This is a genomic window from Leptolyngbya sp. CCY15150 (assembly GCF_016888135.1).
Lineage (GTDB): Bacteria > Cyanobacteriota > Cyanobacteriia > RECH01 > RECH01 > RECH01.
On record NZ_JACSWB010000297.1, the window covers coordinates 1 to 45,377 of the forward strand.

Genomic DNA, 45,377 nt, shown 5'->3' on the forward strand with positions numbered 1-45,377 from the left:
AGCGGCGCTGGGTCGATGCTCATTGGCAACGGGGTAACAGCTATTTCAGAATCGGGTGGAATTGGTTCAAAGGAGTCCTGCATCAAGGCTGGTCGTTGTTTGCCACGGTTGCCTTGCAAGGGGGGCACGATCCTGCCCCTGCCTCAGCCTCGAAAAAGCAAGATAAGAAACGCCTCGAACGTGAGTTTACAGCCCGATTCTACAGCTTTCAGTCATGAGTTTTGTCAGTCAACCAGGGCTGTTATGATGCTAGCGTTTTACTAAACGTGATGCACAGCTTCATGTCTGTACTCAAGCACAACTACACTACACGCCACCCCAGGATACCCTGGGGCAAAAAACGTGAAAATTACGATTGTTCAGATCAAATGTGTCCATACGCTGATTTTCTGGCTGCTCAGCTTGTGCGTACTGTATGCACTGTTCAGCGGCATTTCTGGTCAGATCACGAGATGGACGTGGGTTGCCGTAGGTTTGGTGCTGCTTGAGAGTGTTGTTCTCATGGCGGCAGGCTGGACATGCCCGTTGACTCTGCTTGCTGAACGTCTAGGGGCTGAACGGGGGGCTGTAGCAGATATCTTTTTACCCAAGTGGTTTGCAGATAGGATCTTTCCAGTGTGTGGCACGATGTTTGGGATTGCGATCGCTGCTCTTGTACTCAGAATACTGCTCAGATGACCTGTCCTAGAACGCCATGCCGATTTCCAAAATCTCCTCCGGGAGATGCAAAAGGCTGCCGCTGAGCGTAGATCTATACTCAGATTGGGTCTCATGGAGGCAACCAGTTGATGCATTACGAGGAAGAGCTGTACCAGGATAGGTGACTAGGAAGCAATCGCTCTCCATCTCCTAGTGCGTGTTTTCCATATGTGGTCTGTCAATGTTGAGCGCTAAGCTATCTCTTAACGTATTGCCTAGTTGATTTTTTCAGGACTCGAAAATAGGTTCCAAAAATCGTCACCGACAGCAAAAGGTATAAAAATGAATACCTAAGATCAAAAGATATCAAGATTAAAACCGGTATGACAGTAGTTGCAAGTGCAAAGACTGAAAGGAACGCGGAAAACGTAGTTCTGTAGCTAACGAGGAGTTTGGTTTCTTTCTCAAGGTTTAAGTTGAAAACCCTCGAACTGTCCAGCTCATTCAGCTCTTTTCTAAGCTCTTCTTCATAACCCTGGAGATTATCTGCAAAGAAGATAATAAACGATTGTTTTATCAGGTTCCAAAATCCGATAACCGCAATAACGAGCAAAAGACTCAGAAAACCTAAAAACAAGAGTCCACTATAATCAATTTCGGGGTTGGCAAGTACGATAACATCTACAATCGGCTTCCAAAGAGCTATTGTTGCGCCAATAACCCCCATCAACTTAAAGTCATCAAAAGCACTTCTGATGTATTCTTCTGCCTGCTGGCTCAATCGAATATACTCTTTGTAAAGATAGTCCAGTCTTGGCTCAGACGTCATAGTTGTTCTTGCAATAGATTGCCACTGCTCATACAAGCCTTGGACTGTTGGTATACAAAATATACCAAAACCTGACTCAATAAACCTTAAGTGCGATCGCAAAGTAGGATTCGTTGTGGTCAGCAAATGCCCCACCTTTGCTGACGTTTAGTCCACTTCTGGTGTTGTACTAAGGGCAGAGCTGGTTCGTCCAAGCTGGGGGCGCACTGCGGCGGCAGTAGCGTTGCTCTCCCACCCAAATGAGGTTCGTTTGGTCGTTATCAAAAAACTCAAATTCTAGGCGATAGCGCAGACCGCCAATGGAGTCATCCGCTGCGCCAAAGTTGGTGAGTAGCAGCACCTGGTAGGTGTCATAGGTAGCAATTAATTCGATTTCTGTGGGCTGTTCCCCTTCTTCAAGCTGGGTACGGCCAAAGGTTTCAAAGGCAAGGACTTCAGCGTTGGGGTGAATCACAGGCAGTTCAGGAAACAGGGTCGCCAAGGGAATTTCGTCATACTGACGGCGGGCGGCTTCCTGCTCTGCGGTCAGACCCATGGAAACCTCAGCCCCAGGATACCCCGACCATAGGGCTAGGCGTTGGTCAATGGAGATCGCGCCGCCTTCTAGGCAGTGTCCTTGAAAGCAGGCTTCTCCTGTCGGCAAGCCGTAGGGACGGTTCTCGGCGTAGCCTTCACAGTTTGCAGCCTGCATGGCGTTTGTGGTGCAGGCATAGTAGTAGACCAGCAGATCACCTTGGGCAACCAGGCTATCGAGGGTCGCGTAGTCAACCTCGGCGCTATCTAACCAGGGCAGCACATCTCCAGGCAGGGGTGTCAGCGGCTGCCCAGTGGCGGAGACGGCCTCATAGGCTAGGTCATTGCGCAGAATGTAAAGCGGATTGCTCAGCGCCATGCCGGTTTTAAAGATGCAGCCTTGCTCAAACCCAGGAGGCATCTGCAAATAGGTAACGACTGGATCGCCTGATACCTCAGCTTCGTAGCCCTGAAAGTCTGACCAAGTGAGGCAGGTGGCTGGGTTGGCAGCTACGAGCATGGACTCGTCGTCGGCTGTTGTGACGGTGTCGTTGGGGATGGTGTCGCTGGGGTTAGACCCGAGGTCAGACTCTGAATTTGGGGCGCTGACAGCTACGTCTGGGGAACTGCTACAGGCTGCGATCACTCCGGTAAGAGCTGCGATCGCAATGCTCCGGTAGAACTGAACTGTCATGGCATTCCTCTTCTTCGTCTGGGACAATTGGGTGAATGGCGCTGATTTAGGCCTTTTAGCTAACTACATGAGTTCATCGAGAAATTCCGTAAAGAGATCGGGATGTATGCAAATTTAAGGTTCAGTTTTGGTGAGACTGGAAGAGCGATCGCCTCCTATGTAACGAAGGGAGCGATCGCTTCTGATTAGGCAGCTATATAGCTATCCCGAAAGACGAAGTGCTTTTTCACAAAAGGAGACGTCATTGCAGAAAGTAGTCCACCATAATCTAGATTAAAAGTTACCTCATCTCCATTCTGGAGTCCTTGGTTTTCACCATTTAGAATAATATGATCGCTACTTGCTCCAAGTATTTCTAGATTCGTAACAGACGTTAAACCAGAAACCAAAACATCTTGTCGTCCTAGAGCAATAATGACTCGCTGAAGAATTCCCTGATCCTGAAAAATCGGAACATTGCCGAACGCATCCTGACAAATCTGCCCAGTAGGAAACGATGGCTTTTTCTTGGATTCAATGACTTCAGCCACAATCTGGAATGCTTTTGTATGCAACCCTGGAATAGCTGTTCTTCCAACACTTTCACGCCCCAGAAGAATCGACTCTCCTAAACGTAGATTGTTAACTCTTCCCTTGTCTTGGGTTGATTGACACCATTCATAATTGGCTGAGTTACCACCAGAAATGATAGCTAGACTAATATGAAACTCTTGTTCAATCGTATTAGCCAACTTAGATAGCTGACCCATATTGTTAGCATCTGGCTTGATTCCACCGTAGCAAGCCAAATTACAGCCAATGCCAACCAAAAGTATATTAGACAACCCTAGGATGCTTCGGATAAATTGGGATAGATCACTCGGAAGAATGCCTTCCCGCAAATCTCCCAGCTCTACCATCAAAATAATTCGATGATATTTGTGATGGGCCTTAGCATAGTAAGACAACTGTTTGATGGTCTCAATCTCAGTATTTAGACTAATATCGACATGTTCAACAATCAATTCAGCCTGACTCAAAGGAGTCCGTAGCAGTACAAACTGAGCTAATATGCCAGCAGCTTTCATCGTCTGGATATTTTCAAGGCGAGAGTCAGCAATAAATTTAACCCCGCCTTGAATCATCGCCTCAGCAACTAGGGGTGATCCCAAAACTGCCTTAGAAACTCCCATCAAAGAAATCCCTTGTTTCCCATAGATATCAGTTAAGATACGAGCATTATCTTGTATCTGGGAAAGAGAGATTTCTAACCTCGGCATCAATAATTTCATGGATTATGTTGAGCGAGTGACGCTAGATCATCTCCAGGGCAGGTATTTTTCCTACCCGAGCTGGCTGGGTTGTTAGATTGAGCTTTTGATTGAGTTTCTGGTTTAGTGTTGGAAAATGCTGAATTAAGGTTTGAACCAGTTTTTGGCAGCCATAGGTCAACACATCTGTCGTTGGTAGCTGAAATTGCTTTTCGTAATCTTCCATCACCCTAAAAACCTCTGCCTCTAGCATATCTTCGTGGCTTAAGGCGATCGCCATCACCCTGGCTGTAGACATAGACTCAATCAGCTTAATTTCACTTGCAAGCGTCGGCATCCTTAAGTTAGGAAAATCACAACGAACCTTACGCGCCGGAGGATGCTGAAGAATAATGCCGTCTGGCATACTTCCTTTGAGGATCCCAAGAGAGCCCATAAATGCTGGATGGCTTACAGCACTTTGTCCTTCAACCAAAATAATGTCAGGACTTTCGTGGTCAAACGCTTGAAGGACAGAGTTTTCGATTTCACCAATCACAAATTGAGATGTTAATGCATCAATAGAGACACCATACCTGGCTCCCTGAATTAAACTTGTTTGCCCTGTTGCCACCAAGATAGACTTAAGACCAAGCCCATTGAGAACCTTATTAAGCTCTATGGCGGTGGTCATTTTTCCGCAAGCGCAATCAGTTCCCAAAACGGCAATCACCGGTACCGTTACCCTAGAAATTTGCCCTGTAAAAACGTGCAGATCCTTAAGCTGGGGAGGCTTTCGGATGTCTTTAATCTCAACATGATACTGGGCAGCCGCATGGACAAACTCGGCATCTTCCGAAAAGAATTGATGGAGACCATTAATGATCGTCATACCCTTTTCCATGGCATCTAAGATACTTTTCCGCTCATGAGGTGGTATGTGAGCTTCCAGAGGGGCTTTTCCATAGATGTAGCAATCCGGCACGGAGGGAAATTGACTCAATGCTTCATCTAGGCTGGCAAAAATAGGAATGCCATTGCAGACTCCTCCCAAAACTTCTCCTGCATCACCGCCAGCTCGCAAGCTATCAATAACGCCAAGGATGGTATATAGCTCCGAGTGACGAACAAGTCCGGCAGCAGTTTTTCCATCTAACAAGCCAAATTGGCCTTCACAGTAGACTAAAGCCGTTTCTTTAATGATTGCCATACAAATGCTTTCCTTCAATTTATTCTTAACTATTTAGAAGGCTTCTATCAACAAGCCCTCCCAATATCTAAGGTTGTATTTCCATGCGAAAACTGACACAGCATTTTTCCATATCAAAACCTGTTATGTTTTGATAATGTGCTAGAAAACTGTGCCGCAAATCTATACAGTTAGGTAAATTCTATGAGAGACCTAAAACTATTCACTGACAGCAAAGATCTCACGTCTTAGATCCTACGTCTTAATTGAGTCTTAGCTTAAATCTAGGTCATGTCAATGGTAGCATGTATTACATTTTTGTGTTGGATGGTACAGGCTAACACAGCACTATCATCTTGCCTTGCTTGTAAAATAAATTCTCAGAACCAACTCGATATCCTTCTAGAATTTCCAGACATCTAAGGCGATTGCCTCTCCCATAGCAAAAAGCGATCGCCTTCTTGCAAGTAAATCAAGAACAGCGATCGCCCTCATTTTAATGAGTCTTTAGGGTATTGACAAATGGTTTTTACGGCACACAACTCTATCTAACAGCCAGGTTGACCCATGAGTTATCAACGAAGCTGTACTCCACTAAGACTTAACTTAACTTGTTTCCCCTAAGCAGAAACCGCAGTGTAAGATCATGGTGGGTAAACGTTGTTTACGAATAGCGGCGGATATCTGAACCGTCGTGATTCGTGTGATAGACCTGAACTGTACCATCAACATCGACCTCCACCCGCCAGCCAAAGATAGCAATCTCGGTGCAGACCCCATTGTCTGGCTCAATGCCCAGACAGCCATTCCAGACGGCGCTGGTGGCATCGGTCACCTGCAGGCGATCGCGTTCTAGCCCTGTCTCGTCTGCCACCTGTTGCAATAGGCGATCGCTCAACGAGGGAGGCAGCGGCGAATGTAGATCCGTATCAATCCACCGTACCGCCTGCCCAGTAGCATCGGTGCGATAGAACCATTCTTCTTGCTCGTAGGATACATGCACCTGCCAGCCTTCGACTAGGGCCATCAGGCAGCTCTCTGCTGGGCCGCCCAACCCTAGGCAGCCGTCCGACCAGGTTTCGGCCGTTGCGCCCACCCAGGTCAGTTGATTGGCGTCGATGCCGGTGCGCTTCTCAATGTCTTGGAGAACACTATTGAGCACCGACGGCGGCATAGCGCTATCGTCGGGCAGCGTCAGATCGGCACTGGGTGATGAAACGGTAGAGTCTGGACTGTCGTTGGATTCGGCGATCGCTGATGGACTGGTTTGGCAGCCCATGATCAACAGAGTCAAAACCATCACGGCAACGAGGCGGGGGGATTGCCAGCGATATGAAAGAAAACGAGTCATAAGTGTTGAAGGGGGTGATGTACAAACGGAAGGTTCAGCATTGGCTTACGCCACACATCGATGCAGGGGGACAGATCCCAAGATCCCAAGAGCCGTCCATAGGCAATAGACCAGGCAATAAACCCTAGCGGCGTCGATCTACGACTTGGGATGGTGCTCTCACCTATGTCTACCCTAACGGGTGCGATCGCTCCCATGGGTCTGGTTACCAAAATGGATACAGCGATCGCGAGATTCATCCCAGACAGATGGGAATCGACAACGAGTTTTGGGCATCCTGCGTAATAGGACACCTATTCATTTTCATTCCGTCATCACGCTTTGCACAACCTTACGCTTTGCACAACCTTGAGAACTTGTGTTCTTGGGTGATTCCCATTTTTTGCACCCTATGGTCGATTCCCTATTGCATACTGTCGTCACCGTGGCCCCAGACACCCCGCTCCTTGAGGTGCTGCGGTTAATGAGTTGCGTGCAGTCCGCACCGCAGTTTCTACCCGACTCCACTCCTCACTCTGATCTACCTTGGCGATCGCCCGACCCACGTCCCAACTGCGCCTTAGTCACCGATGCAGAGCGCCTGGTCGGCATCATTACCAGTAAAAATATCATTCAAGCCCTTGCGCCTGACCCAGCCTTTGCCGTGGTCTGTGCCCAGGATGTGATGACCACGCCGGTGATTAGCTTGTCAGAACTAGATCTGCGAAATCCAGAGGCGATCGCCCGCTATTTCCAACGCTACGCCATCCATCACCTGCCGGTCGTCAATGCGCAAGGACATCCCTTAGGACTGCTGACCTCCGAGCAGTTCTTGCAGTATCAACTCAACACCCAACTGCAAGATGAAATTACTCGGCACCACCAAACCGAAGAAGCGCTGCAGCAACGCATTCGCCTAGAAGAACTGGTGACAACGATTTCTGCCCAGTTTATTCCCCTCGAAGCCGCCCAAATTGATGATGGCATCCGCCGGGCTCTGCAGGCGATCGCTGAATTTACCGGAGCCGATCGCGGCTATCTCTTTCGCGTCTCTGAAAACCAAAGCCAGATCTCGAATACCCATGAATGGTGTGCCCCTACGAGTCTCTCTTTGCAGGCGAATTACCAACATCTACAGATTCAGGACTATGTCGATCGTCTAGACCAATTGAGACGCTTGCGTGGCTTTGCCATTGCCTCCCTGCCGCCCACGCCGCCCAGCGATCGCCTGCTCCATCGCCAACCGCAGATGAAGGCAGCTATCCAAGTACCTATTGTGCTAGAACAATCCCTTTTGGGGTTTGTGGGGCTGGATGCAGAGCGATCGCCCCGTCCTTGGGGGCAAGAGACGATTATGCTCTTGATCTTGGTGGGAGAGATTATTGCCAGCGCCCTCAAGCGGCAACAAACCGAAATCATCCTCAAACAAAGCATGGCCACCAATCGGGCCCTGCTAGGAGCCTTGCCCGACGCCATTTTACGCATCACCGGAGATGGCATTTTGGTGAACAAGAAGCCCGACGCCCATGGGGTGATTCCCGTGCCCGATGATGAATTTTTGGGCAAACATCTCACGGATGTTTTTCCTCCCGAAATTGCCGAGACGACCTTGACCTATGTGCAACGGGCGCTAGAAACGAAGGCGATCCAGAGTTTTGAGTATCAGCTCAAGCTAGGCAATACGCTTTATGACTACGAAGCCCGTTTTGCCGTCAGCGATCGCCATGAAGTAATGGTGATTATTCGCGACATTAGCGATCGCAAACGTACCCAAGCTGAACTCCAGCGCGCTAAGGATCAACTGCGGGTGGTGCTCGATGCGGTGCCGGGTTTAATCTCTTGGATCCGCGATGATTTGGTCTACCAAGGCGTGAATACGCGCATGGCGGCAGTCTTTGGGCGATCGCCGGAAGATTTTAGTGGGCAACCCATTGGTTTCCTGGGTGGACGGTTGGACTTTAACACCTTTGTGGAAGAATTTTTCGCTAGTTCTAGCCACACCGCCACCCGTGAAACCTGTTTGGACATCAACGGCACTAACTATGAGTATCTGGTCGTTGCCCAAAAGTATGCCCAAGACCATGCCGCTGTCTTTGTGGGCATTGACATCACCGAGCGTAAACGGATGGAAAGCCAACTCTACGAATCCCAGCAGTTGCTGCAGTTGGTAGTAGACAATATCCCTGAAGCGATTTTTTGGAAAGATCGCAACTCGGTCTATCTCGGCTGTAACTTGGCCTTTGCCCATGTGGTGGGGCTAGAGTCTCCTGCAGACCTAGGGGAGGGAAAAACCGACTTCGATCTATTTTCCTGGGCTGCCGATGCTGCTGAGTACTATCGCCAAGACGATCGCCGCGTCATGGAGTCTGACTGTCCCCAATACCATGTGATGGAGGCCCAGATCCAAGCCGATGGTCAGCAATATTGGATCGACAAGAACCTGATTCCGCTCCACGACAGCGATCGCCAAGTCGTGGGCATTCTCGGCACCTGTGAAGACATCACCGCCCGCCGTACAGCGGAGCAAAAGCTGCGCCAAAGTGAAGAGCAGTATCGCACTTTGGCTAAGAACTTTCCCAACGGAGCGGTGCTGCTGTTTGATCCCCATCTGCGCTACACCATCGCCGATGGCACCGGGCTGGAGTTGATGAATCTCTCCAAAGCCAGCATTGAGGGAAAAACCCTTTGGGACGTGTTCCCAACAGCCATTGCTGAACAGTTGGAACCGCACTACCGCCGAGCCCTGGCAGGTGAATCCAGCAGTCTCGAAATATCTCTCCGCGATCGCATCTATCTCGTCCAGGTTACGCCCCTCAAGGACAGCCAAGGCGACTGCTTTGCAGGCATGGTCACCACCCAAGACATCACCAAGTACAAGCGCGTTGAGCAGGAAATTCGCAATGCCTTGGAAAAAGAGAAACAGCTCAATGAATTAAAATCTCGCTTCATCAGCATGGCGTCCCACGAATTTCGTACCCCCCTGGCTACGATCCTGGGTTCATCGGAAATTTTGCGCCACTTTGGCAACAAATGCTCTGAAGAGAAGCGCTTGAAGCATTATGAGCGCATTCAAACCGGGGTGGAGCAGATGACCCGCCTGCTGGATGATGTGCTGCTGATTGGGCGTGCCGAAGCCGGTCGTGTGCCCTTCCAGCCCACTCCCATTGACCTGGTCCCCTTCTGTGAAAATCTCAGTGAAGAGCTGCAAATTAGCACGGGCTATAAGCGTAATGTGGTGATTCAAACCCAGTTTTTACCGGACGCGATCGCGTCCCTAGTGATTGAAGCCGATGAGCAGCTTTTACGGCAGGTGCTCACCAATCTCCTATCCAATGCAATTAAGTATTCTCATCCTGGCGGAGTGGTCGATTTTTCGATCATGCTAGATGTACGGTCTGTTGTGTTTTCCATTGCCGACCAAGGTATTGGTATTCCCGATGCCGACCAAGCTCGACTATTTGAACAATTCCATCGCGCGGGCAATGTGGGCACCACGCAGGGAACAGGGCTAGGGCTCTCGATTGTGAAAAAATCTGTGGAGCTGCATGGCGGCACCATCACCCTAGTCAGCCATGTCAACCAAGGGACAACCTGTACCGTCACCCTGCCCCTCACCCAACCATCGCCCGTCGATCGATCCTGAGGCGGCTCCCCCCAAAGGGAAACACTGCCTCTGTTCCAATGCCACCCTACTGTATGACACCACTCCTCTGGAGTATTAACGCATGACGACTATTCTTGTCATTGAAGACCAGCAACCCATCCGTGAAAACATTGCCGCTATTTTAGAAACCGAAGGCTACAACGTCATCGGAGCCAAAGATGGTAGCTTTGGGCTTCGCCTAGTACGCGAAAAGCAGCCCGACCTAATCGTTTGCGACATTATGATGCCGGGAATTGATGGCTACGGTGTTTTAAACGCCCTGCGCCACAATCCCATGACAGCGGCGATTCCCTTCATTTTTCTCTCCGCCCGAACCGATAAGCTAGACCAGCGCCAGGGCATGAACCTAGGAGCTGATGACTATCTCACCAAGCCCTTCACGCGCCATGAATTGCTGGATAGCATCCGAGCCCGGCTGCAAAAACACACCATGATCATGAAGCGCAGCCAGTCGGCCCAGCGCCAAACCTCCTACCTAGAAGAAAAACTAACGGCTCTGGAAGAACATTCCATTGAAAGCGATCGCCTCCTAGAGCAATTCTCCGACGAGTTCAGCGGCTTAATTTCCAATATCAACCTCGTGGTGCAACTGCTAAGCGATCGCACCGCCAATGACGTGCTGGATCGCTACCTCAAGGTGCTCAAAGAAGAATGCCATCGCGGGGTAGAGCTGCTCAACCAGCATCGCGTTCTGCCCAAGCTGGTGGACGATAAAACAGCCAAGCTCCTCGATCGCTTCAACGAACTCATGGGCTAACTCCCCCATAGGTTCGATGACAGTACGGCTCCAGCAGTCTCTTGTGGGCGGCGAGCCCGAACGGTCATACCTCTTCGTAGGGTCTGCCGTTAGGCGAAGCCGTAACGCCCTGTTCCATGGCTCAGGTAAGGCCCTAGCCTTCCAGCTTGAGCCCATCAACGTCCAAAGCGGCATCATCGTTGTCAAACTCCCATCCCGTAGCAAAAATTTGTGCCATCTCCGCCATTTTGGGGATAAATTTTACAAACGTTAGTGTTAGATTGAATGCAGAACGTATTACGGAAGGTTGAGAAGCGTTGAAACGTTTTGCCTTACTTGAGTACCCTTGGAGACCCCTGTGGTACTTAGAGCTGAAATTGAAGCGTAGACGGCGGTGTGATCCAGCACTGTCCTGGACGGATCGGTGTGAAGGGCCTAGTATGGTCTGACCGGCTTGAGAACCCCTGAGATGTGAGTCAGCGATCAGTCGTGAGCGATCGCCTGGCTACCCGGATCTCAGACGCCGCAATGGGTTCAGCCGGTCAGATAAGTCTTGGTAATCATTGAATAGTGCTGGGATAGGGAAGCAGATCGATGGGATCTCTGGGGTTCATGCTGTCTGAAATAGACAAGCTAGACCCAACTTTGGATTGGGCTACAACGCTCGTTCACAACGAGTCCCAACCCTGAGGGTGACCTTGATCGATAGACCTCAATAGACCTCAGAATAATCGTTGACCTAAGGTGACGAGCAGCTACGCACTGCCTGCCTTGGTAGACAACCATGGTCATGATTCGAGTTTGACCAGTATTCGAGTTTGACCAGTCTGAGACAGTCTGGGGGCGATCGCTCCTGGGTCACTGGCCATGGCTGTTTCCCTTCCCAATGCCAATGCTCACCCCTTCGTCCACCTCAATATCTACTTTGCTTAGGAGGAGTCTCATGTCTCAACTACTGAGTCATAAAATTGCACCCGTGCCCATGCCCGCTAGCATCAACGTAGTGGATCTCGTGGATGGGTATTTCACCGCCTACAATTCAGCGCGGCTGCGGGAAACCTGCCATCTGTTAAGTCGTGAGGTTCTGCAAGAGGGCGTGACCGTTGGGCTCAGCCTTTCCGGTGCCATGACCCCAGCGGGCTTTGGCGTATCGGTACTGGCACCCTTGATGCAGCACGGTTTTATAGACTACATCATCAGCACCGGGGCCAATCTGTACCATGACATGCACTACGGGCTAGGGCTGAGCCTCTATGCCAGCAATCCCTTTGTAGACGATATCAAGCTGCGGCAAGAGGGACGCATTCGCATCTACGACATCGTGTTTGACTACGATGTGTTGCTGGAAACCGACGCCTTCATTCGCGAAATTCTGCGATCGGCTCCCTTCCAAAAACGGATGGGTACCGCTGAGTTCCATCATCTGCTGGGCCGCTATGTCCACGAAATTGAAACCCAGCTTGGCGTCACCCACCGCTCGCTCCTTTCGACCGCCTACGAATGTGGCGTGCCTGTCTACACCTCATCCCCTGGTGATAGCTCCATCGGCATGAACGTGGCAGCGATCGCCTTGGAAGGATCCCAGTTGATGATTGATCCCTCGATTGACGTCAACGAAACCGCCGCCATCGTCTACGGGGCGCGCCAGTCTGGCATTCCCGGCGTAGAAGGCAAAAGCGCTGCCCTGATCCTCGGCGGCGGCAGTCCTAAGAACTTCCTGCTGCAAACCCAGCCCCAGCTCCATGAGGTTCTGGGTCTTGAAGAACGGGGTCACGATTTCTTCGTGCAAATTACCGACGCCCGACCGGATACCGGCGGTCTATCAGGAGCCACCCCTAACGAAGCGGTGAGCTGGGGCAAGGTCGATCCCAATGAACTGCCTAGCACCATCGTCTGCTACACCGACAGCACCATTGCCCTGCCGATCATTGCCTCCTACGTGATCAACCAATGCCCAGGGCGATCGCTGAAGCGGCTCTACGATCGCCGAGGTGAGTTGATGGATAACCTAAAGCGCGACTATGAAGCCGCCAAGGCAAATCCCCAGAAAGCGGCTAACCCCTCTGATCTCGTCGGTGCCACCAGCGCCCCGGCCACCTATCCCTGCGGTACACCCATCCGCCGATAGACTCTCACCGCTTGACCTTCGGCGGCAGCGATCGCCGAAGGTCAGCCCCTGGCTCTAGGCAAAACCTTGTGTCTAGACAACTTTGATGTTAACCATCCAAATCTGTCCAATCGGCCAAAAAAATTAGCCAGAGATTACCCCTGGCTAGTCCTCACAACTGGATCATGTGTTTGATGACTTGACGCATCTATGGTGTAGATAGTTCCAACCCATGATCTAGGAGGTGGATCTCAATAAACCTTGTTGTCGCCTGCTGTTAGGCATAGCCACAACGCACCGTCTTGCAGGGCTTTGTGACGTTGCGCTGCATCCCAAAAATCAACAGGGCTGGCTGCTTAAGATGTGCCAGCCAGCCAGACATGACAAACCACCAGACCTCAGGAGCCACAAGCTACAACTCTCCTGAAGTTTGGGGTCTAAAATTCTAAGGCAGCGCTAGAGCAGCTCTTCCGTCTTTGGCGAAAACCCCAACCTAAAGCGTTTCGTCCTGGGTCTCGTCTGTGTTGGGAGATGATTGATAGAGGGCGTCTAGACGCTTGCGCGCATCATCAACCGTAATCGATCGCATCACCAAATAGGGCTCCTTAACCACAGCCCCCGTCTCATCCAGCAGTTCAGGATGGGATGACATCCGGGACGAGCCCATCGAATTGCCATACCCCGACCGATTGTTGCTGGGCTCTTGACGGACTTCCGCCCCTAGGGTCATTAAATTTCGAATCAAATTGCCGACGGCCAAGAACGCCAACACTGCAAACGCAACAATATAGAGCAGATGTAACATTTCTTTCTCCTAAGAGCAAACCAAACCAAATCGCGAATTGACTCAGAAGGGGCGATCGCCGCTGGACTCAAACCTTGGAAACGAAGCATTATCAGCCTGGCTGGCTATTCACCCTGGACGCGCGCCATTCGACTACGTCGGCTGACCTGCCAGCATTCAGCTACTAACCGATGCCAGGGCATCAAAATTGAGGTTTCAATCCCCACCTGACCATCGGTGGCACGCAGCAACATTTGAGCCGTGCTCACTTCTTGCTGGGCCGTCGTCACCCGCGCGAGTAGATCAGACTGCTCTTCGGGGGCCAAGAAGTCGAGCTCTTGGGCTTCAAGCAGCGATCGCGATCGCCCAAACCAATATTGAAAGTCGTCTAAAAGCGGCTCCAGTAATGCCTTCAATAATTCGGGCTCCGGTGCATTCGAACTAAACATGTGTTTATTTAATCTAGATTATTAGGCTACTACATTAATCTTAATAGAATTTACGTTTCGTAACAATTTTTGATATTTTTCCAGGACACTCTTCCATTGTACCAGTCCAGTTTAGAGCCGTCGTCAGGAGGCGATCGCTCCTCAAAGCCTGACGTCATCTAGTCTGTAGACCAAAATTAGCCGGGGACGACAGGGACTTTCGCAAATCTAGCTGAATTCTCCCTGAATGAGAGTCTCCGAATCCCGCCGACTCTCGATAAGATAGAGAGCAATCCTAGGGTGATCCATGGAGCGATCGCATGAGATTTTTCTCCTTGCCCTAGTAGCCCGCATTTTGTTTCGTGACCGATTAGTGACTGATTAGTGACCGATGCCTCAAGACGCCTCTTCCGATTCTATGCAAGCTCAGCCCGCCGAACAGCAGCCCATTCGTCTGCCCAAAACCAGCGAATCCGATCTCCTCAAGCGCATTCGCCATACCACCTCTCATGTCATGGCCATGGCGGTGCAGAAACTCTTTCCCAAGGCGCAGGTGACGATTGGCCCTTGGATTGAAAATGGTTTCTACTACGATTTTGACAGTCCTGAACCGTTCACGGAGCAGGATCTCAAGGCCATTAAAAAGGAGATGGTGAAAATCATCAAGCGCAAGCTGCCGGTGATCCGCGAGGAGGTCAGCCGGGAAGAAGCAGAGCGCCGCATTCAGGCGCTAGGGGAACCCTACAAGCTAGAAATCCTCCAAGATCTAAAGGAACCCATCACCCTATATCACCTGGGCGATGCTTGGTGGGATCTCTGCGCCGGGCCCCACGTGGAGAATACTCAGGATCTCAACCCCAAAGCCTTTGATCTGGAAAGTTTGGCCGGAGCCTATTGGCGCGGCGACGAAACCAAAGCCCAGCTCCAGCGTATCTACGGCACCGCTTGGGAAACGCCGGAGCAGCTAGCAGAATATAAGCGCCGCAAGGAAGAGGCCCTGCGCCGGGATCACCGTCGTCTGGGCAAGGAGCTAGGGCTATTCATTTTTTCGGACTCCGTGGGCCCAGGTTTGCCCATGTGGACTCCGAAGGGGACGGTGCTGCGATCGCTGCTGGAAGACTTCCTCAAGCAAGAACAGATCCGCCGAGGCTACCAGCAGGTAGTCACGCCCCACATCGGACGCGTCGATTTGTTTAAAACCTCGGGGCACTGGCAGAAATATCGCGATGACCTTTTCCCGATGATGGGAGCATCGGAAGATGAGGGATTTGTCCTCAAGGCCATGAACTGTCCGTTCCATATCCAAATTTACAAAGCTAGCCTGCGCTCCTACCGGGAACTACCCCTGCGCTTTGCTGAATTTGGCACGGTCTATCGCTATGAACAGTCGGGAGAACTGGGCGGCCTCACCCGAGTGCGCGGCTTCACCCAAGACGATGCCCACCTGTTTGTCACGCCGGAGCAACTGAATGACGAATTCCTCAAGGTAGTGGATCTGATCCAGTCGGTCTTTAAGGCTTTGCATCTCACCAACTTTAAGGCCAGGCTGAGTTTCCGCGATCCCAAGTCGGACAAATACATCGGCAGTGATGATGCTTGGAATAAAGCCGAAGCCGCCATTCAGCAGGCAGTAGAAACCCTAGGCATGAACCACTTCCTTGGCATTGGGGAAGCGGCGTTCTACGGCCCCAAACTCGACTTTATGGTGCAGGATGCCCTAGAGCGGGAGTGGCAGCTTGGGACGGTGCAGGTTGACTACAACTTGCCTGAGCGCTTTGACCTGGAATATGTCGCCGAAGACGGCACCCGTCAGCGTCCCGTGATGATCCACCGAGCTCCCTTTGGCTCCTTGGAGCGCTTAATTGGGATTTTGATTGAAGAATATGCTGGCGACTTTCCCCTGTGGTTGGCTCCGGTGCAGGTGCGCTTGCTGCCGGTGACCTCCGAGCAGCTTACCTTTGCCCGGCAGGTGGTGGAGCATATGCAATCCCTGGGCGTCCGAGCTGAGGTGGATCTCAGCGGCGAGCGCTTAGGTAAAATGATCCGCAATGCTGAGAAGGAAAAAATTCCGGTGATGGCCGTCGTGGGAGCCAAGGAAGCCGAGGGTAACTCCCTGAGTATTCGCACCCGTGCCTCTGGAGAACTGGGGGCGATCGCTGTCCCTGAGGTTCTCGATCGCTTGACCCAGGCGATCGCGGCCTATGGCAAGTTCTAGCCTAAGGGTTCACATTGAATTTTTCACTTTGAGGGATCCAGGTGCGATCGCGGTCGAGTCCTCATGATTGAATAGGGATTGGCGACTTGTGAGGAAACCTATCTGTGCCCCCTAGTGTGACTGTGATTGTTCCGGCAACGACGGCAAATTTGGGTGCCGGCTTCGACTGCATTGGTGCATCGCTATCGATGTATAACCAATTTTTCTTTGACCTGCTGCCCCCAACGACGGAGCAGCAGGTCACCATTCAGGTAGAGGGCACAGAGGCAGATCGGGTGCAGTCTGATCAGCGCAACTTGGTCTACCAAACCTTTTTGTCTTTCTTCCAGCACCTCAAGCAACCGCCGCCGCCGGTCGCCATTCGGATTCAACTGGGAGTGCCCCTAGCGCGTGGGTTGGGGAGTTCCGCCACGGCAATTGTGGGGGGGCTGCTCGGTGCCAATGCCCTGGCCGGATCGCCCCTCAGCCAAACCGAGATCATGCATCTAGCGATCGCCCTTGAAGGTCATCCCGATAACGTAGTACCGGCGTTACTAGGAGGCTGTCGTCTAGCATCAGCGGATGACCAAGGACGGTGGACGGTGTGCGACGTTCCTTGGCACTTTGACATCATCCCAGTCGTCGCCATTCCCAACTTTGAGCTATCCACCGAAGAGGCCCGCAGCGTCTTGCCCCAGCAGTACAGCCGCGCCGATGCCATCTACAACATTGCCCATATGGGGCTGCTGATTCGGGGGCTCTCCAATGGACGAGGCGACTGGCTGAAGAGCGCCCTAGGCGATCGCATTCACCAGCCCTATCGCCAAACCTTGATCCACGGCTATGAAGCGGTTGCAGCAGCAGCGGCCAGCGTCGGTGCCCACGGGGTGGTGATCAGCGGCGCTGGCCCTACCTTGCTGGCCCTGTGCCCACCCCAAGCGACCACAGCGGTGCAGGCTGCTATTGAGCGGGCCTGGGTGGAACAAGGATTGATGGCCCGCGTTGAAGCGCTGCAGCTCGATACCCGTGGAGCGATCGTCACTCTACATACCCAGTCCTAAACCGGATCGGCGATCGCCCCCGAAGTTGCACTCCTTCACCAATCCTGAGCTAGCCTCCCCAAACCAGCTATACTAATCACCGCCTGCCCATCTCCATTTTGCCCCAACCGCCTATGACTTCAGTTTGGCAACAGGTTTTATTGGCCCGCCCTGTATCCCTAGAGTTTCTGGGGCGTTGGGCATCATCTAGCTATCTACTGCGGTGGCTGCCGCTCCTGCAAGCATGGCGATCGAGCAGTTGGCTTTTGCAGTGGAGTGAGGCGATCGCCCTTGTCTTGGCGGCTTTGGTCTATGTTCTTGCGCCGTTTGTCTCGACGACCCTCATCGGCATTTTGCTGATGGCAGCCTCTGCCTTTTGGCTTTTACGAGTTGTGTCGGAACCCGCCGACCTGCGCCGGATTACGCCCATTCACATGCTGGTGGGTCTCTACTGGGCGATCAGCACGGTGGCCACGGTGCTATCTCCCGTGCGCAGTGCGGCTTTGGATGGCTGGGTGAAACTCACCCTCTATCTGCTGCTGTTTGTGTGGATGGCGCGGCTGCTGCGATCGCCCCAGATGCGCTCTATTCTGATTAGCATTTACCTCCATGTTTCGCTGCTGGTCAGCGTTGCGGGGATTCGGCAATTTATCTTTGGTGCAGATGCCTTAGCAACCTGGGTTGATGTTGAATCGTCCCTAGCCGGCACCACCCGTGTCTATAGCTACCTCGGCAACCCCAACCTGCTAGCCTCCTACCTCATGCCCGCCGTCATGCTCAGCGCCGCCGCCATCTTTGCCTGGCAGCGCTGGCTGCCCAAAGCCCTAGCCAGCATGATGTTTGTCGTCCACACCGCCTGCCTAGTGCTCACCTTCAGCCGAGGCGGTTGGATTGGCCTGGTCGTCGGTGGATTCATATTTGTACTGCTGCTGGTGCATTGGTACAGTATCCATCTACCGCGCTTCTGGCGCATTTGGTCGATTCCCATCGTATTGGGACTATCGGCAGGGTTTGTCGTTGTCGCCGTCATGGCCGTCGAACCGTTGCGCGATCGCGTTGCCAGTATGTTTGTCGGACGGGAAGACAGCAGCAACAACTTCCGCATCAATGTGTGGATGTCGGTGATTGAAATGATCAAAGACCGTCCTATCCTAGGCATTGGCCCCGGCAATAGCGCCTTCAATCGAATTTATCCGTTCTACCAACAGCCAGGCTATACCGCCCTCAGCGCCTATTCCATCGTGTTGGAAGTGGCAGCAGAAACCGGACTGATCGGGTTAACCTGCATGGTGTGGCTGTTGCTCGTCACCTTCCACCAAGGCTGGACGCAACTACAGCGACTACGCAACCTCAGCCATATACAAGGCTTTTGGCTAATGGGCGCGATCGCCACCATGATGGGGATGTTGGCCCATGGCGTGGTAGACACCGTCTGGTATCGTCCCCAGGTCAGTACCCTCTGGTGGGGCATGGTGGCCCTCGTTGCTAGCTACTATGTTCTACCCCGTGCCGAATCGCCCAGCGGGGAGCAATTCCCCAGCGACAAGGATGGTGATTTAGGTCAAGATGCTTTCGGTGAACCGGGAGTTTAGTAATCCTTCAGCGCCCTGGCCGTCTCTCGTTTCTCCTGCTTCTGCTTCAGCGCCTCACGCTTATCGTGCAGCTTCTTACCACGACAGAGCCCTAGGTCTACTTTGACTCGCCCCTCCTTTAAGTAGAGCTTCAGGGGTACCAAGGTCAGCCCCTGCTGCTCCACCTTGCCCACCAACCGACGAATCTCGTCCTTGTGGAGCAAGAGCTTACGCACACGACGGGGATCATGGTTGAATACTTGACTGGCGCTTTCGTGGGGTGAAATATGCACATTGTGCAGCCACACCTCCGCATCCCGAATCAGGGCATACCCATCTCGCAGGTTCGCCTTGCCCAATCGTAGAGACTTTACCTCCGTGCCCTTGAGGGCAATGCCGGCTTCAAAGCGCTCTAATACTTCATATTGATGGCGGGCCTGGCGATTATCTGAAAGGATCTTCTGCCCGCTGCTGCTCTTACCCATAATGCTCTTTCCTCTCCACTACCCATGACAGATCTCACGTTCTACTGCACCACAATGCGCCATTCATGCAGCTCGTAGTCTACACAGTGGTTTTGAACTAAGGGATCATTGGCGACGATCGCCTCTGCTTCCTCCAGCGAACTAGCCTGGAAAAGCAGCATACCCCCGCCCCGCTCCGCCCAGTAGCCACTGCGTGCATCATGGCCGCGGGCGATCAGGGATTGGACATAATCAATATGGGCCGGGACATACTGGTCGAAGGTGGTCTTGTCCACAATACCCCGTTCAAGTTTGACAAACCAAGGCATAGCTACTGCAGAGATCAACGTGAATCACTGGGATGAACCCAAACCCCTATCACGGGGGTCTTTTAGCATAGCGCGAATCCCCCTGCCCTTCCCATGAATGCAACAGAGCCTCATCATGTCTAGCATGACCACCCGCCAATCGTCCCATCCTGGTGAATACCGTTTCTTCGTGGCCCTAATTCCACCACCCGACGTGCAGGAGGCCGCCCTGCAGATCATCCAAGAGCTGGGCGATCGCTTCCAAACCAGCACCGCCAAAGCACCGCCCCATATCACCCTCTACCCGCCATTTTTATGGACAGATAGCGATCGCCTCCTAGAAACTCTCACAGCGATCGCCCAAACCCAAGCTCCCATTGACATCACGCTGTCTGGCTTTGCCGCCTTTCCCCCTCGGGTGCTCTACCTGCATGTTGAGCCAGCTCCTGGTCTCATGACCCTGCAAACAACCCTCAGCCAACAGCTTGAGCAGCGTTTAGGCATTGTTGATCCTGTTGAACAGCGGCGCGGCTTCACCCCTCACCTCACCGTCGCCTCTCGCAACGTCACCCGTTCCACCTTTCGCACCGCCTGGAGCGATCTCCAACCCCGTGAGTTTACAGCCAGCTTCAGGAGCGATCGCCTCTCGCTCCTGCGCCACAACCGTCGGTATTGGGAGGTTGTCGAGGATATCCCCCTCATCGCCTGAACTGGGAACGTTGGACAGGAACCCCCAATCTCACCAATGTAAAGTTTTCAAGACAAATTCAGTTTTGCTTGACATTTAATCCAACAAACAGTAACAATAGATACAGAAAGTAAATCGTTCATCTCCTGCGAATCGAAATTTAAGATACTTTAAGTTTAGAGAAAAGGAGACGGAAGTAAGGAGTAATCCTGAAGGAACGCGCCTCAAACCCAAACACTCGCATCAACTTGAGTAGGAGGCGAATCCATGAAACTCACATATCGCGGCACCACATACAACTACACCCCTCCGGCTGTTGAACTAGGCGACTCGACGTCAGTTGGCACCTACCGGGGTGTTGACATCCGATTCCGTAACCCTAAGAAAGTTTTCGTTCAGCAAACCACGCTGGATCTGAAATATCGCAACGCTGCCTACACGTCCACTCAGCCCGTGATGGATGCAGCGATCGCTCCTGAGGTTGAAGCGACTCCCGTTGCCCAAGTTATGGCAGCGGTAGCAGAACCCGTCAAAGCGGCTGTTCTAGACGTACAAGATCGGGCACGGGCTTTGATGATGGGTCATCACCGCACCATCAAGCAACGCCAGCAAGCCATGCTAACCCGCTTGGATGCTGAAGTCGGCGTACCTGTGGCTGAAGCTGCTAAGTATTGGAATCACGTGCAAGGCAAGGTTCATCCTTCCTTCCGGGCCAGCTACGACCGTAGCGGCGCAGCTCTGAGCTAGGCTAACTGGGTCTGACATCGGTGTGAATCCAGTCAGAGTGCCTTGAAACCCAGGTTAACAAGTCGGGTAGATGACCTCCTTCGGGAGAGCATCTGCCCGATTTTTGATGGGCCCTAATCTGGGACTCCCGTCCGCTCAATCTACCCTGAATCTATCGATAGGCCAGATCTTCTGTTAGTTGAACATCAATGATTTGGTCAGGAGCGATCGCCCTAGAACGCCGCGCCGTGATCGTGGATGACTGTCCCGTAACCCGAATATTTTGCCCATCCACGGATAAGGCCTGAACCACAAAGCGGCTACCCGACGATGACGATTCAAAACGCCCTAGAACTTGACTATCCACTGGCACCAGCACTTGCCCGGTGGTATCAATCACCGGTTGATTAACCAGGAGCACCTCTTGGCGAGGAACGGTCAAAGGTAAATCAAGCGATCGCTCCCCGGGATAGCGCAGGGTCAAAACCGTACCAGCCGGCAACCATACGGACGGACTGGCTGCCACAACCGTCGCTGGAGTTTCTGGCATGGCTGGGGCATCGGTGGGCAACGGTTGACCAAAGTCCACTGTATCGGCAGTACGGGAAGGTGCCGATGACGCAGGCGGCTCGACCATAACGGGTTCGACCACAACGGGCTGTGCTGCCACTGGATCTGTCGGGGCTTCCGGCTCCTCAGGATCCTCAACCCTATCCTCAGAGGCTTCTGTCTCTAACCTAGGCTCGATCACGGGCTCTAACGCCGGAGCCGGTTCCTGAACGGGAGCTGGTGAGGTAACTGGAGCTGGCGACGCTGGCGGTGGCACCATGACTTCAATGGCACCGGGCTCTAGCTCAGGTAGGGCACTGGCGCTGGGCAGACTCGACGAAGTCGTAGGGACAGGCGGCGGCGATGGGCTAGGAGAAGCAACTGGGCTAGAAGCAGTCGGCGATGGTACGGAGAATTCCACGTCGCCACGACTAGAGTCCACGGATACATCAGGGGGCGCTGCGGCCACCGGCGGCGTATTGCCCTCCAACAACGGTCGAATCACCCAGCGATCGCCCTCCACGGGCCGCAATTCCACCTGTCCTGGCGCAAAAACTACATCTGGCGCTAGTTCTATGACAATGCGGGCCATACCCGGCTGAAACTGACCGACCCGAATATGTCGCACCATGCCGCTATAGGACTGCTCCGTGGGCACATTGCCCACATCTGTGTCTGGTAGGTTAATGACAATTCGCGGTGGCTGGGCCAACAGGAAATAGTCTGGGCTCTGTCCATTGGGCACCGTGACCGTCAAACTACGGCTAGACGCATCAAATGACCATTGGGTAAGTTGGGCCGCTTGCAGCGGTGCAGCCCCCAGCATCATAGGCAAGCCCAGTGCCACGCTGCCTAGGGCCAATCGTGATGCCACGGTGATCAGAGCGATCGCCGTGGGTCGAAGATGAAACCGGACTGATTTTCCCATGGCTACCGTCCTACTGTGATTCCAGCCGTTATCATCCAGTGGCTACAGCCAAGCCATCGATCCGCCAAAAAACTCTCAAAAAACTCTACGAGCTAGAGATGAAGATGAAACGGACAATCTAGCTAGATTTAGGCACAGTATAGCAATTCTTGCCGAAGCGATCGCTACATCTAGAGTTATCCTAGGCTACGGTTAGGCTACGGTGGCAGATAGTCTTTGATAGTTCCCTAGGAGCATCGTTACGTCCTGTAACGTAGACCCTAGACACCTGATGAAATCAAGCCAGAGCCTAGCAAATCTCGATAGAATAGGATGCCGTCTTTCAGGATCCGGTCATGACTGCCTATCCATCTCATCAGTCTTTAGACGCGCTTCAAGCAGAAATTAACACTCTTCTCACCCAGCTTCCTGACCTTGACCATGGGGAGCTCATTCAGCGCGCCCTCATGACCCTAGTTCGTATGGCTGAGGTGGAAGCCGATCGCCTCGATTGGAAAATCTTAAACTCCTCGCTGCAAGACATGGAGCGAGCCTTTCGGGTGTTCTACCTGTATCGTCATGTGCGTAAAATCGCCATTTTTGGTTCGGCCCGCATGAGCCCGGAGACGGCGGAATACCAAATGGCGGCAGCCTTTGCCCACCAAATCACCCAGCAGGGCTTCATGGTGATGACGGGCGGCGGCGGCGGAATTATGCAGGCCGGCAACGAAGGCGCAACGGCGGCAAAGTCCTTTGGGCTGAATATTCAACTGCCCTTTGAGCAAACCTCCAATCCTTTTATTGAAGGTGATGCCAAGCTGATTAATTTCAAGTACTTTTTTACGCGCAAGCTATTTTTCCTGCGGGAAACCGATGCGGTTGCCCTTTTTCCAGGTGGATTTGGCACCCAGGATGAAGCCTTTGAATGTCTCACCCTGATGCAAACCGGAAAATCTCCCTTAATTCCCGTTGTCCTAGTCGATGAGCCAGGACGGGGCTACTGGAAAAGTTGGGATGCCCACATTCGAGAGCACCTACTGAAAACCAACCTGATTAGCCCCGATGATCTCAGCCTGTACACGATCACCGACAATATCGACGTGGCCTGTGACGTGATCATGAGCTTCTATCAGGTCTACCACTCCAGCCGCTACGTGAGCGATCGCTTAGTCATCCGCTTGAAGTCTGAGCTATCGGATGCGGCTCTTGAGGAACTAAATGAAACATTCCACGATATCTTAGTCCAAGGGCGGATTGAGAGAAGCCCGGCCGTGGTGTCGGAGCCCAACCCCGAACTAGACGGACTTCCCCGTTTGGTCATGCACTTCAATCAGCGAGATCTTGGACGGCTTTACCAACTCATTTGCGCTATTAATCGATTGGGTGCGCCCACCATCGCTGATGCACATCCTGAGAAAAAGTAGCGCCGCGATCTCTGCGAATGCATGAGCCATTCCCAACGACCTTACACAGGGTTGAGATACGACGTTGAGGTGCGTCCATCCGTGATGGGGCAGGCTCAACCTCTCAGGCGATCGCCAGATTTATGCCAACTGTTTTGAGCTGCTATGACCTATTGTCTTGGTATTGTGACGCGCTACGGATTGGTGCTAGCGGCCGACTCTCGCACCAATGCAGGAGTGGACTATATTTCCACCTACCAAAAGCTCTTTGACTTTTCGGTGCCCGGTCAACGGGTGATTATGCTGTGTACCGCCGGCAACCTGTCGATGACCCAGAGTGTTCTCTACTCCATCGAGCAGGACCTGAAAAGCGACGAACTAGAAAATCTCCATACGCTGCCGACGCTGTATGAAATTGCGCGCTATTTGGGTGACAAAATTCGCCAAGTGCAGGAGCGCGATCGCCCCTGGCTGGAAAAAGACGGCATTGATTTCCGCTGTAGCTTTTTGCTAGCAGGGCAAATTTTGGGCCATCGCCCCAGCCTCTATCTGGTGTATACCCAAGGGAATTTCATCGAAGCCACCCCCGAAACGCCCTTCTTGCAAATCGGCGAAACCAAGTATGGCAAGCCCATCCTAGACCGCACCATCACCTTTGAGACCCCTCTCGACGCGGTCGCCAAATGTGTCTTGCTGTCCATCGACTCCACCATGAAGTCCAACATCTCGGTGGGGCCACCCATTAACCTGATGATGTACGAGACCGACAGCTTTGTCGTCCAAAACCAGCTCAAACTAAGAGTGGGGGATCCCTATTTGGCAAAAATCCGTCGGCTATGGGAAGTGTCGGTACGGCAGGCCTTTGAGCAAATGCCCGATGTGGAATGGCAGCATTACCTCAACGAGGATGCCCACGAAGAGGTTTTTACGGACTAACCGTATCCCGGCGATCGCCCCACTGTCTCAATTCAAACTCGATTCAAACTCTATTCAGACTCTATTCAAACGACCTCCCGGTCAAGCTAGAAATAGCTCGACGGATCTCCGGCAAGGCTAAGAACACCTGAGTATCTTCGAGCAGGCGATCGCCCCATAGGTTGAGACGCAAGAAGTCTAGCTCTGCATAGCGTTGATCGAGGCGCAGGGCAGCTTCTCCCAATCGCAACCCTTCAACTTCTTGCCCTTGCTGATATAAGGCCACCGCGATCGCCAGTTGAGGTTCGGCTTGCTGGTCATCAATCTCCAACGTAGCCTGCCAATAATCAAGGGCTCCCTGCACATCACCCTGCTCATAGAGCACCAGGCCAATGTTATTCACGGCGGGCCAAAAGGTTTCATCGAGAGCGATCGCTTTTTCATACTCAGCGATCGCTTCTTCATAGCGCTCAGCCATGTAGTAGGCGTTGCCCAAGTCAAATAGGGCTCCCGGCACCTCTGGTTCAATGCTTAGCCCAGCCTGTAGATAGGTAATGGCTTGGCTGTATCGCTCTTGCTGGATATAGGCAGATCCTAGCGAAAACAAAATACCAGGATTGGCAGGCTCAATGGCTCGCGCCTGCTGTAGAGCATTGATACTGTTGTCGATGTCTTCTACTTGCCGGTACAGATTACCCAGCAGGGCCCACACCTGAGCATTATCAGGCACGAGTTGGGTGGCGAGTTGGGCGCGGGGCAAGGCCAGGTCATACTGCTGAAACTGAGCCAATTGGGCCGCTTCTTGTGCAAGACCTAGCCCTTGGTTTTCTAGATAGTCAGCATCCAAGGTCAAAATATGCGGTGCTAGGGCTTGGCCATGGGCCGGCAGCACCGCACCCCATAACCCCAGGGTCAACAGCATTGGAACAAGAGAGGAAATACGCTTTGGCACAGGTCTATTAAGCTACAGGACGAAAACAACGAGGAACAGCGGGTTAGAGCCCACAGGGTAGCGCCATCCATGGATGGGAGCGGCGATCGCTGACGATCGTTGACCAATCAGCCTGATGTTGAGACATCTGTCTTGAGCCACCGGCATATCAGCCCCTAACAGTTTAATCGCTACCAGAATCATCCTGACAGAAAAAATGGCGATCGACCAGCTATCCCCAACCTACAGAGTCGTCGATCGCTTGCTGATTGTTTCCCACCTGGCATCTTAGCCCTCGCAGCGGGCGGCTTGCTCCTGCACTCGCTGCTGTAGCCAGTCGGGAATGCCTAGGGTAGCCTCTGCATAGAGCTGTTCAAACTCTCGCTGAAAATGGGCTGCCACCGTTGGATTGTCGATGACCAGCAAATTTTCATCGTTGCTTTCATTGGCCGTGAGAGACCAGTTTTGGGATCCGGTCACCACGATGCGATCGTCAACCAAGCCAAATTTATGGTGCAGCACATCACCATCGGCCAAGAGCGGTATCCCCACTGTGGTGAGCGGCGATGCCCAGGGACGGTTCCCCTCTCCATAGCGGCATTGCTGGTTAGGTAGCGCCAGCCCCAGCAGATCTAGCCCTTCGCTATAGTCGCGATACATAAAGCCTGGATCGATCAAGACGCGGATCTGAACACCTTGGCGATGTTGGGGTTCCAGGAGATTGCTCAGATTTTGGTCGGAAAAGACGAAGAGGGCCATGTCGATCGAACGCTGAGCTGTACTCAACGTGCGTCCAATCAACCCATTCACACTACGACTCCAGTCTTGAGACGACGATGTGGGGGAAAACTGTACCGTCACCTGGCTGCTGCCAACGGTCACTGTCTGGGGCGATCGCAGCGGTTTTTGTAGACCAAAGCGGCTATCGGGCTGCCCGCCGGGCCCATCGCCCCACATCAGGTCAAACTCTTCGGTATACAAACGCGCCAAGTCAGGGCTGGCGATCGCCACCAGATGATTCACATTACCCCGACTGTCGGGATTGAACGAGTCGCCATGGGTGCCGCTGGTGGTGAAGTTTGCCGATCCTGACACCACAAGTTGTCGATCCACCACCACAAACTTGTGGTGCATTAAGCTGCTGCCCTTGGATCCATCCGCCGTGTCGTCGATCCAGGGAATTTGCGCCGCTTGGATCATGACAAGGGCATCCCGTTCCAGAGCTTCAGCCTCAGAGACGCGACCATCGCTATCCAAATCAGCTAGGGCCAAAAACTCCTGGTACTTACCGCGATCGCGACTATCGAGCGCTTGCACCTCCGCTGACGAGAGGTCACTCCAAGGACGACTGTAGCTATTTTCCAACACCACCCGCACCTGCACCCCCGCCCGCTGCCGCTCCACCAAGGCTTGGGCCACCCCCGGCAGACGCAGTTCTTGAATGGCCACATCTACTGTGGACTGAGCAGAAGCGATCGCCTCTATCAACACCTGTTCTAGGTCATCCCCCAAGCGCAGTTGCTGGCGATAGGGGTCGGTGTAGGATGCGGCTTGGGAATAGTTGAAATACACCTGAATATTCGGATCTTGAGGTAAGGGCTCAAGGAGCGGCAGGGACTCGGACGACGACTCTGGATTGAGACCTGGGGACAGTTGCCATCGGGCTAAACCAATGACCACAACCAGCGCTAGGCTAGCCAACAGCCCTAGACGAATCCACTTCGATAATGACCTGTTAGATGATGCTTTAGATGATGAGCGATGCACGGCTGATGAGGGAGGGTAAAGGACTGGGGAGGAGCTAGGCGCGGAGACTCGCCATGGATCAACAGGCCAGGAGGCTGCCCAAGATCGATGCCCCTAGAGCATCCCTAGCGTGACCTAGACGATCCAGCGATCGCATCCGAGGAATCTAGGAACCTGGCCAAGACTGTTTTGTCCAGGAACTGCTATCTAGACCCTTCGCCCTACTCCAGCCCTAGCTGAACGCTGGCGGAGCGCTACCAACGGGAGCAATGTTGCTATGATGCTCATAGCGGTCAAGCGCACTAAGAAATCTCGCCCCTACCAGCGATCGGGTTGAGAGGATATCAAATGCTGGAGATGCAGGAACGGTTAGCCAAGCGCGATGCAAATTTACCTAGACTACAGTGCAACCACGCCCACCCGCCCAGAAGCGATCGCCCGTATGCAGCAGGTGTTCGCGGAAGAATGGGGTAATCCGTCTAGTTTGCACCAGTGGGGCAATCGATCGGCGACCGTCTTAGAACAGGCTCGGGTGCAGGTGGCTGAGCTGCTAAATGCCGTACCCGATGCCATAGCCTTTACCTCCGGCGGCACGGAGTCTAACAATATGGTGATCATGGGCGTGGCCCGCCACTATGCCACCCCTCGCCATATGATCATCTCCAGCGTCGAGCATTCTGCCATCAGCGAACCGGTGCGGCTGTTGGAGCAATGGGGTTGGCGAGTGACGCGCCTGCCGGTGAATGCCCAAGGACGGGTGAATGGGCTTGATCTACAAGCTGCCCTGCGATCCGATACGGTGCTGGTGTCGATCATCTACGGACAGAGTGAAGTGGGCACGCTGCAGCCCATTGAAGAGATCGGCAAGATTGTGCAGCGCCATGGGGCCCTGTTCCACACCGACGCTGTCCAAGTAGCCGGCCGCTTGCCCATCGATGTGCGATCGCTGCCTGTCGATCTCCTCTCTCTTTCTAGCCACAAACTCTACGGCCCTCAAGGCGTGGGCGCGCTCTATGTGCGGACGGGCGTTGATCTTGTGCCGCTGTTGGGTGGGGGTGGGCAAGAGTCGCAGCGGCGATCGGGTACCCAGGCCGTAGCGGCGATCGCTGGCTTTGGGGTGGCTGCCCACCTAGCCCGCGAGGAAATGGCTAGCGAAACACCACGGTTGATTCAACTACGCGATCGCTTGTTTGACTATTTAGCCGACGTACCGCACCTCGCTCCCACGGGCGATCGCCTGCACCGCCTACCCCACCACGTCAGCTTCTACCTACCCCAAACCGATGGCGATACGCTGACGGGTAAAACCCTGGTGCGGCAGATGAACTATGCCGGAATTGGCATCAGTGCTGGCTCGGCTTGTCATAGCGGTCAACTGTCTCCCAGCCCCATTCTGACGGCCATGGGCTACAGCGATCGCCATGCCAAAAGCGGCATTCGCCTTACCCTAGGCCGATTAACCACCGAAGCCGATGTGGATTGGACGGCGCTGGTGCTGCGACAACTGCTCTACCGCCTAGCCCCCACCCCCGCCTTATCCGGCTGCTAATCTGCCTCACCACGAACGTTCGAACGTCTACCAGGGTTTCTGATGCCTTCACCCCTGGGATGCTAGCCGTAGCACCTAGAACAACACAGACGAAACACCCAAGGACATGTTGGCTGTCTGATAGGCATTGCGACCCTTAGCCTTAGCTTCATACAGGGCGCGGTCGGCGACGGTAATCAGCGCTGTCGCTCCGTGGGTATCGGAGGGCACGAGGCTGGAAATGCCCAAACTCATGGTAATGATGGGAGCTGTGTTGGAATAGTCGTGACGAATATGCAGGTTGGCGATCGCCTTCTGAATGGTTTGGGCGATATGCACCGCTCCTTCCCAGTCCGAATTGGGTAGAATTACGGCAAATTCTTCGCCACCATAGCGAGCTGCCAAGTCGGCCGGTCGGCGAATGCTTTGGGTAATTGCCTGGGCAATTTGCTTGAGGCAGTCATCTCCGGCTTGATGGCCGTAGTGATCGTTGTAAAGCTTGAAGTGATCCACATCGCACAAGATCAGCGATAGGGGCTGCTGTTCCCGTCGCGATCGCCGCCATTCCTGATCTAAGTATTCATCAAAGCGCCGCCGATTGGCTAATTGGGTCAATCCATCGAGGGAGACAAGACGCTGCAGTTCTAAATTCGCCCGTCGCAGCGCTTCTTCTGCCTGCTTTTGCTGAATTAAGGTGCCCAACTGTAGCGCAACGGCGCTCACCACATCCAGCAGGCGTTGATCTAAGGCGCGATCAATCACGCTGTAAAATGCCAGCACGGCTAGGGAGCGATCGTGGAGCACCACCGGCACTGCAAACGCGGTTTTCAAATTTGCCTGATGGGCCGCAACACAGCGCACACAAGGCAATAAATCATGGCGATCAAGGCTGCTTTGCCATGCAGGCTGCTGGGTTTGCCAGACCCGCCCCACTAGCCCTTCTCCCTGTTGATACTGGGTATGCAAACTACAGTATTGAAACTGGTTCATGTCTTGGGAGTCTAAGAGCAGATAGGGCTGGCGTAGGGTGAGAGCGTCTTCGGTGTCCCATTGCATCCAGGCTTCTCCATAGTCCCAGCCGATGGCATCACAGACCTCTTGCAAGATGGCCCGCAGGGCCATGTCAATATCTGCGGCTTGGTTAGCTGCCTGAATGGTGGACAACAGGAGGCGGGTCTCAAGTTGCGATCGCTCCAACTGCCGGTTGCGCTCTAGCAAAAGCTGCTGCTGCCGCTGAATCGTCAACTGCGCCTTGACGCGGGACAACACTTCCTGTTCTTGAAAGGGCTTGGTGATGTAGTCCACGGCACCCAGATCAAAGGCCTGCACCTTGTTTTGGGTGTGATCGAGGGCGCTGATGAAAATAACCGGGATATCCAGAGTCTTGGGATGGGCTTTGAGCTGGCGGCAGACCTCATAGCCATCCATCTCAGGCATGTTGATATCCAACAAGACTAAGTCTGGCGGTTCGATTTGAGATGCATGTAGCGCCATTCGCCCGCTAATACTCCGGCGAACTCGATACCCTTGCGATTCCAGCATCTTGGACAGCAGACGCAAATTTTCTGGGGTATCATCCACAATCAGAATATCGCTCGATGGCAGGGCCAAGGATGATTGAGCCATTCAGCCCTCCAAAAAACCAGTAAGGTTAACGATCGCTTCTAGCTGAAAATTATCAATTAGGTACGTCAGAGATACAGCCAAGTCCGACGATTGAGAAGGAATTTCAGCCACGAGATCGTATAGTTTTGCTTCATCGATAATAATTGCTGCTTCTCGTAGTTTAACCTGCCAGTCTCGGGGCATACAGCGCAAATCCTCGGAGTTTAGGGGGCGAATAGTACCCACATTTAGAGAATCAATCGCATCTGCGTAGATGTACTCTAAGTTCAGATGCTTGCCAATGCGCTGTAGCAGCACGTCGGATTGAAAGGGCTTGCTGAGAAAGTCGTCACATCCCGCCTCGAAGCTGGCTTTGCGGTCGTTGTGAAAGGCACTGGCCGAGAGTACTAGAATGACCGATCGCCTCTCAGTTCCTTCGGCTTGGCGAATGGCGCGCGTGGCTTCTAGACCATCCATGCCAGGCATTTGCAGATCCATGAGCACCAAATCGGGCTGACATTGAACCCAGAGGGCGATCGCTGCTTCGCCATTCACAGCCTCCCACACTTGAAATCCAACGCTCTCCAAGAGCTTCACCAGCAATAGACGGCTTTCCGCCACGTCTTCTGCTACTAAAATACGCACAGGCTGGTGGTGTGGTTTCAGTGCTATCACGGATTGTGCTAACGGCTCTAGCTGTTCGTCAACATCATGGGCCAAGCCGAGGGGCACCACACAGGTAAAGGTCGATCCTTGGCCAATCTGGCTTTGCACCGATAGTTCTCCTCCCATCATGCGGGCAAACTGGCGACTAATCGACAGCCCTAGACCGCTACCTTCCGTAAATTGGCGGGTGCGCTCAGTTTGTTGAAAAGCATCAAAAATAGACTGTAGATCCTGGGGATGGATACCGGGCCCGGTATCGGTCACACAAAACTGTAGCCACACATGGCCGATCATGGTGCCAAGGGATGGCGCAGTTAAAACATGGGAGACATGAAGCGATACCCGACCCCGCTCCGTAAATTTCACAGCATTCCCCAGCAAGTTAATTAAGATCTGCCGCAGTTTACCCTGATCGCCATAGACTAATTGAGGAACATCTGGTTCCCACTGCACCGATAGAGCTAAGCCTTGGCGCTTGGTCTTGAGGGCAAACATTTCTTCCGTGGAGCGGAGGGTGCGATGCAGATCAAAACTGACGTCATGCAGCTCAACTTGCCCCGCCTCAATTTTTGACATTTCTAGAACGTCATTAATGAGCGCCAGCAAATGTTCACCACTGCGGCCAATGATGCCCAAATGCTCTTGATGCTCAAGCGACAGGGAGCGATCGCCCGACATCAGTTGGGTAAAGCCCAAAATAGCGTTCAATGGCGTGCGCAGTTCATGGCTCATTTTGGCCAAAAACTGACTTTTGGCTCGATTGGCCTGCTCCGCCTGCTCCGTCAGCTTCTGCATGGCGCTGTGGGAAAATTCCAGCGCCGCCAGCATCAGGGTATTGCGCAGTTGTCGTGCCGCTTCTAAATCCAAGGGTTGCCAGGGCAGAGAGCGATCGCGCACCACTTCCTTCCAGCGTTCAAAAGACCCCCGAGGTGACAAACGCAGCACCTGTTGGTCATCCAAGTGGGTGGGGTGTTCATGGGGATTGCCAGCCCAATGCACCGTTTGCACCTGCTCTTGGCGAAACCAAATCAGGTGGTAGGCGGTGTGTTTGAGGACAATGGAAATAGATAAAATACCGGCAGCTATGTCTTTAAACCGGATGGCCTCTGGATAGAGTTGCACCAAGCGATCGCTGCAAAAAATATCATCTTCCTGCTGGCGAATCCAGGCCAGTAATGCCAGCGTATCGGGTTTGTCGGGGGTTTCTCCAACCTGATGCAGACGTTGATTGAGCCATAGGGCAGCTCCCTGGGCCTGCACCAACCTCAAAATATCCGTTTGATAATGCTGGAACATGGCGGCGATCGCCACGGGATTGGGCGATAGGTGCAGTTGCAATTGCCGCTGAATCTCTTGAATTTTGGCTTGGTGGGCCACAAAGTCCCGTTCCTGCTGCCGCACAAACTCCACCGAGAGGAATTGCCCCAACAGTTCACAGGCGCGGCGGGTTTCGTAGTTGACCCATTTGGGGGCATCGTGATGGCAGACAATCAGTCCCCAGAGCCGCTGCTCGTTGATCAACGAAATGCTAAAGGAAGCAGCAACCCCCATGTTTTTGAGGTATTGCAGATGCCCAGACGACACACTGCGCAGCGTGGCACGGCTGAGATCTAGCGGTTCCTGAGTGTGGGGATGGCATTCGGGAATTAGACGCGCTGGCTGATAGGTAGCATCGGGAATCAACCGTAGCCAATGGTCATAGTAAAACCGGCGGGCCTGGCTAGGAATATCGGAGGCGGGGTAGTGCAGCCCTAGGTAGGTTTCTAGGTCAGGGCGTCTCGCTTCAGCAATGACCACACCGCTTTGATCCATCTCAAAACGGTAGACCATCACTCGGGCAAAGCCGCTCAGACGGTGAACCTCCTGGGCAATACCTTGGGCCAACTGGTCAAGCGTATGGGCGTAGCGCACCGAGGCGATCGCCTGTTTGAACTGCTGATAAAACTCGATGGAGCTGCGATGAATGGAGGTTTGCTGAGGTTCTAGCTCTAGAATAATGCGATCGCCTACCCGGTGCAGCGTGCCTTGAAACCGTCGCTGTCCCTTGGGAGCCGTGCGCACCACCACCAAAAAAGGATTGACCAACTCTAGCGGTTCCTGGGTCAACCATTGAGCGATCGCCGATGTTTGTCGAGCAGACATCAGGCATGTGAGATGACGCCCAAGGGCAGCATCTGGTGTCAACCCCAAAAGGTCTTCGATATTATCGCTCACCTGCTGAATGATGAGACCAGGCTCCAAAACCAGCAAAACACCGTGAGGTTGGATACAGCCGGGACGATGCAGGGGTTCATGGTCACAATCAGCCGGATCAAGCGACGAGGGACGATGGATAGAATAATCCACAGAATCTATTTCTGACACAAACGATAGAACAACGTCTCGCCTATGAGAACCAGGATTAACGGTTAGACGTAAGCCTGAGTCAATTCACTAATCAGGTCAAACCGAAACTGATGAGTTAATGCGGCGAGGGGGGTGGCAAGGCAAGAAGCGGTGACGGGGATCTGACCAATTAAGGCATAAATGGCGCGGTGGTCGCAGCGGAGAGCAGCTTGGTGCAGTTGATGGATCCAGTCCCTAGGCATGGCGGAGAGTGCCTCTGGATCAAGAGTCAAGAGAGCCATTCGGCCTGGATGACCGTGGCTAACGTCTTTATCATCTCCATCGTATAGGCTGACGATGCCCAAAAGTTCCGTAATTTTACTAAAGAGGCGATCGTGGGCGAGGGGTGGATTCAGAACAGCTACGGTTTCAGGATACAGGGATGTCTGGGTATCTATGTCTGAAGGATGGCCAGGATCGCTTGTGAATACCTGCAGCACCTTGGGCAGCGAGGCATGTGGGTCAGCCAAGAGGTAGGACTGAATAATTTGGGCGGATAGCTCGGGAACCTCGCCCAAAACAACTAAGTGGGGCTGCCAATGGCGAATTTGCTGAAGACAGGAGGGGCGATCGTTGGCCATCTGCACCTGAAATCCTGCTTCCGATAGCCATTGGCTGAGCAGCAGCCGTCGCACTTGCGATGCCTCCACAACACCTACCCGATAGGTGGATAGCTCTGGTGAAAACTGCGCTGGATGATCGACGCTCTCGGTGGTTTCTGTCACCTGACGCACCGGCACCGTCAGGCAAAAGGTGCTGCCTTGGCCCGGCTGACTTTCCACCGTCAACATGCCGCCCATCACCGTAGCTAGACGACGACTAAGGGCTAGCCCCACCCCAGTGCCATTGGGCATGAGACCATTTTGGGGAATCTGCGTAAACATCTCGAAAATTATGTCAAGCGACTCGGCTGGAATCCCGGCTCCTGTATCGATGATGTCAATGGCCAGCATAACCATTCCCGAGTCATTCTGGGTCGGCAAGGGTTCCCGAGATGGCATATCTTGCAGCCGGGCCCGTAGGGTAATGTGTCCTTGCGCGGTAAACTTCAGGGCGTTGTCCATTAGATTCGTGAGAATCTGCCGCAGTTTTTGGTGATCTACATAGATATAGTCGGGAAGATTGGCAGCTTGCTCTAAGCTGATGGCTAGATTTTTTTGGGTGGCTTGGAGCTGAAACGAGGCCTGCAGCGATCGCAACAGAGTTGATAAACTCACCGCTCGTTCAATGCGGGGCATATCTCCCGAGGTGGTGCGGGCCATGTCTAGAATATTGTCGATTAGCCCTAGCAGATGTTCGCTGCTCTGGATCATGATGTCGAGGTAGTCTTGATGCTCATCACAGACCCATTCATCATGGCGCATCACCTGGGCAAAGCCCAAGATGGCATTCAGCGGCGTGCGCAGTTCATGGCTCATATTCGACAAGAAGGCGCTCTTGGCCTGGTTAGCTGCTTCCGCTTGGTTTTTGGAATACTGCAGCTCCAGCTCAATTTGCTTGCGATCGCTAATGTCCACCGAATGGCAAATGACGCCCTTTACCTCCCCTTCCAAGTCTACAAAGGGGCTGAGGGTGGTCTGATACCAAGCCTGGGAGCCATCCATATAGGTAATCAGTTCATCAGGAATTTGCTTCGGCTGGCGCGATCGAATCACCTCCCGATTGTTCGATAACCATTGCTCATACTGATCTTCTTGAGGGACAGGCACCAGGTCAAGCTCCTGCTTACCCACCAAGACATCGGGCGTGGTGCCATGGATCGCCGCCGCCGCGCGATTCACCTCTAGAAACCGTCCTGATTCGTCCTTGACCGCCACCAAGCTGGGCATACAATCAAGCAACTGCCGTAGGAAGACCTTTTGCGCCTCGGTCTCCCGCTCCACCTGCCGCTGCTGGGTAATATCTCGAATGATAAACAGCACCTGGTCAGCGCCACAGGGCACCACCCGCACCTCCTCATAGCGCACCTCTCCCTGGAGCTCCACCTCCTGTTCATACATGTGCAGTTGCCCTGTGGCTAAAACTTGCTCAATGCAAGCCAACTTTTGTGTGAGGAGCTTGGCTGAAAGGGGCGTTGATAGGCGTTGACCAACGGGTTTTTGATCTTGGGGCCAGAGGTCAATATGCTGGTTAGTGGGAATGTAGTCGAGGTAGATACCATCCCGATTTACCCGAAACATGAGATCCGGAATGGCCCGCAGGATGGCTTGATTGGTAATATCGCGCTGCTGGTACGTCGCTGTGGCTTGCTCCACTTCTTCCTGCACAAGCAGCGGCAGACGCTCAGCTAAATGATTCATAGCCTGGGCGATCGCCCCTAGGCCCAGGGAAGGCACCATTCGATAGTCAAACTGCCCCCGTGCCAAGGCCCGCAGCCCCGCCGTCACCGGACGTAAAGGCTGCACCCAGCACCATCCCAGCATTCCCGCCGTGAGCGTCAGCCCCAGGGTAAACAGGGCCGTCACTGGAGCGATCGCCCCAACCCATGCCTGATGGTGAACCAGGTACCCTACGGTATAAATGCTGAATATGGCTTGCCCCAAGAAAAGGATCAACCAGATGGTAATTGGAGCAAGGATCGGGGATGAGCGGTTTAGACGCATGGTTGACCAAAGCCTTTCAGCCTAAAGCACAATAGTTGCCGGTATCGGGGCATTGAGACCCAGCCTCTTCAGCGTAATTGCTAAATGTACGGAGGTTTCTAATACACAACAGGTTACAAAATACTGACTACACAGTCCATGCGGTAGACTTCGCATCCCAATCATCATGGAATGCAGGAGTTGCCCTTACTCAACACCATGGGTCTAGTGATTAGCATACCCAAACCAGTAAAATAAATCGGCCGGGCTATCCCATGGATATCGAAGGTTAGTCGTTGAACGATCGATGAACAAGGGGGTTCGACGATCGCGACTTAGATGAAGACAATACTTAGATGGTGACAACTCACCCCCAATGCCCCAGGGAGAATCACCGATTTGGTATAGTGGCGATCGCAACAGAGAGGACTATGGATTATCGTAATGCAGGGGTTGATGTAGAAGCTGGGCGGGCCTTCGTGCAAACGATCCGAGGGCTAGTAGACAGCACCCGTCGCCCGGAGGTGCTGGGGCAATTGGGCGGCTTCAGCGGATTGTTTGAGCTATCGGGACAGTACCAAAACCCCGTGCTGGTTTCGGGTACCGATGGGGTGGGTACCAAGCTGAAGTTGGCGCATCAGTGCGATCGCCACGATACCGTGGGCATTGATCTAGTCGCCATGTGCGTGAATGACGTGCTCACCTGCGGCGCAGAACCGCTGTTCTTTTTAGACTACCTAGCCACGGGGCACCTGAACTCCGATCAGTTGACCCAAGTCGTTGCCGGCATTGCCGCGGGCTGTCGGCAGGCGGGCTGCGCCCTCTTGGGGGGCGAAACGGCGGAAATGCCTGGCTTTTATGATGCCGGGGAATATGACCTAGCGGGTTTCTGTGTAGGTATTGTGGACAAGTCCCGGATTCTGGATGGCCGTCAGGTGCAGGTGGGCGATCGGGCGATCGCCTTGGCCAGCAGTGGTGTCCATAGCAATGGCTTTAGCTTAGTGCGCAAAATTTTAGAGGTCTCGAATACAGCCCTCAGCGATCGCCCTCTTGGCCTAGAGAGCCCTATAGGCGACCTCCTGCTGACCCCCACCCAGCTCTACGTCAAACCCGTCCTAGCTGCCCAGAAAGCCGGTCTGGAGATTCACGGCATGGCCCACATCACCGGCGGCGGCCTACCAGAAAATCTGCCCCGGGCCCTGAATGGGGGACAAGCGATCGCCCTCCAGCCCCACAGTTGGCCCATTCCCCCGATTTTTGAATGGATTGAGCGCACCGGCTCCGTTCCCCACACCGACATGTTGAACACCTTCAATATGGGAGTTGGCTTTGTGGTGTTGGTGCCTCCCGCCGTGGAAGCCGCAGCGATCGCCCACTTCCAAGCGCACAACCTACCGGCCTGGAGCATCGGGGAGGTGATCGAAGGCGCTGGGGACGTTGTGTGGACAGCCGACTGGTAGCGGTTGACCCACCTACCCCTGCCCCAAAAACTGCACATAGGGCAAAAACTGCTCCCCCAACGCCGCCCCACTCGCCACCAAGGTGGGGTAGGGGTGGCGGCTGTAGTTGTGTCCAACTTTTAGGGGAAACGGCGATTGGCGATCGAGGGGGATCCAGTTCGCTCCAGCAGCCTGAGCGATCGCCCACACTGCCGCAATGTCCCAGATTTTTGGCGTAGCCTCCACACCGCCCAGGGCCGTCCCCGTCGCCACCGTCAGCACATTGTAGGTGGCCACGCCCAACATGCGAATTTTGCAGGGAAACGGCGACTTCAGCACCGCTGTACTGCGGGCGCAGAGGTTGAAAAACTGATTGTTCGACGGTTCCGCCCCACTGGTGTGGATAGAACGATGGTTGAGAAAGGCACCCTGGGGCATCTTTAACCCCGAGTCTCCTGGCCAAAAGCCATGAAACGCTTGGGCAATGGGCGGTAGATACACATAGCCAAAGACCGGAGTGCCGCGATAGAGCAAGCCTAGGGAAATCCCCCAGAGGGGTACACCTCGGGTGAAATTGGTGGTGCCGTCAATTGGATCAATAATCCAACACCAGTCATTTTCAGGGAAAAAATGCTCCGCCTCTTCACTCAAAACGCCGTGGCTAGGAAACTCCTGAGCGATCGCCTGCCGCAACACCTCATCAGCCCAGCGATCGGATTGGGTGACTAAACTACCATCAGCCTTTTCCGTTGCCTGAGCACGGCCAAAATCTTCCAGCAACGTGCGGCCAACGCGAGTGGTGGTGCGATCGGCAAACTCTAGCACAGTGGGCCAAAAATCCATCAACAAACCTCCCGATAACTATCGCCTATGCCCAACAAGCAAGCAACTAGGCGTCTTCCAGCATACCGCTGCGAGACTCAGCAATCTGTCAACCATTGCTCATGATCACAGCCACCGCCCGCAAGCCGCGCTAGGCTAAAGCCAAGCTCCGCTCGCAACCATCATCATCCCGACCATCATCCCGACCACAATACTCTGACCGCAGGCAATCGATCGCGGGGCAGCACCCTGCGCCGACAGCAATCCATGGGTTGAGCGAAACGTTGTAGCTCCATCATCATGACCCACCGAGAGCGATCGCCTCCCCTCGTCTCTCCATAGCCAGCCTGCAGGCAGAAGACGATAGACGATAGGTGGCATATATAGTAAGTAGGGGCTAGAATCATCGCTGCTCCTCCACCCTCATTTCCGTCTAGGATGGTGGCACCTATCTGGATAGCCGACCGTTGGTGATACAGCCGTACCTTGTGTTTCATTCACTATGACCGACTTGGCACAGAAAACTGAAGCCCAGAAAATCATTGACCTGATTACCTGCTATAGCTTTGACCTAGGGGCCCAATCCGCAGAGCGGGCCGTGGCGGAATGGTTGAGTCGCTATTCACTCGTGTGGGTGCGGTTAGCGATTATTGAAGCTCTCTACCAAGGACGCTATAAAGCCGTTTCTGTTCAACAAATCTTGATGCTCTGGGAGCGCCGTGATGCGCCTATTTATCACTTCACCAGCGAGTTTGCTCGGATTGTAGCCAGTCCGGTACCGCGCAACCTCAATGCAGCAGAGCATCCAGAAGCAGAAGACAGCGATCGCCCCCCCAGTGACCCCACGTCCGAGGACTTGACTCTGCGGGCCAAACTGCAAAGCCTGCGATCGCAGCCCGCTCAGCGCCATAAGCAACCGGCACCAGCCAACCTAGAGCCAGTCCAGGGCCCTACGCCCACCTCGATGACCAGCGCTGCCCCAGCGATCCTAGACAGCAGTCCGGAAGCAACCAGCCCAGAGCCAAGCTACGCGCCTCCATCTGTTCCCGAACCATCCTCCCCAGCCCACCCAACAGAGCTGATCCATCCCATCCAGCAGTTTACGCCCACCTCCGGCACAACGCCGTTCTATACAAGGCTTCAGGCTGTGGCTACCAGCGATCGCTCCTCCCTGATCTCAACCGAAGAAGAGCTGGATCGATCGACCCTACTCATTCCCGACAGCGACGACTAGCTCTGCGGTACCTACCTGTACATCGATGGCCGGTAACCGATTGATAGCCGACCGTTAGGCACTAGGCTTTGCGCCACCCATGCGGATTTCGGAACAGAAGGAGCCAAACTGGGTGCCATCCTGCTGCTTAATCACACTGGTGCGAAAACGCAGACTCGGGCTTTCAAACCAGACCCGCTCGGTGGTGGTGGTGGCGGCGGTTTCGGTGGTTAGCGTCAGGGCGTCATCGGCACCTAGGCTATAGTGGCTGAGGGTTTCCAGCGCTATGGAATCATGATGGTGGCGCAGCAGTTGCCCGGTGCGGGATTGGGCATCAGGGGCGATCGCCACCCATAGGGTAGAGCCGTTGTGGCTTTGGGTTTGACCATCCAGCTTGCCTTCCCAGCGAATCTGGACGCCAATCAGCGCCGTCGCTACATCAACGCCATGCTGCTGGCATAGATCCACCACTGCCCCATCAGTGACCGGGATGACCTCCACCCACAGATCAGATTGTCCAGTAATCGATTGGTTGCCATTAATATCGTGGCTGGTGCGTTGGGAAAACCATTTGCCAACACTTTGTTGAAAAAATTCGGTGATATCCATCGAGGGGCGATCGCTGAAATTTTGACCTTTTCTATTTTACGGGATTAGGGCCAACCCCTCTCACCTGGTCTGCCTGAAACGCTGCCCCTAAAATCCTCGCCATAGATATTCCGTGAGTTGCTGCCCCACCCGCCGCTCTTCGGTGGGGTCAGTCGGTTGCCGCCAGCGCAGAGATTGGTAGAGCAGATGACGGTAGAGATCAAAGGTGGCTTCAATCAAGTCGCTGTAGGTCACCGCCGCCGCGATCGCCCAATAGTAATAGGTCAACAATGCCGCCAGAATGCCCAGGGGCAGGGCCCACCAAGCGCCCACCAGCACCCAGCCGATAAACAGCACACTCCATAACCAAAACCGGGCCGCTGCATCGAGGTCAGCGCGGGCGGTTTGTAAATCTTGCTTGACGCCATCGGGCAACATCAGCCACAGCCGCGACCAGCAAATGACCGCGTCTAGCCCATATTTTTCCAGAGATTTTTGCTCCGCCGCCCGCAGAATATTACCCAAGCGGGTTGGCATGAGCTGGTTGCTCAGGGGCATATGGTGTTGCTGCCAGTCGAGGAAAATCCATTCCTCCCGTTGCTCCACCGGCAGTTGATCGGGACTGTATTGGGCTAGCTCCTGCCAGCGATCGCCTACCCGTTGACTGCGCTCAGCCTGGCGGGCCAGACACCAGTGCCGCAAGGGCCGTAGCCAAGGATGCCAATAGCCTTCTAGGGCCCGCAATGCCGGTAGATCAAAGCGTTGCACCACCACCGATGAGGCCGCAATCAAACAGAGGGCCGCAATCACAATGGCAATTTGCAAAAACTCAGGCTGTTGGCCAAACCAATCTATCGGCGCTTGCCAGCCAAAGCGTTGGAAGAGAGCGATCGCCCCTCCGGCCCAGAAGATAAACGCGGGGGTGAGCAGAGTCGCTGCCCATTGTTCGGCGAGTTTTCCACCTAGACTATCTAAAAATTTTGCTGACACCGTTACTCCTCCAGCCAACTAAAGAGCTGGCCGACAGTGAGAAGTACAGGCTCGGCAAAGGTGGGAACGGGGAGGCGATCGCCGGGTTCTTCAAAGGCGGAAATGGTGCGATCGCCCCCATACACAAACACCAGTTTTTCGTCAGGGTCAATCAGCCAGCCCATTTGAGTGCCGTGGGACAAACAGTGGAGGATGTTGCGAACCACGTTGGTTTGGCCTTGATCAGGGGAGAGAATTTTGATCGTCCAGTCAGGGGCAAGGGCAAAGATATTCGACACGTCGCCATTCGGATCGCGAGGAATCCGTTCCCAGGTAAACACCGTGACATCCGGGACGATGGAGCGATCGCCGAAGGTACAGCGCAGTTCAGGATAAGCACGGGCAATATGTTGGGGTTTTAGAATGCTATTGATGGCTGGCACAAGATCGCCTTGAATTGTGCTGTGTTTTCCTTGAGGCATGGGTTTCTGGATGATTTTCCCGTCCATGAATTCGCTGGCGGGTTTGGTTTCCGGCAGCGTCAGGAATTCAGCTAGGGTGATAGGCTTGGCGGAGGTTTGAACCATTGCCGTCGGGGTGAAATAGGAATGGGCTTATTGTACCGTTCTGGTCAGGAGATTAGTTCAAGAGGAATCTGGTGGGTGGGACAGAGGGGGGTCGGACGCCCCACGCGATCGCGCGACCATGTATGGTCACACAGAGGACATTTGAATTGACGATAAGAAACAGACGATATATCTCCAGGCAGGTTGGTGCTGCCTTTGGCACCTTTTTCACGAGCTAGGCTGGGCTGAAACTGGGTGCTCCAGGCTTGGGTAGCTTTGTGGTCTGTTAATAAATCCCAGATTTGATCGGCGATCGTATCTTCACTGCCATGGGTTTGTATCTGTTGAAGCAGTTGATCTAGAAGCTCTTGAACGTGAGCAGCCGTCTGAGGCTCTAGTAGATCAGAGAGATGGGGACGGATAGCAAGGGCTGTTTCTAGAACAACTAGGTTATCAATATCACTCATAGGGTACTCAAATGGGTGGGGAAAAATCGTTACACGCCAGTGTAGCTGAAGGCTGACCAGTGGTAGGGATGGGAATAGTCATACTTGAGCGATCGCTTCAATTCTTTGTGACTATCAAGGTCTGGTATGAAGGTTCGGCAATGGTCAACAATATCGGTGGGAGAGGCATCCCGCAACCATTGCTGGGCATGACGCAGGGCTATGGCGGGTGACATAGTCTGATTCTGCCAGAGGGTATAAAAGCGACTCAGTAAGATCATGGTGCTGAGGTCGGAGACCGACCAGAGGGAGGCGACCACGCCAGCAACCCCAGCCTGGAGCAACCCTGTCGGTAGACTAATGGCTTCGTCGGCATTTTCGATGCCGGAGAGTCCGGTTTCGCAGGCGGAGAGGATGGCGAGGCGAAGACCGCCCTGATCGCCCAAGTTCAGCGCAAAAATATCCCGCAGCGTGAGGAGGCCATCACTCATCACCAGGCCGCTGTTGAGCGGGTCGTTGAGGTTGGCAGTGCCGTGGCAGGAGAAGTGGGCGATCGCCATCTTCGAGAGTTGCGATCGCACCCCTTCCACCGTTGCTGCTCCGTGTCTAAGAACGGTGTTTTTGGGGAAACTGGCGATCGCCGCATTCACCTCCCGTTCGGAGTTAGGCAGGTCTTGAGTGGGATTGTCGATCGCCAAGATGGAATCTGCCCCGGTGCGCTGGTCAATGGCTTGGGCGGCGCTCAGGGATTTGGCGTTGGGGGCGTAGGTGAAGTGGATATCATCGAGGGCGTAGCGGCGACCCGTGGGGGTGCTGGGGTCTTCTATCCAGACGGCATGGAGCGGGAGGAAGCTGAGAAGTCCAGTGGGGATGAGGGTGGCTTGATCGCAACTCATTTTTTTAAGTTGGTGGACAAGCTGCCCCATGAAAAGATTCCAGAGTTGGCGAGTGGTGCGATCAATTTCTTCGCACCAGGCTGAGAAGTTGGCTTTGCTGATTATTCATCAATGCTGCCCAATCAATGGGCATCGACTCCCGCGTCATAACCTGCAACGACTGCTCATAGGCATTGATCGCCTCCTCAATGTTTTGCGCTCGGTCGCCTTGGATGCGGTTACGGTGAGCGTTTGCCAAATTCATCATTGATCCTGCCCAATCAACGGGCATTGCCTCTCGCGTCATAACCTGCAGCGACTGCTCATGGGCCGCAATCGCATCTTCGATGTTTTGGGCTCGGTCGCCTCGGATGCGGTCAGCATAAGCAAGTGCCAGATTATTCATTGATGCTGCCCACTTGATGGGCATCGACTCTCGCGTCCTCACCTGCAACGACTGCCCATAGACATTGATCGCCTCCTCAATATTTTGCGCTCGGTCGCCTTGGATGCGGGAATAGTAAGCGGCTGCCAGATTATTCATTGATGTTGCCCATTCCACAGGCATCGCCTCCCGTGTTATCACCTGCAACGACTCCTGGTACGCATTGATCGCCTCCTCAATATTCTCTACGCGATCGCCTCGGATACGTTCAGCGTAAGCGTTTGCCAGATTCATCATCGATATTGCCCAATCGACGGGCATTGCCTCCCGCGTTCTCACCTGCAACGACTGCCCATAGGCATTGATCGCCTCCTCAATATTTTGCGCTCGGTTACCCTGGATGCGGTTACGGTGAGCGTTTGCTAGATTATTCATTGATTCTGCCCAATCGATAGGCATCGTCTCCCGCGTTCTCACCTGCAACAACTGCTGATAGGCCGCGATGCCCAACTCCAGATTGAGCCAGCGTATTCCCAAGGGAAACTGATTAATCAAATTGCCAAATTCTTCTAAAACCGCCGCTATGGAGATACGCTGCTCTGTATCCCCCTCCAATAGTTGAGCAGCGACAGTGGGTAAGACTGCTAGTAGATCTGCATTGAACTGTGTCTGCTGCTGTCCCCATAGAGGATAGATCTGCTGTGGATCAAAATGCTTATCCACAATCAGTAGCAACGTCTCTAGCAAAAACTGGCGGACGGCTTCTGTCTCTTGTTGAGAGCTTATCTCCAATCCCAATGACGGTGCCAACTGTGCTGCAAAGTCATGCAGCCGTTGGGCTTTGCCACTTCCCTGACTCTCCAAATATGTCGCAACTTGCTCCATGGCTTCCAGTAGCCCCGCATCGAGCAGGTCTGAATGGGCTTGCAACAGTTCACCCTCTTGCCCTTGAGGACAGTTCAACAGTTGCTCAATCAACGCCACATAGGCCTGCGATCGCTGCTCATCCATCCTGGGTTCCCCAAAGTTGCTGCTGGTTGCTTCTACATTCTCTATTCATCCCTTTTCGGGGGCTTTTCTCTGCATCCTGGCACATTTCAGAAATCCGACGTTTTGAAAAGTCGGACTTCTCAGGAAAACTCTGGGGTGGAGCGATCGGGGTCAGGGATAATAGCCATATCTCTAATCGGGTGATTCGCAGCAATGCCAACACTTTTAAGACAAGATGGATTTGAGATTCGGATGTACTTTAACGACCACGATTCACCGCATGTCCATGCATTTAAGGCAGGTGGGCAGGCAAAGGTTGAACTTGGTAGACTGGGAATAATTCCTAGTCTCTTGCTAGTTCAGGGAATGAGCGAAAAAGATACGAAAAAGGCGATCGCAATCGTAACGGAGCACCAAGCAGAACTCTTAGCAAAATGGGAGGAATTCTATGGTTGAACCCAGCGTAGACAATTCAGCTTTCCAGCAACAGTTTGAACGGGCGCAATCGGCAGCCAGTCAAGCCAATCGCACCGAACCCAGAGCCATTTCTGCGGCCTATGATTCAGCCTTAGGTCTGGTGACCATTCAATTGCAAAGTGGGGCGATTTTTAGCTTTCCAGCGGCGATCGCCCAAGGCTTAGCGGGAGCCGAGCCAGACGCCTTAGCCCAAGTGGAAGTAACCCCCATGGGAGATGGGTTGCATTGGCCAACCCTAGATGCCGATTTCAGCGTGA

The 45,377-nt window shown here is 53.6% G+C and carries 39 protein-coding genes, 1 pseudogene and 1 riboswitch; of the genes and pseudogenes, 16 read left to right on the plus strand and 24 right to left on the minus strand.

From position 1 onward, the window contains the following. Together JUJ53_RS23850 and JUJ53_RS23855 are read left to right on the plus strand one after the other, a co-directional pair. A pseudogene (locus JUJ53_RS23850) lies at nt 1–218 on the plus strand (hypothetical protein); the annotation flags it as partial. A gap of 124 nt (nt 219–342) precedes the next feature. Continuing rightward, nucleotides 343–678 carry a hypothetical protein gene (locus JUJ53_RS23855; RefSeq protein ID WP_204154559.1) on the plus strand — a complete coding sequence of 112 codons (336 nt, stop codon included), beginning with the start codon at nt 343–345 and terminating at the stop codon, nt 676–678. A 217-nt stretch (nt 679–895) separates the two neighbouring features. Here the strand turns inward: JUJ53_RS23855 and JUJ53_RS23860 are convergent, their stop codons facing one another. From JUJ53_RS23860 to JUJ53_RS23880, 5 genes are all read right to left on the minus strand, one after another. Next, the gene (locus JUJ53_RS23860) at nt 896–1,468 is read right to left on the minus strand and encodes a hypothetical protein (RefSeq protein WP_204154560.1); all 573 of its coding nucleotides are present in this window, start codon (nt 1,466–1,468) and stop codon (nt 896–898) included. 169 nt (nt 1,469–1,637) lie between these two features. Then, on the minus strand, nt 1,638–2,675 hold the full coding sequence (locus JUJ53_RS23865; RefSeq protein ID WP_204154561.1) for a hypothetical protein: 1,038 nt from the start codon (nt 2,673–2,675) through the stop codon (nt 1,638–1,640). A 185-nt stretch (nt 2,676–2,860) separates the two neighbouring features. Beyond that, complete coding sequence (locus JUJ53_RS23870; RefSeq protein ID WP_204154562.1) at nt 2,861–3,946, minus strand: alanine/ornithine racemase family PLP-dependent enzyme; 1,086 nt, start codon at nt 3,944–3,946, stop codon at nt 2,861–2,863. Between the two features lie 22 nt (nt 3,947–3,968). Beyond that, the gene (locus tag JUJ53_RS23875) at nt 3,969–5,114 is read right to left on the minus strand and encodes a DUF1611 domain-containing protein (RefSeq protein WP_204154563.1); all 1,146 of its coding nucleotides are present in this window, start codon (nt 5,112–5,114) and stop codon (nt 3,969–3,971) included. Between the two features lie 643 nt (nt 5,115–5,757). Further along, complete coding sequence (locus JUJ53_RS23880; protein WP_204154564.1) at nt 5,758–6,444, minus strand: hypothetical protein; 687 nt, start codon at nt 6,442–6,444, stop codon at nt 5,758–5,760. A 391-nt stretch (nt 6,445–6,835) separates the two neighbouring features. On the opposite strand from JUJ53_RS23880, the gene JUJ53_RS23885 reads away from it, so the two are divergent. The 3 genes from JUJ53_RS23885 (at nt 6,836) to speY (ending at nt 12,951) form a co-directional block, all read left to right on the plus strand. Further along, a complete protein-coding gene (locus JUJ53_RS23885) occupies nt 6,836–10,066 on the plus strand; it encodes a PAS domain-containing protein (RefSeq protein WP_204154565.1) in 3,231 nt (1,076 codons plus the stop codon). An 82-nt stretch (nt 10,067–10,148) separates the two neighbouring features. After that, complete coding sequence (locus JUJ53_RS23890) at nt 10,149–10,844, plus strand: response regulator (RefSeq protein ID WP_204154566.1); 696 nt, start codon at nt 10,149–10,151, stop codon at nt 10,842–10,844. A 922-nt stretch (nt 10,845–11,766) separates the two neighbouring features. Beyond that, a complete protein-coding gene (speY, locus tag JUJ53_RS23895) occupies nt 11,767–12,951 on the plus strand; it encodes a deoxyhypusine synthase (protein ID WP_204154567.1) in 1,185 nt (394 codons plus the stop codon). Between the two features lie 256 nt (nt 12,952–13,207). Here speY and JUJ53_RS25290 read toward each other — a convergent pair whose 3' ends face one another. The 3 genes from JUJ53_RS25290 to JUJ53_RS23905 all read right to left on the minus strand — a co-directional run bounded on the left by JUJ53_RS25290 (nt 13,208) and on the right by JUJ53_RS23905 (nt 14,163). Further along, entirely contained in the window at nt 13,208–13,339 is a 132-nt protein-coding gene (locus JUJ53_RS25290; protein ID WP_275415839.1) for a hypothetical protein, read from the minus strand. Nucleotides 13,340–13,423: 84 nt separating this feature from the next. Then, entirely contained in the window at nt 13,424–13,735 is a 312-nt protein-coding gene (locus tag JUJ53_RS23900; protein ID WP_204154568.1) for a DUF2973 domain-containing protein, read from the minus strand. Between the two features lie 104 nt (nt 13,736–13,839). Continuing rightward, nucleotides 13,840–14,163, minus strand: coding sequence for a DUF2605 domain-containing protein (locus tag JUJ53_RS23905; RefSeq protein WP_204154569.1), 324 nt, complete (start codon nt 14,161–14,163; stop codon nt 13,840–13,842). Nucleotides 14,164–14,560: 397 nt separating this feature from the next. Between JUJ53_RS23905 and thrS the strand changes: the two genes are divergently transcribed. The 3 genes from thrS (at nt 14,561) to JUJ53_RS23920 (ending at nt 18,968) form a co-directional block, all read left to right on the plus strand. Further along, the gene (gene thrS, locus JUJ53_RS23910; RefSeq protein ID WP_204154570.1) at nt 14,561–16,357 is read left to right on the plus strand and encodes a threonine--tRNA ligase; all 1,797 of its coding nucleotides are present in this window, start codon (nt 14,561–14,563) and stop codon (nt 16,355–16,357) included. 104 nt (nt 16,358–16,461) lie between these two features. Further along, nucleotides 16,462–17,397, plus strand: coding sequence for a homoserine kinase (gene thrB / locus JUJ53_RS23915; RefSeq protein ID WP_204154571.1), 936 nt, complete (start codon nt 16,462–16,464; stop codon nt 17,395–17,397). Between the two features lie 113 nt (nt 17,398–17,510). Further along, nucleotides 17,511–18,968, plus strand: coding sequence for an IctB family putative bicarbonate transporter (locus tag JUJ53_RS23920; RefSeq protein ID WP_204154572.1), 1,458 nt, complete (start codon nt 17,511–17,513; stop codon nt 18,966–18,968). Here JUJ53_RS23920 and smpB read toward each other — a convergent pair. Both smpB and JUJ53_RS23930 read right to left on the minus strand, forming a co-directional pair. Beyond that, nucleotides 18,965–19,432, minus strand: a complete 468-nt coding sequence (gene smpB, locus JUJ53_RS23925; RefSeq protein WP_204154573.1) for an SsrA-binding protein SmpB — start codon at nt 19,430–19,432, stop codon at nt 18,965–18,967. The genes JUJ53_RS23920 and smpB overlap by 4 nt on opposite strands. Before the next feature lie 41 nt (nt 19,433–19,473). Then, on the minus strand, nt 19,474–19,740 hold the full coding sequence (locus JUJ53_RS23930; protein WP_204154574.1) for a YciI family protein: 267 nt from the start codon (nt 19,738–19,740) through the stop codon (nt 19,474–19,476). A gap of 115 nt (nt 19,741–19,855) precedes the next feature. On the opposite strand from JUJ53_RS23930, the gene JUJ53_RS23935 reads away from it, so the two are divergent. Together JUJ53_RS23935 and JUJ53_RS23940 are read left to right on the plus strand one after the other, a co-directional pair. After that, complete coding sequence (locus tag JUJ53_RS23935) at nt 19,856–20,428, plus strand: 2'-5' RNA ligase family protein (protein ID WP_204154575.1); 573 nt, start codon at nt 19,856–19,858, stop codon at nt 20,426–20,428. A 113-nt stretch (nt 20,429–20,541) separates the two neighbouring features. Further along, nucleotides 20,542–20,631, plus strand: a riboswitch (Glutamine riboswitch). A 43-nt stretch (nt 20,632–20,674) separates the two neighbouring features. Then, nucleotides 20,675–21,154 (plus strand): DUF4278 domain-containing protein, encoded by a 480-nt coding sequence (locus tag JUJ53_RS23940; RefSeq protein ID WP_204154576.1) that lies wholly within the window; start codon nt 20,675–20,677, stop codon nt 21,152–21,154. A gap of 151 nt (nt 21,155–21,305) precedes the next feature. On the opposite strand, the gene JUJ53_RS23945 is transcribed toward JUJ53_RS23940, so the two are convergent. Further along, entirely contained in the window at nt 21,306–22,610 is a 1,305-nt protein-coding gene (locus tag JUJ53_RS23945; protein ID WP_204154577.1) for an AMIN domain-containing protein, read from the minus strand. 335 nt (nt 22,611–22,945) lie between these two features. On the opposite strand from JUJ53_RS23945, the gene JUJ53_RS23950 reads away from it, so the two are divergent. Both JUJ53_RS23950 and JUJ53_RS23955 read left to right on the plus strand, forming a co-directional pair. Next, nucleotides 22,946–24,013: an LOG family protein gene (locus JUJ53_RS23950; protein WP_204154578.1), complete on the plus strand. Its 1,068-nt coding sequence runs from the start codon at nt 22,946–22,948 to the stop codon at nt 24,011–24,013. Nucleotides 24,014–24,157: 144 nt separating this feature from the next. Beyond that, nucleotides 24,158–24,928, plus strand: coding sequence for a proteasome-type protease (locus JUJ53_RS23955; protein WP_204154579.1), 771 nt, complete (start codon nt 24,158–24,160; stop codon nt 24,926–24,928). A 61-nt stretch (nt 24,929–24,989) separates the two neighbouring features. Here the strand turns inward: JUJ53_RS23955 and JUJ53_RS23960 are convergent, their stop codons facing one another. After that, complete coding sequence (locus tag JUJ53_RS23960; protein WP_204154580.1) at nt 24,990–25,859, minus strand: tetratricopeptide repeat protein; 870 nt, start codon at nt 25,857–25,859, stop codon at nt 24,990–24,992. A 267-nt stretch (nt 25,860–26,126) separates the two neighbouring features. Beyond that, nucleotides 26,127–27,539, minus strand: a complete 1,413-nt coding sequence (locus tag JUJ53_RS23965) for a phospholipase D-like domain-containing protein (RefSeq protein ID WP_239125329.1) — start codon at nt 27,537–27,539, stop codon at nt 26,127–26,129. Nucleotides 27,540–27,966: 427 nt separating this feature from the next. Here JUJ53_RS23965 and JUJ53_RS23970 point away from each other — a divergent pair, with 427 nt between their 5' ends. Then, the gene (locus tag JUJ53_RS23970; RefSeq protein WP_204154581.1) at nt 27,967–29,133 is read left to right on the plus strand and encodes a cysteine desulfurase family protein; all 1,167 of its coding nucleotides are present in this window, start codon (nt 27,967–27,969) and stop codon (nt 29,131–29,133) included. Between the two features lie 75 nt (nt 29,134–29,208). Here JUJ53_RS23970 and JUJ53_RS24900 read toward each other — a convergent pair whose 3' ends face one another. The 3 genes from JUJ53_RS24900 to JUJ53_RS23990 all read right to left on the minus strand — a co-directional run bounded on the left by JUJ53_RS24900 (nt 29,209) and on the right by JUJ53_RS23990 (nt 36,311). Further along, a complete protein-coding gene (locus JUJ53_RS24900; protein WP_239125330.1) occupies nt 29,209–30,738 on the minus strand; it encodes a diguanylate cyclase in 1,530 nt (509 codons plus the stop codon). Then, entirely contained in the window at nt 30,739–33,729 is a 2,991-nt protein-coding gene (locus JUJ53_RS25655; RefSeq protein WP_204154582.1) for an ATP-binding protein, read from the minus strand. A gap of 62 nt (nt 33,730–33,791) precedes the next feature. After that, complete coding sequence (locus tag JUJ53_RS23990) at nt 33,792–36,311, minus strand: ATP-binding protein (protein ID WP_204154583.1); 2,520 nt, start codon at nt 36,309–36,311, stop codon at nt 33,792–33,794. Between the two features lie 470 nt (nt 36,312–36,781). Here JUJ53_RS23990 and purM point away from each other — a divergent pair, with 470 nt between their 5' ends. Beyond that, nucleotides 36,782–37,810, plus strand: a complete 1,029-nt coding sequence (gene purM / locus JUJ53_RS23995; protein ID WP_204154584.1) for a phosphoribosylformylglycinamidine cyclo-ligase — start codon at nt 36,782–36,784, stop codon at nt 37,808–37,810. 12 nt (nt 37,811–37,822) lie between these two features. On the opposite strand, the gene JUJ53_RS24000 is transcribed toward purM, so the two are convergent. Both JUJ53_RS24000 and JUJ53_RS24005 read right to left on the minus strand, forming a co-directional pair. Continuing rightward, a complete protein-coding gene (locus tag JUJ53_RS24000) occupies nt 37,823–38,635 on the minus strand; it encodes an inositol monophosphatase family protein (RefSeq protein ID WP_343328026.1) in 813 nt (270 codons plus the stop codon). Nucleotides 38,636–38,767: 132 nt separating this feature from the next. Further along, nucleotides 38,768–38,992 carry a hypothetical protein gene (locus JUJ53_RS24005; RefSeq protein WP_204154586.1) on the minus strand — a complete coding sequence of 75 codons (225 nt, stop codon included), beginning with the start codon at nt 38,990–38,992 and terminating at the stop codon, nt 38,768–38,770. A gap of 121 nt (nt 38,993–39,113) precedes the next feature. On the opposite strand from JUJ53_RS24005, the gene JUJ53_RS24010 reads away from it, so the two are divergent. Next, nucleotides 39,114–39,845, plus strand: coding sequence for a hypothetical protein (locus JUJ53_RS24010; RefSeq protein ID WP_204154587.1), 732 nt, complete (start codon nt 39,114–39,116; stop codon nt 39,843–39,845). A gap of 54 nt (nt 39,846–39,899) precedes the next feature. Here JUJ53_RS24010 and JUJ53_RS24015 read toward each other — a convergent pair whose 3' ends face one another. The 6 genes from JUJ53_RS24015 to JUJ53_RS24040 form a co-directional block, all read right to left on the minus strand. After that, the gene (locus JUJ53_RS24015) at nt 39,900–40,433 is read right to left on the minus strand and encodes a phycobiliprotein lyase (RefSeq protein ID WP_204154588.1); all 534 of its coding nucleotides are present in this window, start codon (nt 40,431–40,433) and stop codon (nt 39,900–39,902) included. 87 nt (nt 40,434–40,520) lie between these two features. Continuing rightward, entirely contained in the window at nt 40,521–41,402 is an 882-nt protein-coding gene (locus tag JUJ53_RS24020; RefSeq protein WP_204154589.1) for a hypothetical protein, read from the minus strand. 2 nt (nt 41,403–41,404) lie between these two features. Beyond that, complete coding sequence (locus JUJ53_RS24025; RefSeq protein ID WP_204154590.1) at nt 41,405–41,968, minus strand: Uma2 family endonuclease; 564 nt, start codon at nt 41,966–41,968, stop codon at nt 41,405–41,407. 44 nt (nt 41,969–42,012) lie between these two features. Beyond that, nucleotides 42,013–42,414, minus strand: coding sequence for a hypothetical protein (locus JUJ53_RS24030; protein ID WP_204154591.1), 402 nt, complete (start codon nt 42,412–42,414; stop codon nt 42,013–42,015). Nucleotides 42,415–42,443: 29 nt separating this feature from the next. Continuing rightward, nucleotides 42,444–43,394 carry a CHAT domain-containing protein gene (locus JUJ53_RS24035; protein WP_343328027.1) on the minus strand — a complete coding sequence of 317 codons (951 nt, stop codon included), beginning with the start codon at nt 43,392–43,394 and terminating at the stop codon, nt 42,444–42,446. Then, on the minus strand, nt 43,351–44,664 hold the full coding sequence (locus JUJ53_RS24040) for a tetratricopeptide repeat protein (protein ID WP_204154593.1): 1,314 nt from the start codon (nt 44,662–44,664) through the stop codon (nt 43,351–43,353). The genes JUJ53_RS24035 and JUJ53_RS24040 overlap by 44 nt, the downstream gene beginning before the upstream one ends. 427 nt (nt 44,665–45,091) lie before the next feature. On the opposite strand from JUJ53_RS24040, the gene JUJ53_RS24050 reads away from it, so the two are divergent. Then, nucleotides 45,092–45,377, plus strand: a 286-nt coding sequence (locus JUJ53_RS24050) for a DUF2442 domain-containing protein (RefSeq protein WP_204154595.1), incomplete at its 3' end; no start/stop codon positions are given.

Excerpts from the sequence above, each read along its gene's own strand:
- JUJ53_RS23860 (WP_204154560.1), bottom strand. The coding sequence starts at position 1,468 with ATGACGTCTGAGCCAAGACTGGACTATCTTTACAAAGAGTATATTCGA.
- JUJ53_RS23865 (WP_204154561.1), bottom strand. The coding sequence starts at position 2,675 with ATGACAGTTCAGTTCTACCGGAGCATTGCGATCGCAGCTCTTACCGGA.
- JUJ53_RS23870 (WP_204154562.1), bottom strand. The coding sequence starts at position 3,946 with ATGAAATTATTGATGCCGAGGTTAGAAATCTCTCTTTCCCAGATACAA.
- JUJ53_RS23875 (WP_204154563.1), bottom strand. The coding sequence starts at position 5,114 with ATGGCAATCATTAAAGAAACGGCTTTAGTCTACTGTGAAGGCCAATTT.
- JUJ53_RS23880 (WP_204154564.1), bottom strand. The coding sequence starts at position 6,444 with ATGACTCGTTTTCTTTCATATCGCTGGCAATCCCCCCGCCTCGTTGCC.
- JUJ53_RS23885 (WP_204154565.1), top strand. The coding sequence starts at position 6,836 with ATGGTCGATTCCCTATTGCATACTGTCGTCACCGTGGCCCCAGACACC.
- JUJ53_RS23890 (WP_204154566.1), top strand. The coding sequence starts at position 10,149 with ATGACGACTATTCTTGTCATTGAAGACCAGCAACCCATCCGTGAAAAC.
- speY (WP_204154567.1), top strand. The coding sequence starts at position 11,767 with ATGTCTCAACTACTGAGTCATAAAATTGCACCCGTGCCCATGCCCGCT.
- JUJ53_RS23900 (WP_204154568.1), bottom strand. The coding sequence starts at position 13,735 with ATGTTACATCTGCTCTATATTGTTGCGTTTGCAGTGTTGGCGTTCTTG.
- JUJ53_RS23905 (WP_204154569.1), bottom strand. The coding sequence starts at position 14,163 with ATGTTTAGTTCGAATGCACCGGAGCCCGAATTATTGAAGGCATTACTG.
- thrS (WP_204154570.1), top strand. The coding sequence starts at position 14,561 with ATGCAAGCTCAGCCCGCCGAACAGCAGCCCATTCGTCTGCCCAAAACC.
- JUJ53_RS23920 (WP_204154572.1), top strand. The coding sequence starts at position 17,511 with ATGACTTCAGTTTGGCAACAGGTTTTATTGGCCCGCCCTGTATCCCTA.
- smpB (WP_204154573.1), bottom strand. The coding sequence starts at position 19,432 with ATGGGTAAGAGCAGCAGCGGGCAGAAGATCCTTTCAGATAATCGCCAG.
- JUJ53_RS23930 (WP_204154574.1), bottom strand. The coding sequence starts at position 19,740 with ATGCCTTGGTTTGTCAAACTTGAACGGGGTATTGTGGACAAGACCACC.
- JUJ53_RS23935 (WP_204154575.1), top strand. The coding sequence starts at position 19,856 with ATGTCTAGCATGACCACCCGCCAATCGTCCCATCCTGGTGAATACCGT.
- JUJ53_RS23940 (WP_204154576.1), top strand. The coding sequence starts at position 20,675 with ATGAAACTCACATATCGCGGCACCACATACAACTACACCCCTCCGGCT.
- JUJ53_RS23945 (WP_204154577.1), bottom strand. The coding sequence starts at position 22,610 with ATGGGAAAATCAGTCCGGTTTCATCTTCGACCCACGGCGATCGCTCTG.
- JUJ53_RS23950 (WP_204154578.1), top strand. The coding sequence starts at position 22,946 with ATGACTGCCTATCCATCTCATCAGTCTTTAGACGCGCTTCAAGCAGAA.
- JUJ53_RS23955 (WP_204154579.1), top strand. The coding sequence starts at position 24,158 with ATGACCTATTGTCTTGGTATTGTGACGCGCTACGGATTGGTGCTAGCG.
- JUJ53_RS23970 (WP_204154581.1), top strand. The coding sequence starts at position 27,967 with ATGCAAATTTACCTAGACTACAGTGCAACCACGCCCACCCGCCCAGAA.
- JUJ53_RS24900 (WP_239125330.1), bottom strand. The coding sequence starts at position 30,738 with ATGGCTCAATCATCCTTGGCCCTGCCATCGAGCGATATTCTGATTGTG.
- purM (WP_204154584.1), top strand. The coding sequence starts at position 36,782 with ATGGATTATCGTAATGCAGGGGTTGATGTAGAAGCTGGGCGGGCCTTC.
- JUJ53_RS24005 (WP_204154586.1), bottom strand. The coding sequence starts at position 38,992 with ATGCCACCTATCGTCTATCGTCTTCTGCCTGCAGGCTGGCTATGGAGA.
- JUJ53_RS24010 (WP_204154587.1), top strand. The coding sequence starts at position 39,114 with ATGACCGACTTGGCACAGAAAACTGAAGCCCAGAAAATCATTGACCTG.
- JUJ53_RS24015 (WP_204154588.1), bottom strand. The coding sequence starts at position 40,433 with ATGGATATCACCGAATTTTTTCAACAAAGTGTTGGCAAATGGTTTTCC.
- JUJ53_RS24025 (WP_204154590.1), bottom strand. The coding sequence starts at position 41,968 with ATGGTTCAAACCTCCGCCAAGCCTATCACCCTAGCTGAATTCCTGACG.
- JUJ53_RS24030 (WP_204154591.1), bottom strand. The coding sequence starts at position 42,414 with ATGAGTGATATTGATAACCTAGTTGTTCTAGAAACAGCCCTTGCTATC.
- JUJ53_RS24040 (WP_204154593.1), bottom strand. The coding sequence starts at position 44,664 with ATGGATGAGCAGCGATCGCAGGCCTATGTGGCGTTGATTGAGCAACTG.